Origin of the sequence: Klebsiella sp. DY2415 (genome assembly GCF_026314315.1) — a bacterium.
In the GTDB taxonomy this organism is placed as follows: domain Bacteria; phylum Pseudomonadota; class Gammaproteobacteria; order Enterobacterales; family Enterobacteriaceae; genus Klebsiella; species Klebsiella ornithinolytica.
The window spans coordinates 3,610,080-3,667,750 of record NZ_CP111115.1 but is presented as its reverse complement, the minus strand read 5'-3'; the positions used below and the strand labels follow the sequence as shown (position 1 = coordinate 3,667,750).

Annotated in this window: 47 protein-coding genes and 2 pseudogenes (2 of these 49 cut by a window edge); 29 read left to right on the top strand and 20 right to left on the bottom strand. The window is 55.7% G+C overall.

What is annotated here, in order from left to right; genetic code table 11:
* The 9 genes from rpsA to OQV00_RS17425 all read left to right on the top strand — a co-directional run.
* A protein-coding gene (gene rpsA, locus OQV00_RS17465; protein ID WP_004860074.1) for a 30S ribosomal protein S1 crosses the window boundary here: on the top strand, window positions 1–239 show its 3' end. The gene continues 1,435 nt to the left of window position 1, outside the view; only the last 239 of its 1,674 coding nucleotides appear in the window; its start codon lies beyond the left edge, outside the window; it ends in the stop codon at window positions 237–239.
* A gap of 151 nt (window positions 240–390) precedes the next feature.
* Window positions 391–678, top strand: a complete 288-nt coding sequence (ihfB, locus tag OQV00_RS17460; protein ID WP_004100704.1) for an integration host factor subunit beta — start codon at window positions 391–393, stop codon at window positions 676–678.
* A gap of 209 nt (window positions 679–887) precedes the next feature.
* Entirely contained in the window at window positions 888–3,152 is a 2,265-nt protein-coding gene (locus OQV00_RS17455) for a ComEC family protein (protein ID WP_266279098.1), read from the top strand.
* Window positions 3,153–3,188: 36 nt separating this feature from the next.
* Window positions 3,189–4,937 carry a lipid A ABC transporter ATP-binding protein/permease MsbA gene (gene msbA / locus OQV00_RS17450; protein WP_004860079.1) on the top strand — a complete coding sequence of 583 codons (1,749 nt, stop codon included), beginning with the start codon at window positions 3,189–3,191 and terminating at the stop codon, window positions 4,935–4,937.
* Window positions 4,934–5,914 (top strand): tetraacyldisaccharide 4'-kinase, encoded by a 981-nt coding sequence (gene lpxK / locus OQV00_RS17445; RefSeq protein ID WP_032716986.1) that lies wholly within the window; start codon window positions 4,934–4,936, stop codon window positions 5,912–5,914. The genes msbA and lpxK overlap by 4 nt, the downstream gene beginning before the upstream one ends.
* Before the next feature lie 55 nt (window positions 5,915–5,969).
* Complete coding sequence (locus OQV00_RS17440; protein WP_064357213.1) at window positions 5,970–7,199, top strand: winged helix-turn-helix domain-containing protein; 1,230 nt, start codon at window positions 5,970–5,972, stop codon at window positions 7,197–7,199.
* 101 nt (window positions 7,200–7,300) lie between these two features.
* Window positions 7,301–7,483 carry a Trm112 family protein gene (locus OQV00_RS17435; protein WP_004860086.1) on the top strand — a complete coding sequence of 61 codons (183 nt, stop codon included), beginning with the start codon at window positions 7,301–7,303 and terminating at the stop codon, window positions 7,481–7,483.
* Window positions 7,480–8,226 (top strand): 3-deoxy-manno-octulosonate cytidylyltransferase, encoded by a 747-nt coding sequence (gene kdsB, locus OQV00_RS17430; protein ID WP_142631658.1) that lies wholly within the window; start codon window positions 7,480–7,482, stop codon window positions 8,224–8,226. The genes OQV00_RS17435 and kdsB overlap by 4 nt, the downstream gene beginning before the upstream one ends.
* A 141-nt stretch (window positions 8,227–8,367) precedes the next feature.
* Window positions 8,368–9,261, top strand: a complete 894-nt coding sequence (locus OQV00_RS17425) for a YcbJ family phosphotransferase (RefSeq protein WP_048023144.1) — start codon at window positions 8,368–8,370, stop codon at window positions 9,259–9,261.
* Here OQV00_RS17425 and elyC read toward each other — a convergent pair.
* Window positions 9,238–10,017, bottom strand: coding sequence for an envelope biogenesis factor ElyC (gene elyC / locus OQV00_RS17420; protein WP_004860091.1), 780 nt, complete (start codon window positions 10,015–10,017; stop codon window positions 9,238–9,240). The two genes, OQV00_RS17425 and elyC, sit on opposite strands and share 24 nt — an antisense overlap.
* A gap of 121 nt (window positions 10,018–10,138) precedes the next feature.
* Between elyC and cmoM the strand changes: the two genes are divergently transcribed.
* The 7 genes from cmoM to OQV00_RS17385 all read left to right on the top strand — a co-directional run bounded on the left by cmoM (window position 10,139) and on the right by OQV00_RS17385 (window position 20,745).
* The gene (cmoM, locus tag OQV00_RS17415; protein WP_015584790.1) at window positions 10,139–10,918 is read left to right on the top strand and encodes a tRNA uridine 5-oxyacetic acid(34) methyltransferase CmoM; all 780 of its coding nucleotides are present in this window, start codon (window positions 10,139–10,141) and stop codon (window positions 10,916–10,918) included.
* Window positions 10,919–10,921: 3 nt separating this feature from the next.
* Window positions 10,922–12,244, top strand: coding sequence for a chromosome partition protein MukF (gene mukF / locus OQV00_RS17410; RefSeq protein WP_004860096.1), 1,323 nt, complete (start codon window positions 10,922–10,924; stop codon window positions 12,242–12,244).
* Window positions 12,225–12,929, top strand: coding sequence for a chromosome partition protein MukE (mukE, locus tag OQV00_RS17405; RefSeq protein WP_004860098.1), 705 nt, complete (start codon window positions 12,225–12,227; stop codon window positions 12,927–12,929). Before mukF ends, mukE begins: the two co-directional genes overlap by 20 nt.
* The gene (gene mukB, locus OQV00_RS17400) at window positions 12,929–17,377 is read left to right on the top strand and encodes a chromosome partition protein MukB (protein ID WP_004860100.1); all 4,449 of its coding nucleotides are present in this window, start codon (window positions 12,929–12,931) and stop codon (window positions 17,375–17,377) included. The genes mukE and mukB overlap by 1 nt, the downstream gene beginning before the upstream one ends.
* Before the next feature lie 184 nt (window positions 17,378–17,561).
* Window positions 17,562–19,352: a L,D-transpeptidase gene (gene ldtD / locus OQV00_RS17395; protein ID WP_044349110.1), complete on the top strand. Its 1,791-nt coding sequence runs from the start codon at window positions 17,562–17,564 to the stop codon at window positions 19,350–19,352.
* 180 nt (window positions 19,353–19,532) lie between these two features.
* On the top strand, window positions 19,533–20,084 hold the full coding sequence (locus tag OQV00_RS17390) for a peptidoglycan L,D-endopeptidase MepK (RefSeq protein ID WP_015584788.1): 552 nt from the start codon (window positions 19,533–19,535) through the stop codon (window positions 20,082–20,084).
* 13 nt (window positions 20,085–20,097) lie between these two features.
* Window positions 20,098–20,745, top strand: a complete 648-nt coding sequence (locus OQV00_RS17385; protein WP_015584787.1) for an MBL fold metallo-hydrolase — start codon at window positions 20,098–20,100, stop codon at window positions 20,743–20,745.
* A 65-nt stretch (window positions 20,746–20,810) separates the two neighbouring features.
* Here the strand turns inward: OQV00_RS17385 and aspC are convergent, their stop codons facing one another.
* From aspC to pncB, 4 genes are all read right to left on the bottom strand, one after another.
* Window positions 20,811–22,001 carry an aspartate transaminase gene (aspC, locus tag OQV00_RS17380; protein ID WP_015584786.1) on the bottom strand — a complete coding sequence of 397 codons (1,191 nt, stop codon included), beginning with the start codon at window positions 21,999–22,001 and terminating at the stop codon, window positions 20,811–20,813.
* 183 nt (window positions 22,002–22,184) lie between these two features.
* On the bottom strand, window positions 22,185–23,267 hold the full coding sequence (locus OQV00_RS17375) for a porin (RefSeq protein ID WP_004860110.1): 1,083 nt from the start codon (window positions 23,265–23,267) through the stop codon (window positions 22,185–22,187).
* Window positions 23,268–23,858: 591 nt separating this feature from the next.
* The gene (gene asnS, locus OQV00_RS17370; protein ID WP_004860113.1) at window positions 23,859–25,259 is read right to left on the bottom strand and encodes an asparagine--tRNA ligase; all 1,401 of its coding nucleotides are present in this window, start codon (window positions 25,257–25,259) and stop codon (window positions 23,859–23,861) included.
* A gap of 177 nt (window positions 25,260–25,436) precedes the next feature.
* Window positions 25,437–26,639, bottom strand: coding sequence for a nicotinate phosphoribosyltransferase (pncB, locus tag OQV00_RS17365; protein WP_004860115.1), 1,203 nt, complete (start codon window positions 26,637–26,639; stop codon window positions 25,437–25,439).
* Between the two features lie 330 nt (window positions 26,640–26,969).
* On the opposite strand from pncB, the gene pepN reads away from it, so the two are divergent.
* Window positions 26,970–29,585, top strand: a complete 2,616-nt coding sequence (gene pepN / locus OQV00_RS17360) for an aminopeptidase N (protein ID WP_004860118.1) — start codon at window positions 26,970–26,972, stop codon at window positions 29,583–29,585.
* 110 nt (window positions 29,586–29,695) lie between these two features.
* On the opposite strand, the gene ssuB is transcribed toward pepN, so the two are convergent.
* The 5 genes and pseudogenes from ssuB to ssuE form a co-directional block, all read right to left on the bottom strand.
* A complete protein-coding gene (gene ssuB, locus OQV00_RS17355) occupies window positions 29,696–30,469 on the bottom strand; it encodes an aliphatic sulfonates ABC transporter ATP-binding protein (protein ID WP_004860120.1) in 774 nt (257 codons plus the stop codon).
* Window positions 30,466–31,256: pseudogene (gene ssuC, locus OQV00_RS17350) on the bottom strand (aliphatic sulfonate ABC transporter permease SsuC). The gene ssuB and the pseudogene ssuC overlap by 4 nt, the downstream one beginning before the upstream one ends.
* A gap of 10 nt (window positions 31,257–31,266) precedes the next feature.
* Window positions 31,267–32,412 (bottom strand): FMNH2-dependent alkanesulfonate monooxygenase, encoded by a 1,146-nt coding sequence (gene ssuD / locus OQV00_RS17345; RefSeq protein WP_015584716.1) that lies wholly within the window; start codon window positions 32,410–32,412, stop codon window positions 31,267–31,269.
* Window positions 32,409–33,371, bottom strand: a pseudogene (locus OQV00_RS17340) (aliphatic sulfonate ABC transporter substrate-binding protein). Before OQV00_RS17340 ends, ssuD begins: the two are co-directional and overlap by 4 nt.
* Complete coding sequence (gene ssuE / locus OQV00_RS17335; protein ID WP_004860128.1) at window positions 33,364–33,939, bottom strand: NADPH-dependent FMN reductase; 576 nt, start codon at window positions 33,937–33,939, stop codon at window positions 33,364–33,366. The pseudogene OQV00_RS17340 and the gene ssuE overlap by 8 nt, the downstream one beginning before the upstream one ends.
* Before the next feature lie 250 nt (window positions 33,940–34,189).
* Here ssuE and pyrD point away from each other — a divergent pair, with 250 nt between their 5' ends.
* Window positions 34,190–35,200 carry a quinone-dependent dihydroorotate dehydrogenase gene (pyrD, locus tag OQV00_RS17330; RefSeq protein ID WP_004860131.1) on the top strand — a complete coding sequence of 337 codons (1,011 nt, stop codon included), beginning with the start codon at window positions 34,190–34,192 and terminating at the stop codon, window positions 35,198–35,200.
* A 167-nt stretch (window positions 35,201–35,367) separates the two neighbouring features.
* Window positions 35,368–35,910 carry a cell division protein ZapC gene (gene zapC / locus OQV00_RS17325; RefSeq protein ID WP_004860132.1) on the top strand — a complete coding sequence of 181 codons (543 nt, stop codon included), beginning with the start codon at window positions 35,368–35,370 and terminating at the stop codon, window positions 35,908–35,910.
* 6 nt (window positions 35,911–35,916) lie between these two features.
* On the opposite strand, the gene OQV00_RS17320 is transcribed toward zapC, so the two are convergent.
* A complete protein-coding gene (locus tag OQV00_RS17320) occupies window positions 35,917–37,026 on the bottom strand; it encodes a YcbX family protein (protein WP_065906234.1) in 1,110 nt (369 codons plus the stop codon).
* 98 nt (window positions 37,027–37,124) lie between these two features.
* On the opposite strand from OQV00_RS17320, the gene rlmKL reads away from it, so the two are divergent.
* The 6 genes from rlmKL (at window position 37,125) to rmf (ending at window position 45,043) form a co-directional block, all read left to right on the top strand.
* A complete protein-coding gene (rlmKL, locus tag OQV00_RS17315) occupies window positions 37,125–39,230 on the top strand; it encodes a bifunctional 23S rRNA (guanine(2069)-N(7))-methyltransferase RlmK/23S rRNA (guanine(2445)-N(2))-methyltransferase RlmL (RefSeq protein WP_015584713.1) in 2,106 nt (701 codons plus the stop codon).
* 12 nt (window positions 39,231–39,242) lie between these two features.
* A complete protein-coding gene (locus OQV00_RS17310; protein WP_004860139.1) occupies window positions 39,243–41,150 on the top strand; it encodes an ABC transporter ATP-binding protein in 1,908 nt (635 codons plus the stop codon).
* Between the two features lie 14 nt (window positions 41,151–41,164).
* Entirely contained in the window at window positions 41,165–42,433 is a 1,269-nt protein-coding gene (gene pqiA, locus OQV00_RS17305) for a membrane integrity-associated transporter subunit PqiA (protein WP_044346494.1), read from the top strand.
* Window positions 42,423–44,060: an intermembrane transport protein PqiB gene (gene pqiB, locus OQV00_RS17300; protein WP_004860144.1), complete on the top strand. Its 1,638-nt coding sequence runs from the start codon at window positions 42,423–42,425 to the stop codon at window positions 44,058–44,060. Before pqiA ends, pqiB begins: the two co-directional genes overlap by 11 nt.
* Window positions 44,060–44,620: a membrane integrity-associated transporter subunit PqiC gene (pqiC, locus tag OQV00_RS17295; protein WP_004860145.1), complete on the top strand. Its 561-nt coding sequence runs from the start codon at window positions 44,060–44,062 to the stop codon at window positions 44,618–44,620. Before pqiB ends, pqiC begins: the two co-directional genes overlap by 1 nt.
* 255 nt (window positions 44,621–44,875) lie before the next feature.
* Window positions 44,876–45,043, top strand: a complete 168-nt coding sequence (gene rmf / locus OQV00_RS17290; protein ID WP_004871568.1) for a ribosome modulation factor — start codon at window positions 44,876–44,878, stop codon at window positions 45,041–45,043.
* A gap of 63 nt (window positions 45,044–45,106) precedes the next feature.
* Here rmf and fabA read toward each other — a convergent pair whose 3' ends face one another.
* Both fabA and OQV00_RS17280 read right to left on the bottom strand, forming a co-directional pair.
* Window positions 45,107–45,625: a bifunctional 3-hydroxydecanoyl-ACP dehydratase/trans-2-decenoyl-ACP isomerase gene (gene fabA, locus OQV00_RS17285; protein WP_004860150.1), complete on the bottom strand. Its 519-nt coding sequence runs from the start codon at window positions 45,623–45,625 to the stop codon at window positions 45,107–45,109.
* A 69-nt stretch (window positions 45,626–45,694) separates the two neighbouring features.
* Window positions 45,695–47,452, bottom strand: a complete 1,758-nt coding sequence (locus OQV00_RS17280) for an AAA family ATPase (protein ID WP_004860153.1) — start codon at window positions 47,450–47,452, stop codon at window positions 45,695–45,697.
* 185 nt (window positions 47,453–47,637) lie between these two features.
* Between OQV00_RS17280 and matP the strand changes: the two genes are divergently transcribed.
* Window positions 47,638–48,090: a macrodomain Ter protein MatP gene (matP, locus tag OQV00_RS17275; RefSeq protein WP_004860155.1), complete on the top strand. Its 453-nt coding sequence runs from the start codon at window positions 47,638–47,640 to the stop codon at window positions 48,088–48,090.
* A gap of 108 nt (window positions 48,091–48,198) precedes the next feature.
* Here matP and ompA read toward each other — a convergent pair whose 3' ends face one another.
* Window positions 48,199–49,269: a porin OmpA gene (ompA, locus tag OQV00_RS17270; RefSeq protein WP_004860157.1), complete on the bottom strand. Its 1,071-nt coding sequence runs from the start codon at window positions 49,267–49,269 to the stop codon at window positions 48,199–48,201.
* Between the two features lie 352 nt (window positions 49,270–49,621).
* On the bottom strand, window positions 49,622–50,131 hold the full coding sequence (gene sulA / locus OQV00_RS17265) for an SOS-induced cell division inhibitor SulA (RefSeq protein WP_004860159.1): 510 nt from the start codon (window positions 50,129–50,131) through the stop codon (window positions 49,622–49,624).
* Window positions 50,132–50,592: 461 nt separating this feature from the next.
* Between sulA and OQV00_RS17260 the strand changes: the two genes are divergently transcribed.
* Entirely contained in the window at window positions 50,593–51,216 is a 624-nt protein-coding gene (locus tag OQV00_RS17260; RefSeq protein WP_004860161.1) for a TfoX/Sxy family DNA transformation protein, read from the top strand.
* On the opposite strand, the gene yccS is transcribed toward OQV00_RS17260, so the two are convergent.
* The gene (yccS, locus tag OQV00_RS17255) at window positions 51,204–53,339 is read right to left on the bottom strand and encodes a YccS family putative transporter (protein ID WP_266279089.1); all 2,136 of its coding nucleotides are present in this window, start codon (window positions 53,337–53,339) and stop codon (window positions 51,204–51,206) included. The genes OQV00_RS17260 and yccS overlap by 13 nt on opposite strands.
* 17 nt (window positions 53,340–53,356) lie before the next feature.
* The gene (locus OQV00_RS17250) at window positions 53,357–53,803 is read right to left on the bottom strand and encodes a YccF domain-containing protein (protein WP_004860167.1); all 447 of its coding nucleotides are present in this window, start codon (window positions 53,801–53,803) and stop codon (window positions 53,357–53,359) included.
* A gap of 122 nt (window positions 53,804–53,925) precedes the next feature.
* On the opposite strand from OQV00_RS17250, the gene helD reads away from it, so the two are divergent.
* A complete protein-coding gene (gene helD / locus OQV00_RS17245) occupies window positions 53,926–55,980 on the top strand; it encodes a DNA helicase IV (RefSeq protein WP_127673270.1) in 2,055 nt (684 codons plus the stop codon).
* A gap of 28 nt (window positions 55,981–56,008) precedes the next feature.
* Here helD and mgsA read toward each other — a convergent pair whose 3' ends face one another.
* Complete coding sequence (gene mgsA, locus OQV00_RS17240) at window positions 56,009–56,467, bottom strand: methylglyoxal synthase (protein WP_015584710.1); 459 nt, start codon at window positions 56,465–56,467, stop codon at window positions 56,009–56,011.
* Window positions 56,468–56,620: 153 nt separating this feature from the next.
* Here mgsA and OQV00_RS17235 point away from each other — a divergent pair, with 153 nt between their 5' ends.
* Window positions 56,621–57,034 (top strand): CoA-binding protein, encoded by a 414-nt coding sequence (locus OQV00_RS17235; RefSeq protein ID WP_004860175.1) that lies wholly within the window; start codon window positions 56,621–56,623, stop codon window positions 57,032–57,034.
* 34 nt (window positions 57,035–57,068) lie between these two features.
* Here the strand turns inward: OQV00_RS17235 and hspQ are convergent, their stop codons facing one another.
* Complete coding sequence (gene hspQ, locus OQV00_RS17230) at window positions 57,069–57,386, bottom strand: heat shock protein HspQ (RefSeq protein WP_004860177.1); 318 nt, start codon at window positions 57,384–57,386, stop codon at window positions 57,069–57,071.
* A gap of 59 nt (window positions 57,387–57,445) precedes the next feature.
* Window positions 57,446–57,671, bottom strand: partial view of a 23S rRNA (cytosine(1962)-C(5))-methyltransferase RlmI gene (gene rlmI / locus OQV00_RS17225; protein ID WP_044349118.1) — the 3' portion only. The gene runs 977 nt beyond the window's last position; 226 of the gene's 1,203 nt are visible here — the last part of the coding sequence; the start codon falls outside the window, past its right edge; it ends in the stop codon at window positions 57,446–57,448.

The window sequence follows — 57,671 nt, the reverse complement described above, 5'->3', positions numbered from 1 at the left end:
GCGCTTCTGAAGCTTCCCGTGACCGCGTTGAAGATGCAACTCTGGTTCTGAGCGTTGGCGACGACGTTGAAGCTAAATTCACCGGCGTTGATCGTAAAAACCGTGCAATCAGCCTGTCTGTTCGTGCTAAAGACGAAGCTGATGAGAAAGATGCAATCGCAACTGTTAACAAACAGGAAGATGCAAACTTCTCTAACAACGCAATGGCTGAAGCTTTCAAAGCAGCTAAAGGCGAGTAATCTTAGTCATTCAGGTTACAACAACCTGAATTACGACGAGTTTACTTGACAGATTGCAGGATTCGTCCTGTAATCAAGCACAAAGGGCGGCTACGGCCGCCCTTGTTTAAAGCAGTTAGCTAATTTTGCCTTGAAGGAAACCGGAGGAATAATGACCAAGTCAGAATTGATAGAAAGACTTGCCAGCCAGCAATCTCACATTCCTGCGAAAGCGGTCGAAGATGCTGTTAAAGAAATGCTGGAACATATGGCCTCAACGCTTGCTCAAGGTGAGCGCATTGAAATCCGCGGTTTCGGCAGCTTCTCTTTGCATTATCGAGCACCTCGCACCGGGCGTAACCCGAAGACTGGCGATAAAGTCGAACTGGAAGGTAAGTACGTTCCGCACTTTAAGCCTGGGAAAGAATTACGCGACCGCGCCAATATTTACGAAGAGTAAGTTTCGCACAGCCGCGACAACGTACTCCGATGATAAAAAAAGCACCTTTGCGGTGCTTTTTTTATGCCTCCGGTTTGCCCCGCCTCACAGCAACATCTTCGTTTTGCTGCAACCCCGTAGGTTTTGCGGAAGCCGAAATCCATACCCGGCCGCCGACCGCTGACGACCTTTAGCTTTCACGCGATACTCTCCGTCAACAGGGAGGGGACATGCGTTTATCACAGCTTGCCGGGTGCGTGGTTGTCGGGATCTGCCCACTGCTGTTCTTGCCAGAACTGCCCACACCGCTCGCCGTTCAGGTCATTATCGGCGGCGCGATCCTGATGTCGCTTTACCGCTGGAGGCCATTGCGTTACCTGGCGTTGACCATGCTGTTTTTTGCCTGGGGTGTGCTGAGCGCGCGTCAGGTGCTGTGGCCGATGCAGGTGCTACCCGGTGGCAACCGGCAGGTTGAAATTAAGCTAACGGCCGTCGAAGGTGAGACCACCTACCAGGGAAATATTCTCCGTTTTAACGGGCAGAGGTTATGGCCGGCGCCAGGGGTAACTCTTTATGGTAATGCGCTGCCCGACCTGCCGTGTGCCGGGCAGCGCTGGAAGATGACCGTCCGTCTTCGCCCGGTCCATAGTCAGCTCAACGTAGGGGGCTTTGACGGCCAGCGTTTTGCCCTGGCGCAACATCGTTCGCTAACCGGGCGCTTTACGTCGGCCGAAGCATCAGACCTGACGTGCAGCTACCGCGCTCGCTATCTGGCATCGCTGGAACGTACTCTCGACGCTTTTCCCTGGCAGTCGGTGATACTCGGGCTCGGGATGGGCGAGAGACTGGTTGTACCGCGGGATATCAAACGTCTGATGCAGGAGACCGGTACCTCACACCTGATGGCGATTTCGGGGTTGCATATTGCGTTAGGCGCCATACTCGGTGGACTGGTGGTTCGGGGGCTGCAATTCTTTTTCCCGTGCCGATGGATTGGCTGGAGAATGCCGTTACTTATCGGTCTGGGCTGCGCGCTATTTTATGCCTGGCTGACCGGTATGCAGCCGCCTGCGCTGCGGACCTGCGTAGCCCTGAGCTGCGTGGTGGGCCTACGGCTATCTGCCAGACGCTGGTCGTCCTGGCAAATCTGGCTCTGTTGTATTGGCGCTATCTTATTCGCCGATCCGCTGGCGGTGTTGTCTGATAGTCTGTGGCTGTCCATCTTCGCCGTCGCAACGCTGATTTTCTGGTATCAGCTGGTGCCGCTGCAGCGGCATACGTGGCGCTGGCCGTGGCGCGAAGGGCTTGCTTTAGGCCATCTGCAGCTTGGGCTGATGTTTCTGCTATTGCCAATTCAGATTCTCCTTTTCCACGGCATCAGCCTGACCGCCTGGGTAGCAAATCTGATAGCCGTACCGTTGGTCACCTTTGCGGTTGTTCCCACGATTCTGCTGGCGATGCTGCTGCATCTCAGCGGACCTGTCGTGGTTGAAATGGCGGTGTGGTGGCTGGCCGACCGCCTGCTGGCAGCACTATTCTGGTTTTTGCATCTGCTGCCGCAGGGCTGGCTCAGTCTGGATTTTCGCTGGGCGGGGCTCAGCGCGTTGCCCTGGCTGATACTGCTGGTGTGGCGTTTTCATGCCTGGCGTTCGCTACCGGCGCTTTGTCTTAGCAGCACGCTGCTGCTGAGCTGGCCCTTCTGGCGCCATGGAGCGAAAGATGAATGGCGGGTCACGATGCTGGACGTCGGGCAGGGGCTGGCTATGGTCATTGAGCGCGAGGGGGCGGCAATCCTCTATGATACCGGACTGGCCTGGCCCGATGGTGATAGCGGTCAGCAGATTATTATTCCCTGGCTACGCTGGCATCACCTGCGCCCGGAGGGCGTTGTGTTGAGCCATGAACACCTTGACCACCGCGGCGGTCTCAATTCGCTGCTGAAGGCCTGGCCCGAGCTCTGGATCCGCAGTCCGCTGGGCTGGCGGGGGCATCTTCCCTGTCGACGAGGCGAAAGCTGGCGATGGCGTGGATTAACTTTTCGCGTGCTGTGGCCGCTGCCGGATTCCAGCCTGACGGGCAATAACCGCTCCTGCGTGGTCCGTATTGATGACGGCAAGCAGAGCATTCTACTGACCGGAGATATTGAAATTCCGGCAGAACGGGCCATGCTGAGCCACTACTGGCAACATCTTGCGTCTACACTTATCCAGGTTCCGCACCACGGGAGTCATACCTCTTCTGCGCTTGCCTTATTGCAGCGGGTCGGTGGCGCGGCGGCGCTGGCTTCGGCCTCGCGATATAATGCCTGGCGTATGCCTGCGGCTAAAGTGGTGCAGCGCTACCGTCAGCAGGGCTATCGATGGCTCGATACGCCGCATCAGGGACAAATTACGGTTATTTTTTCTCCAGAAGGTTGGCAAATCCAAAGCTTACGAGATCAACTTTTACCGCGTTGGTATCATCAGTGGTTTGGCGAGACCGTGGATAACGGGTAGAATATGCGGCTATTTCAACATAAGCTGGTTTATTGAATGCAGAATGATAAAGATCTCTCCACGTGGCAGACCTTCCGCCGCCTCTGGCCGCTTATTGCGCCATTTAAAACCGGACTGATCGTCGCGGCAGTTGCGTTAGTCTTTAACGCCGCTAGTGATACCTTCATGCTATCGCTTCTTAAACCGTTACTGGATGATGGTTTTGGTAAAACGGATCGCTCAGTGCTGCTATGGATGCCGCTGGTCGTGATTGGGTTGATGTTACTGCGTGGCGTCACCAGCTATATTTCGAGCTACTGTATCTCGTGGGTTTCAGGCAAAGTCGTCATGACAATGCGCCGCCGTCTGTTCAGCCATATGATGGGGATGCCCGTCTCCTTCTTTGATAAACAGTCCACGGGTACCTTGCTGTCACGCATTACCTATGATTCCGAACAGGTGGCGTCATCCTCTTCCAGCGCCTTGATTACCGTCGTGCGCGAAGGCGCCTCGATCATCGGTCTGTTTGTGATGATGTTCTATTACAGCTGGCAGCTGTCGCTGATTCTGATCGTCCTGGCCCCCATCGTCTCGATGGCGATTCGCGTGGTATCGAAGCGTTTTCGTAATATCAGCAAGAATATGCAAAACACCATGGGGCAGGTGACCACCAGCGCAGAGCAGATGCTGAAAGGGCATAAAGAAGTGCTGATGTTTGGCGGTCAGGCGGTAGAAACCAAACGTTTTGATAAGGTCAGCAACAAAATGCGCTTGCAGGGGATGAAAATGGTCTCTGCGTCGTCTATTTCTGACCCGGTTATTCAGCTGATTGCGTCACTGGCGCTGGCATTTGTTCTCTATGCCGCCAGCTTCCCGAGCGTCATGGAAACGTTAACTGCCGGTACCATCACCGTCGTCTTCTCCTCGATGATCGCGTTGATGCGCCCGCTGAAGTCGCTGACTAACGTCAATGCTCAGTTCCAGCGCGGGATGGCCGCCTGCCAGACGCTGTTTGCGATTCTTGATTCCGAACAGGAAAAAGACGAAGGCAAGCTGGTTATCGAGCGGGCGAAGGGCAACCTGGAATTCAAAGACGTCACCTTTACCTATCCGGGCCGTGAAACGCCGGCGCTGCGAAATATCAACCTCAACATCCAGGAAGGTAAAACGGTCGCCCTGGTCGGGCGTTCGGGGTCGGGTAAATCGACCATCGCCAGCCTGATTACGCGCTTTTACGATATCGATAACGGCCAGATTTTGCTGGATGGCCACGATCTGCGTGAATACACTCTGGCATCCCTGCGCGATCAGGTGGCGCTGGTGTCGCAAAACGTTCATCTGTTCAACGATACCGTGGCCAACAACATTGCCTATGCGCGCACGGAAGAGTACAGCCGTGAGCAGATCGAAGAAGCGGCGCGTATGGCCTACGCGATGGACTTTATCAGCAAAATGGATAATGGCCTCGATACCGTTATCGGTGAGAACGGCGTACTGCTCTCCGGCGGTCAGCGTCAGCGTATTGCCATCGCGCGTGCGCTGCTGCGTAACAGCCCGATTCTGATTCTGGACGAAGCGACATCGGCGCTGGATACCGAGTCTGAACGCGCGATCCAGGCCGCCCTCGACGAACTGCAGAAAAACCGCACTTCGCTGGTGATTGCCCACCGTCTTTCCACCATCGAACAAGCCGATGAAATTGTGGTGGTGGAAGATGGCCGCATTGTCGAGCGCGGTAGCCATGCCGATCTGCTGGAACACCGCGGCGTGTACGCCCAGCTACATAAGATGCAGTTTGGCCAATGATTGCGCGCATCTGGTCCGGTGAGTCGCCCGTATGGCGACTCTTGCTGCCGCTCTCCTGGCTCTATGGCCTGGTGAGCGGGCTGATCCGCCTCAGCTATCGGCTGGGGCTGAAGAAAGCCTGGCGAGCGCCGGTTCCGGTGGCGGTGGTGGGGAATCTCACCGCCGGAGGCAACGGCAAAACGCCGGTGGTCATCTGGCTGGTGGAACAGCTCCAGCAGCGCGGTATCCGCGTTGGCGTCGTTTCCCGCGGTTATGGCGGGAAAGCGGCGAGCTATCCGTTACTGCTCAGCAATGACACCAGTACCGCGGAAGCCGGCGATGAACCGGTACTCATTTTTCAACGCACCGGCGCGCCGGTTGCGGTCTCGCCAGCGCGTCGTGAGGCGGTGCAGGCGCTGCTTCATGCACATGATTTGCAGCTCATTATCACCGATGATGGCCTGCAGCACTACAAGCTGGCGCGGGACAAAGAAATTGTGGTAATTGATGGCGAGCGCCGTTTTGGCAATGGCTGGTGGCTACCGGCCGGGCCGATGCGTGAACGCGCGTCACGTTTACGCAGCGTCGACGCCATCATTGTTAACGGCGGCATCGCGCAGGCGGGGGAAATTCCCATGCAGCTGCGACCCGGACTGGCGGTAAATTTACGCAGCGGCGAACGGCGTGACGTGGCTTCTTTCGATAATGTCGTTGCCATGGCCGGGATCGGTCATCCGCCGCGCTTTTTCGCCACGCTGGAAAGCTGCGGCGTCCTGCCGGTAAAAACCGTCGCGCTTGCCGATCACCAGGCATTGACTCAGGCGAGCGTTTCCGCCCTTGTGAATCCACAGCAAACGCTGCTGATGACCGAGAAAGATGCGGTGAAATGTCGTGGGTTTGCCGAAGCAAACTGGTGGTATTTACCTGTCGACGCCATAATGACGGATGAACGCGCACAGCAGCTGCTGACGGAACTGGTGACGCTGGCGCAACGTTAGTTCTGCCACGTTCGCTTCAATAACGCTGTGCCGGAGTCCTTTACGGAGAACCTGCATGTCGGTACTACAACTGTCGCTTAAAGAAGCCCGTCATCTCCATCTTGCGGCGCAGGGATTGCTGAAGAAGCCCCGGCGACGTGCCCGCGCCAGCGATATTCTGTCAACTATTCAGCAGATGTCATTGCTGCAAATCGATACCATCAACGTCGTTGCCCGCAGCCCTTATCTTGTGCTTTTTAGCCGTCTTGGCAGCTATCCGCAAAGCTGGCTGGAGGACGCCCTGCGCAGCGGGGAGCTGATGGAATACTGGGCTCATGAAGCCTGTTTCCTGCCCCGTAGCGACTTTGCCCTGGTGCGCCACCGTATGCTGACGCCCGATAATATGGGCTGGAAGTATCACAAGGCGTGGATGACGGAACATGCTGACGATATTCGGCTGCTGCTGGAGCATATCGCGCAGAATGGTCCGGTTCGTTCGGCCGACTTTGAACATCCGCGCAAAGGCGCCAGCGGCTGGTGGGAGTGGAAACCGCACAAGCGCCATCTGGAAGGCCTGTTTACCGCAGGTAAAGTGATGGTGGTGGAGCGGCGTAACTTCCAGCGGGTGTACGACCTGACGCATCGCGTCATGCCGCACTGGGACGATGAGCGCGATGCGCTGACGCAGCCGCAGGCGGAGGCGTTAATGCTGCGCAACAGTGCCCGGAGCCTCGGCATTTTTCGCCCCCAGTGGCTGGCTGATTACTATCGTCTCCGCCAGCCCGCTTTGCCGACGCTGCTGGCGAGCTGGCAGGAGGAGGGCACGGTGGTCCCGGTGAAGGTCGAGGAACTGGGCGACATGTGGCTCCACCACGAAGCGCTCGGGCAGCTGGAATCGGCGCCCGGCGGTAAACTCGCCGCCAGCCATAGCGCGGTACTCTCGCCATTTGACCCGGTAGTCTGGGACCGTAAACGCGCTGAGCAACTCTTCAATTTCAGCTATCGCCTCGAGTGCTACACGCCGGCGCCGAAGCGTCAGTATGGCTACTTTGTTCTGCCGCTGCTGCACCAGGGAAAACTGGTGGGCAGAATGGACAGCAAGGTGCATCGGAAAACCGGGGTTCTGGAGGTTTTTTCGCTGTGGCTGGAAGAGGGGATCAGGGTCACCTCGGGGCTGGAGAAAGGGTTGCTCCGGGCGATTGAAGAGTTTGCCATCTGGCAGTCGGCTCAACGTATCACCTGCGGTCGTCTGCCGCCGGGGCTTTTCTCCGACCGTCAGCAGGGCTGGGAGATTTCCCCGGTCTGAACAAGACCACACCCCGCTCAGCCTTTGCCGCAAACGGATCCCTGAGTTTGCCATCATGTGATATGCTGCTGCGGAATCTATTCGGTCCATCAGGAGGAATCATGGATCACCGTTTACTAGAAATCATCGCCTGTCCTGTCTGCAACGGCAAACTGTACTACAGCCAGGATAAGCAAGAGCTGATCTGCAAAATTGACAGCCTGGCCTTTCCTTTCCGTGAAGGCATTCCCGTCTTGCTGGAAACCGAAGCCCGCGCATTAGCCGTGGGAGAGAGCCATTCATGAGTTTCGTGGTCATCATTCCTGCACGTTTTGCCTCCACGCGTCTGCCGGGCAAGCCCCTACAGGATATCAACGGTAAGCCGATGATCGTTCATGTTCTCGAGCGCGCGCGCGAATCCGGGGCCGATCGCATTATCGTCGCGACGGATCATGACGATGTTGCGCGTGCGGTCGAAGCTGCCGGCGGCGAAGTGTGCATGACGCGTGCGGACCATCAATCCGGCACCGAGCGTCTGGCCGAAGTTGTTGAAAAGTGTGGCTTCAGTGATGACACGATCATCGTCAATATCCAGGGCGATGAGCCGATGATCCCGCCGGCGATCGTCCGCCAGGTGGCGGACAATCTGGCGGCCAATACCTGCGGTATGGCCACGCTCGCCGTTCCGATTCACGACGCTGAGGAAGCATTTAATCCGAATGCCGTGAAAGTGGTGATGGATGAGCAGGGCTATGCGCTCTACTTCTCCCGCGCCACCATTCCATGGGATCGCGATCGCTTTGCGCAATCACGCGAAACTATCGGCGATACGCTGCTACGTCATATCGGTATTTACGGTTATCGTGCCGGCTTTATCCGTCGCTACGTCAGCTGGTCGCCGAGCCCGCTGGAACAGATCGAAATGCTGGAGCAGCTGCGGGTGCTGTGGTACGGCGAAAAAATCCATGTCGCGGTGGCCGAAGTTGTGCCTGGAACCGGTGTCGATACACCGGAAGATCTGGAGCGCGTGCGCGCAGAGCTGCGTTAATCCGTTCATCCCCTCCGTCGTGAGGGGATATCTTCACGCTATTTTTCCATACTTTTTCCCTCAATTTTTGATCTCACCTGATGACATCCCTGCGGCTGGCGCTCATTATAAAACCAGTAGTATTCACAGGGGTAATCAGAGATGGAACAGCTGCGAACCGAACTTAGCCACCTGCTGGGAGAGAAACTGAGCCGCGTGGAGTGTATCAGCGAGAAACCCTCCTCGGCACTGTGGTCGCTTTATGACGCGCAGGGAAACCCGCTGCCGCTGTTGGCGAGAAGTTTTACCACGCCAGGGATTGCCCGCCAGCTGGCGTGGAAAATCTCAATGCTGGCGCGCAGCGGTACCGTGCGCATGCCGGTGGTCTATGGGGTGTTGACGCATGAAGAACATCCTGGCCCGGACGTGTTGCTGATTGAGCGGCTGCGCGGAGTCTCTGCGGAAGCGCCGGCCCGTACGCCGGCGCGCTGGGAACAGCTGCAGGAGCAGATCGTGGAAGCTCTTCTGGCATGGCACCGGCACGATAGCGGCGGCTGCGTCGGCATGGTGGACAGCACCCAGGAAAACCTGTGGCCGCACTGGTATCGCCAGCGGGTTGAGATGCTGTGGAGTACCCTTAATTTGTATCAGGATACCGGCCTGACGATGCAGGATAAACGAATTCTGTTCCGCGCCCGCGCGTGCCTTCCGGATTTATTGAAAGATTTTAATGATAACTGCGTGCTGGTACACGGCAGCTTCACGCTGCGCAGCATGCTGAAGGATGCGCGTAGCGATCAGCTGCTGGCGATGGTCGGGCCGGGGATGATGTTGTGGGCGCCGCGAGAATATGAACTGTTTCGCCTGTCCGACGGAGGACAGGCGGAGCAACTGCTGTGGCGCTATTTGCGCCGTGCGCCGGTGGCCGAATCTTTCCTGTGGCGACGCTGGCTCTATCTGCTGTGGGATGAGGTGGATAATCTGGTCAATACCGGGCGTTTTGACCGCGCCCGGTTTGACCTGGCCGCTAAATCAATTCTCCCCTGGCTCGCCTGAGGCGCCTTTTAACCATTGCCAGATGCGCCCCAGCGTTTCGTAGCCGACGCGATCGCTGTGCATCAGCCAGACGGGGGAAGGGATCGCCTGTTCCCACGGATTGAGCGGTGACGCGATCGCCAGCTGATTGGCGGGTGCCGGCAGCGGGTTTAGCCCGACATGCTGGAAGAAAATCATCGCCCGGGGTAAATGCGATGCGGAAGTCACCAGCAGGAACGGCGCATCGCCGATGGCCTGTTTCACCGCTTCGGCTTCTTCTTCGGTATCTTTGGGTTTATCCAGAACGATAATTTCGCTGCGCGGTATCCCCAGACTCTCCGCAACTCTGGCGCCGGCTTCTGCCGTGCTGACGGGATTTGTTTTCGCCGCTGCGCCGGTAAAGATGAGTTTTGCGCCCGGGTTCTCATACCACAGGCGGATTCCCTCCGTCAGCCGCGGCAGGCTGTTGTTGATGAGATTTGAACTGGGCGCCCAGTCCGGATTCCAGGTGTAGCCCCCGCCAAGTACGACGACGTACTGCACGCGTCCGGCATCGCGCCACGTCGGGTATTTATCCTCGATTGGTTTGAGCAAACTATCGGCTACCGGTTGCAGGCTCAACAATAGCAACAGCAGCCAGCCGAGGCTGACGCAGAGCTTGCCGGTGCGCTGGAAACGGCTAAACCACAGTAACGCGATTCCGACCGCCATCAGCAGCAGCAGCAGGGGAAGCGGCAGCATCATGCCGCCTAAATACTTTTTCAGTGTAAAAAGCATGCCAGATGGGTCCTTTTTTAACCATATAACCAAAGTTATGTCCGGATCTTATAACAGATCGCTTCATTCTCAGCGTGGGTATGACAAAATAGCGGCTTTGTGTTGGCAGGTGGAACCGTCCGTGAAAGATCGTAATTTCGATGACATGGCTGAAAAGTTTTCGCGCAATATTTACGGCACCACCAAGGGCGAACTGCGTCAGGCCATTCTGTGGCAGGATCTGCAACCGCTGTTAAGCCAGCTGGGGCCAGGGCCGCTTCGGGTTCTTGACGCCGGCGGTGGCGAAGGGCAAACGGCGGTAAAAGTCGCGGAAATGGGCCACCATGTGACGTTATGCGATCTTTCGGCTGAAATGGTCGCGCGCGCCCGGCAGGCTGCTGCCGATAAAGGTGTGATCGACAACATGCATTTTGTACAATGCGCCGCTCAGGATATTGCGCAGCATTTGGAAAGCCCGGTCGATCTGATACTGTTTCATGCGGTGCTGGAGTGGGTGGCCAAGCCGCAGGAGATGCTGCGAACGCTGTGGTCGGTTTTACGGCCCGGCGGTGCGTTATCGTTAATGTTCTACAATGCTAACGGTCTGTTGATGCATAACATGGTCGTCGGGAACTTCGACTACGTACAACTCGGCATGCCGAAAAAGAAAAAACGCACGCTGTCGCCGGACTATCCGCGTTCCCCGCAGCAGGTTTATGGCTGGCTGGAAGAGCAGGGCTGGCACATTACCGGTAAAACCGGCGTGCGGGTGTTTCATGATTATCTGCGTGAAAAACGCAAACAGCGCGACAATTTTGCGGCGCTGCTGGAGCTGGAGACGCGCTACTGCCGCCAGGAGCCGTATATCAGCCTGGGTCGCTACATTCATGTCACAGCGCTTAAGCCGCAGATGCAAGGATAAACTATGAGTGAATTTTCCCAGACAGTCCCCGAACTGGTTGCCTGGGCCAGAAAAAATGATTTTTCTATTTCGCTGCCGGTAGACAGACTCTCGTTTCTGCTGGCGGTTGCTACGCTGAACGGCGAGCGGCTCGAAGGGGAAATGACCGAGGGAGAACTGGTGGATGCGTTCCGCCACGTCAGTGATGCGTTTGAGCAGACCAGCGAAACCATCAGCCAGCGCGCCAATAATGCGATCAACGATATGGTGCGCCAACGTCTGCTGAACCGCTTTACCAGCGAAATCACGGAAGGCAATGCAATTTATCGCCTGACGCCGTTGGGCATCGGGATTACCGACTACTATATTCGCCAACGCGAATTTTCCACTCTGCGTCTGTCGATGCAGCTGTCGATCGTCGCCGGTGAGCTCAAGCGCGCAGCCGACTCGGCAGAAGAGGGCGGCGATGAGTTTCACTGGCATCGCAACGTCTTTGCGCCGCTGAAATATTCGGTTGCTGAGATTTTCGACAGTATCGATCTGACGCAGCGCATCATGGATGAACAGCAGCAGCTGGTCAAAGATGATATCGCTCAGCTGTTAAACAAAGACTGGCGCGCGGCGATCTCCAGCTGTGAGCTGCTGCTGTCAGAAACGTCCGGCACCCTGCGCGAGCTGCAGGATACGCTGGATGCCGCAGGCGATAAGCTGCAGGCTAACCTGCTGAGAATTCAGGATGCGACAATTTCACGCGACGACCTGCATTTTGTCGACCGCTTAGTCTTCGATCTGCAAAGTAAACTGGACCGTATCGTCAGCTGGGGCCAGCAGGCGATTGACCTGTGGATCGGCTACGATCGCCACGTGCACAAATTTATCCGTACCGCTATCGATATGGATAAAAACCGCGTCTTCGCCCAGCGTCTGCGTCAGTCGATCCAGACCTACTTTGACGCCCCGTGGGCGTTGACTCACGCCAGCGCCGATCGTCTGCTGGATATGCGCGATGAAGAGATGGCGCTGCGTGACGAAGAGGTTACCGGGGAGCTCCCGGCGGATCTGGAATACGAAGAGTTTAACGAAATTCGCGAGCAGCTCGCCGCGCTGATTGAAGCGCAGCTGGTGGTTTACAAAGACAAAGGCGTCCCGCTGGACCTCGGTCTGGTGGTGCGCGAATATCTGGCGCAGTATCCGCGAGCTCGCCATTTTGATGTGGCGCGAATCGTCGTCGATCAGGCGGTACGCCTGGGCGTCGCACAAGCAGATTTCACCGGACTGCCGGCAAAATGGCAGCCGATTAATGATTACGGAGCCAAGGTACAGGCGCATGTCATCGACAAATATTGAACAAGTGATGCCAGTTAAACTGGCGCTGGCGTTGGGCAATCCGTTATTTCCGGCGCTGGATAGCGCCCTGCGAGCAGGCCGTCATATCGGCCTGGACGAACTGGATAATCACGCATTTTTGATGGATTTCCAGGATTACCTGGAAGAGTTTTACGCTCGTTATAACGTTGAGCTGATTCGCGCGCCGGAAGGGTTTTTCTATCTGCGCCCGCGCTCCACGACGCTGATTCCGCGCTCGGTGCTCTCCGAGCTGGATATGATGGTCGGCAAAATTCTTTGCTACCTCTATCTCAGCCCGGAACGGCTGGCCAACGAAGGGATCTTTACCCAGCAGGAGCTCTACGACGAGCTTCTGACCCTGGCGGACGAGGCTAAACTGCTGAAGCTGGTGAACAACCGCTCTACCGGATCCGATCTCGACCGCCAGAAGCTACAGGAAAAAATGCGCGCGTCGCTCAACCGTCTGCGCCGCCTGGGCATGGTCTGGTTTATGGGCCATGACAGCAGCAAATTTCGCATCACCGAGTCGGTCTTCCGCTTTGGGGCTGACGTTCGCGTCGGCGACGATCCGCGTGAGGCGCAGCTGCGCATGATTCGCGACGGCGAAGCGATGGCGCTGGAAAACCATCTGCGGCTCCATGACGAGAATGAAGAGAATCAGCCGGATAGCGGGGAGGAAGAGTAATGATTGAACGCGGTAAATTTCGCTCGCTGACGCTGGTTAACTGGAACGGTTTTTTTGCCCGCACCTTTGATCTGGATGAGCTGGTCACCACCCTCTCCGGCGGCAACGGCGCCGGGAAATCGACCACCATGGCGGCTTTCGTCACGGCACTGATTCCGGACCTGACCCTGCTGCACTTCCGCAACACCACCGAAGCGGGGGCCACCAGCGGTTCGCGCGATAAAGGTCTGCACGGGAAGCTGCGGGCCGGAGTGTGTTATTCGGTACTGGACGTGGTCAACTCGCACCACCAGCGCGTGGTCGTGGGCGTGCGCCTGCAGCAGATCGCCGGTCGCGATCGTAAAGTGGATATCAAGCCGTTTGCTATCCAGGGGCTGCCGATGTCCATTCAGCCGACCCAGCTGTTGACGGAAACCCTTAACGAGCGCCAGGCGCGCGTGCTGAGCCTCAACGAGCTGAAAGATAAGCTTGAAGAGATGGAAGGGGTGCAGTTCAAGCAGTTCAACTCGATAACCGATTATCACTCGCTGATGTTCGATCTGGGCGTTGTCGCGCGTCGTCTGCGTTCGGCCTCCGACCGCAGCAAATACTATCGCCTGATTGAAGCCTCGCTGTATGGCGGGATCTCCAACACTATTACCCGCTCGCTGCGCGACTACCTGCTGCCGGAAAACAGCGGCGTACGTAAAGCATTCCAGGATATGGAAGCCGCGCTGCGTGAAAACCGCATGACGCTCGAAGCCATTCGCGTCACCCAGTCCGATCGCGACCTGTTTAAACATCTGATCAGCGAAGCGACGAACTATGTAGCGGCGGACTATATGCGTCACGCCAATGAACGTCGCGTGCATCTGGATAAAGCGCTGGAGTATCGTCGCGATCTCTTTACCTCGCGGGCGCAGCTGGCGGCAGAGCAGTATAAGCACGTCGATATGGCTCGTGAACTGCAGGAACATAACGGCGCAGAAGGCGATCTGGAAGCCGATTATCAGGCTGCCAGCGACCACCTGAATCTGGTACAAACCGCGCTGCGCCAGCAGGAAAAAATCGAGCGTTATGAAGCGGATCTCGATGAACTGCAGATTCGTCTTGAAGAGCAGAATGAAGTCGTCGCCGAAGCGACCGATTTGCAGGAAGAGAACGAAGCTCGCGCAGAGGCCGCTGAACTGGAAGTGGATGAGCTGAAAAGCCAGCTCGCCGACTACCAGCAGGCGCTGGACGTGCAGCAGACCCGCGCGATTCAGTACAACCAGGCGCTGCAGGCGCTGGAACGTGCGAAGGCGCTGTGTCATTTACCGGATTTAACGCCGGAAAGCGCCGACCAATGGTTGGAAACATTCCAGGCCAAAGAGCAAGAAGCGACGGAAAAAATGCTGTCGCTGGAACAAAAAATGAGCGTGGCGCAGACCGCCCACGGCCAGTTTGAGCAAGCTTACCAGCTGGTAGTGGCCATCAATGGCCCGCTGGCGCGTAATGAGGCCTGGGACGTAGCGCGCGAGCTGCTGCGCGATGGCGTCAACCAACGTCACCTCGCCGAGCAGGCACAAGGGCTGCGCAGCCGTCTGACCGAGCTGGAACAACGTCTGCGCGAGCAGCAGGACGCTGAACGCCAGCTGAGCGAATTCTGCAAGCGTCAAGGAAAACGCTACGATATTGACGATCTGGAAGCGCTGCATCAGGAGCTGGAAGCGCGCATCGCCTCCTTATCCGATAGCGTCTCTTCTGCCAGCGAACAGCGCATGAACCTGCGTCAGGAGCTGGAGCAGCTGCAGTCGCGCACTCAGTCTCTGCTGCGTCGGGCGCCGATCTGGCTGGCCGCGCAAAACAGTCTCAACCAGCTCTGCGAACAGAGCGGTGAGCAGTTTGAATCAAGCCAGGATGTCACTGAATATCTCCAGCAGCTGCTGGAGCGCGAGCGCGAAGCCATCGTCGAACGCGACGAAGTGGGCGCCCGTAAACGCGCTATCGACGAAGAGATCGAACGCCTCAGCCAACCGGGAGGGTCTGAAGATCCTCGCCTTAACGCTCTGGCGGAACGTTTTGGTGGCGTACTGCTGTCGGAAATTTATGACGATGTCAGCCTTGAAGACGCCCCGTACTTCTCCGCGCTGTATGGCCCGTCGCGTCACGCGATCGTGGTACCCAATCTGGCGCAGATCGCCGAACAGCTGGAAGGGCTGGAAGATTGTCCGGAAGATCTCTATCTGATCGAGGGCGATCCGCAATCCTTCGATGACAGCGTATTCAGCGTCGATGAGCTGGAAAAAGCGGTTGTCGTTAAGGTGGCCGATCGCCAGTGGCGCTACTCGCGCTTCCCGACGCTGCCGCTGTTTGGCCGCGCCGCGCGTGAAAGCCGCATTGAGAGTCTGCATGCCGAGCGTGAGGATCTGTCAGAGCGTTTTGCGACCCTCTCATTCGACGTGCAGAAAACGCAGCGTCAGCACCAGGCCTTCAGTCGCTTTATCGGTAGCCATCTGGCCGTCGCGTTTGAAGACGATCCGGAAGAAGAGATCCGTAAGCTCAACAGCCGCCGCGGCGAGCTGGAGCGCGCGCTCAACGCGCATGAAAGCGACAACCAGCAGAACCGGGTGCAGTTTGAGCAGGCGAAAGAGGGGGTTTCCGCCCTCAACCGCCTGCTGCCGCGCCTTAACCTGCTGGCGGACGATACGCTGGCCGACCGCGTTGACGAAATCCAGGAACGGCTGGATGAGGCCCAGGAAGCGGCGCGCTTTATTCAACAGTACGGCAATCAGCTGGCAAAACTGGAGCCGATCGTTTCAGTCCTGCAGAGCGACCCGGAACAGTTTGAACAGCTGAAAGAAGACTATGCCTATGCGCAGCAGATGCAGCGCGACGCGCGTCAACAGGCGTTTGCGCTGAGTGAAGTGGTTCAGCGTCGTGCCCACTTCAGCTATTCCGATTCGGCGGAAATGCTGAACGGCAACAGCGACCTCAATGAAAAACTGCGCCAGCGCCTGGAGCAGGCGGAGGCTGAACGTAGCCGCGCCCGCGACGCGATGCGTACCCATTCTGCGCAGCTGAACCAGTACAATCAGGTGCTGGCGTCGCTGAAAAGCTCCTTTGATACCAAAAAAGAGCTGCTCAGCGATCTGTACAAAGAGCTGCAGGATATCGGCGTACGTGCCGATAGCGGCGCGGAAGAGCGTGCGCGTGCGCGCCGCGATCAGCTGCATACGCAGTTAAGCAACAACCGCTCACGCCGGAATCAGCTGGAAAAAGCGCTGACCTTCTGTGAAGCCGAAATGGACAACCTGACCCGCAGGCTGCGTAAACTTGAGCGCGACTACTGTGAAATGCGTGAGCAGGTGGTGAGCGCCAAGGCGGGCTGGTGTGCGGTTATGCGGCTGGTGAAAGATAACGGGGTCGAACGTCGTCTGCATCGCCGCGAGCTGGCCTACCTCTCCGCTGACGAACTACGCTCGATGTCGGATAAAGCGCTGGGTGCGCTGCGTCTGGCCGTAGCGGATAACGAACATCTGCGCGATGTGCTGCGTGTCTCCGAGGATCCGAAACGTCCTGAACGTAAAATTCAGTTCTTTGTCGCGGTCTACCAGCATCTGCGCGAGCGTATCCGTCAGGATATTATCCGCACCGACGACCCGGTAGAAGCGATTGAACAGATGGAAATCGAGCTGAGCCGTCTGACGGAAGAGTTGACCAACCGTGAGCAGAAACTGGCCATCAGCTCCCGCAGCGTGGCCAATATTATTCGCAAAACGATTCAGCGCGAGCAGAACCGCATCCGTATGCTCAACCAGGGGCTGCAAAGCGTCTCCTTCGGCCAGGTCAACAGCGTGCGCTTGAATGTCAACGTGCGGGAAACCCACTCGACGCTGCTTGATGTGCTGTCCGAACAGCACGAGCAGCATCAGGATCTGTTTAACAGCAACCGCCTGAGCTTCTCGGAAGCGCTGGCGAAGCTGTATCAGCGCCTGAACCCGCAGATCGATATGGGACAACGTACGCCGCAGACCATCGGCGAAGAGCTGCTCGACTACCGCAACTATCTGGAGATGGAAGTGGAAGTTAACCGCGGCTCCGACGGCTGGCTGCGTGCAGAATCCGGCGCGCTGTCCACCGGGGAAGCTATCGGTACCGGGATGTCGATTCTGGTGATGGTGGTGCAGAGCTGGGAAGATGAGTCTCGTCGCCTGCGCGGCAAAGACCTGTCACCGTGCCGTCTGCTGTTCCTCGATGAAGCGGCGCGTCTCGATGCCCGCTCTATCGCCACGCTGTTCGAGCTGTGCGAGCGTCTGGAGATGCAGCTGATTATCGCGGCGCCGGAAAACATCAGCCCGGAAAAAGGCACCACCTACAAGCTAGTGCGTAAAGTGTTTAATAACCACGAACACGTCCACGTTGTCGGGCTGCGCGGTTTTGCCGCCCAGCTGCCGGAAACGCTGCCTGGAACGGCGGATGCCTCTTAGCGGTCATCGATCGATAGATAAAAGGGCGACTTGATGTCGCCCTTTTTGTTATCGGATTCGCTAAGTTAACGCTTTATAATCTTTAAACTTCTTTACATTTGGGGAGGCAAAAGCTTTTGCGCCTCTATATACTGAGAGTAAAACCCGGTTTTACGGGCGGCAATGTGACAACAGGGGGCAAGGGATGTTGCTAAAAAAACGGTATGGTCGTCAATTGTCAGCGCTGAGTTTGAGCCTGGCATTTGCATTTGCTCCACTGTTTAATGCCCAGGCCGAAGAGCCTGAAATTGTACCCACGGACAGTTCTGCGACACTGGGAGAACTGTCGTCTGCGCTTATCCAGAGCGATGGTCAATCCGCGGCGGTGGCGAAAATGGCCGGCGAACAGCCGCTGGCTGCCGGTGCCGCAGAAAAAAGCCGCGCCGCGATAACGGCGCTGCTGCCGGCCGGCTATCAGCCCGTGTTTATGAACCCGCTGGTGTCGCTCTATGCGGCCAGAGAGATGAAGCCGATGTGGGAGAACCGCGACGCGGTTCAGGCTTTCCAGCAGCAGCTGGCTGAGGTCGCCATCGCCGGTTTTCAGCCGCAATTTACCACCTGGGTCAGCCTGCTGACCGATCCGGCGGTGAACGGCATGGCTCGCGACATCGTGCTCTCCGACGCCATGATGGGATACCTGCATTTTATCAGCGGTATTCCGGTGCAGGGGAACCGCTGGCTGTACGGAACGAAGCCGTACGCCATGGCGACCCCGCCGCTGTCGGTGATTAATCAGTGGCAGCTGGCGCTGGATAATGGCTCTCTGGTGCCGTTTATTGCCGGACTGGCGCCGAAGCATCCGCAGTATGAGGCGATGCACCGGGCGCTGCTGGCGCTGGTGGCCGACTCCCGTCCGTGGCCGCAGCTGACCAGCAACGCGTCGCTGCGTCCGGGGGAGTGGAGTAACGATATTGGCGCGCTGCGCGAAATTTTACAGCGCAACGGTATGCTCGATGATTCCGCGAAAATTGCGCTGCCGGGGGATGTCGTGAGTCCGTCTGCCGGGAAGAAGAGTAAACCCGCGGCGCGCGGCGTCTACGATCGCCAGCTTGTTGAGGGCGTTAAGCGCTTCCAGGCCTGGCAGGGGCTGGGCGCCGATGGCGTGATTGGTCAATCCACCCGCGACTGGCTCAACGTCTCAGCGGCCCAGCGTGCGGGCGTGCTGGCGTTGAACATTCAGCGCCTGCGTCTGCTGCCGGGCAAACTCTCTACCGGCATTATGGTCAATATTCCGGCCTTTTCTCTGGTCTATTACCAGGATGGCAGTCAGGTGCTGGCATCGCGAGTGATTGTGGGGCGGCCGGACCGTAAAACGCCGATGATGAGCAGCGCGCTAAACAACGTGGTGGTTAACCCGCCGTGGAACGTACCGCCGACGCTGGCGCGCAAAGATATCCTGCCGAAGGTGCGTAACGATCCGGGCTATCTTGAGCAGCATGGTTACACCGTGATGCGCGGCTGGAACAGCAAAGAGGCTATCGACCCGTATCGCGTTGACTGGTCGACGATCACTGAAAACAATCTGCCGTTCCGTTTTCAGCAGGCGCCTGGCGCGCGTAACTCATTGGGGCGCTACAAGTTTAATATGCCCAGCTCCGATGCTATCTATCTGCACGATACGCCGAACCACAATCTGTTCCAGAAAGACGTGCGGGCCTTAAGTTCCGGCTGCGTGCGGGTCAACAAAGCTTCGGAGCTGGCGAATATGCTGCTGCAGGATGCCGGCTGGAATGACACGCGGATTTCTGATGCGCTCAAGCAGGGCGATACCCGCTATGTTAATATCCGCCAGAACATCCCGGTCAATCTCTATTATCTGACCGCCTTCGTCGATGCGGATGGCCGCATGCAATATCGCACAGATATTTACAATTACGATCTCACCGCGCGATCTGGCGCACAAATTCTGGCGAAAGCAGAACAATTAATCAGGTAAATGAAGTAGTTCAACGAATTTCGTTGTCCTAACTCTCAGTGAAAACAGGCCCTGTTCCTCTACAGGGCCCGTATTTACTGGGGTTAGGCTACCTTGACGTTGGCAATAATGCCCGGTAAGGTGCCTTTCGTGCGCCAGAAGTGCATATATTCGATTCATTTACTTGTAGACCTGATTATCATGGACAAATTTGACGCTAATCGCCGCAAATTGCTGGCGTTAGGTGGGGCTGCGCTCGGTGCTGCCGCCATTCTGCCTGCGCCGGCATTTGCCACCCTCTCGACCCCCCGACCGCGTATTCTGACGTTGAATAACCTGCATACTGGTGAATCACTCAAGGCGGAGTTTTTCGATGGCAGAGGCTATATTCAGGATGAATTAGCAAGGCTTAACCATTTTTTCCGTGATTTTCGCGCGAATAAAATTAAGCCAATCGATCCGAGTTTGTTTGATCAACTCTATCGTCTGCAGGGATTACTTGGTACCAATAAACCTGTTCAGCTTATCTCCGGCTATCGTTCCCTTGATACCAATGATGAGCTCCGTGCACGAAGCCGTGGTGTGGCGAAACATAGCTATCACACCAAGGGACAGGCAATGGATTTCCACATAGAAGGCATTTCGTTAAGCAATGTTCGCAAAGCGGCGTTATCTATGGGCGCAGGTGGTGTAGGATACTATCCACGTAGCAACTTTGTGCATATTGATACCGGTCCGGTCAGGCACTGGTAACGAAAGGAGCATCATGAACTATCGTATTATTCCGGTTACCGCGTTCGCTCAGAACTGTTCTTTAATCTGGTGTGAGCAAACCCGGCTCGCTGCGCTGGTCGATCCCGGCGGTGACGCTGAGCGAATCAAACAGGAAGTCTCGGCAGCAGGCGTCAGCCTGATGCAGATTTTGCTCACCCACGGCCATCTCGATCACGTTGGTGCGGCGGCCGAACTGGCACAGCACTATGGCGTGCCGATTATCGGACCGGAAAAAGAAGATGAGTTCTGGCTGGAAGGTCTGCCGGCGCAGAGCCGGATGTTTGGTCTGGAGGATTGCCAGCCCCTGCAGCCGGACCGCTGGCTCAATGAAGGCGACGTCGTCAGCGTGGGGAATATTTCTCTGCAGGTGCTGCACTGTCCCGGGCATACGCCAGGGCACGTGGTCTTTTTTGATGAGGCTTCCCGGCTGCTGATTTCCGGCGATGTCATTTTCAAAGGTGGCGTTGGGCGCAGCGACTTCCCGCGCGGCGACCACGGTCAGCTGATTGATGCGATTAAACGTAAATTACTGCCTTTGGGTGATGATGTGACGTTTATTCCCGGTCACGGGCCGATGTCGACGCTGGGCTATGAGCGCCAGCACAACCCTTTCCTGCAGGATGAAATGCCCGTCTGGTAATACTTCCCGACGGAAAATATAAAAAAGGCCGCGCAAGCGGCCTTTATTTTTTGCCAGCGATGCTATTACAGCACGGCGACAATCGCTTCACACAGCGGCGCCATGTTGTCTGGCGTCATACCGGCGACGTTGATACGCCCGGAAGCTACGGCGTAGACCCCGAACTCTTCACGCAGACGCAGCACCTGCTCTTTGGTCAGGCCGCTGAACGAGAACATCCCGTTTTGCTTGATGATGAAAGAGAAGTCGCGGTTGGCCCCTTTTTCCTGCAGGGTATTGACGAACAGCAGACGCATACGCTGAATACGCTGGCGCATATCGGTCAGCTCTTGTTCCCAGATAGCACGCAGTGCATCGTTGCTGAGGATCGTCGCTACCACCGACGCGCCGTGCGCAGGCGGGTTGGAGTAGTTCGCACGAATCGCCGACTTCATCTGCGTGAAAGCGCGGTCAACGGTTTCGGCATCCGCCGCAACCAGCGTGCAGGCACCCACGCGTTCGTTGTACAGACCAAAGTTCTTCGAGTAGGAGCTCGCAACCAGCAGCTCTTTATGCAGCGCAACGAACGCGCGCAGACCTTCGGCATCTTCTTCCAGACCGCGGGCAAAGCCCTGGTAGGCGAAGTCGAACAGCGGCAGCCAGCCTTTCTCAACGGACAGCTGTGCCAGCTGCTGCCACTGCTCCAGCGTAGGATCGATACCGGTTGGGTTATGGCAGCAGCCATGGAACAGAACCACGTCGCCCGCCTGTGCTTCATTGAGGCTTGCCAGCATACCGTCGAAGTCGAGGGTATGGTTGGCCGCATCGTAATAGGCGTATTCGCGCACTTCCAGGCCTGCGGAATTAAATACGCTTTTGTGGTTCGGCCAGCTCGGGTTGCTTACCCAGACGCGTTTTACAGCGGTGTTCTTCGCCAGGAAGTCAGCGGCAACGCGCAGAGCGCCGGTGCCGCCAGGGGTTTGGGCGGTACGTGCGCGCTTATCGCTGATGATTGCGCTTCCTTTACCGAACAGCAGTTCCTGGGTGCAGCGACCAAATTCCGCAATACCGTCGATACCCAGATAGTTTTTTGTGGTTTCATTTTCCAGCAGATACTGTTCTGCTTTTTTAACGCTGGTCAGGACCGGGGTTTTACCCGTTTCATCTTTGTAAACACCAATCCCGAGGTTAATTTTAGTCGGGCGGTCATCGGCACGAAACAGATCGGCCAGGCCTAAAATGGGGTCGGCAGGGGCGGCAGTAATGTTCTCAAACATGACGAGGTTCCATTGTGATTACTGAGGGAATTTCGCTATCAGGGTAACGGGAGATTTACAAATTGCCAACCGTTTGCGACAAAAAGCGAGAAGGTTTTCGAAAGTTACGATCTTTATCTTAGTAATGTAGAAAAGCAGGACCGAAGTCCTGCTTTTTAGGCATATCACGAAGGGGTGTACTGATTAGAACTGGTAAACGATACCTACTGCAGCCTGGTCATCGGTGGACACTTTAGCCGTTTCGGTATAGCTGTTGTCGTCCAGCAGGTTGAATTTGTATGCTGCGTAGACGTTCATGTTCTTGTTGAAGTAGTACCAGGTACCCACTTCGATGTATTTAACCAAGTCAGCATCGCCGCCGGAGAAACCGGTACGACCCTGCAGGTTTTTACCTTTAGTCTGAACGTAGCCGATGGACGGACGCAGACCGAAGTCGAACTGATACTGAGCAACGGCTTCGAAGTTCTGAGTTTTGCCAGCGAAGTAGTTCGCCTGGTTTTCCGGGGTCATGTTGTAGGTCTGAGAGTACATGACTGCTGCGTAGATGTTGTTTGCGTCGTACTTAGCGGAGGTTGCCCACGCTTCAGCTTTGTCGCCGTTACCGTCAGCTTTCTGCGCGACGCTACGGTTAGAAGAGGCGTAACCAGCAGACAGCGCGATACCGTTGTCAAATGCATAGGTTGCAGAGGTGCTGACGCCGTCGCCGTTTTGTTTCTGGATAGCACGGCTGCTGTCGTTTTTACCCTGGTACTGCAGCGCGAAGCTCAGACCGTCAACCAGACCGAAGAAGTCAGAGTTACGGTAGGTTGCTACGCCGTTGGTACGGCCGGTCATGAAGTTGTCGGTGTAGTTCCAACCGTCGCCGCCCCACTCAACCAGCATATCGGTTGCGGATTCAACGTCGTAGATAGCACCGTAGTTACGGCCGTAGTCGAATGAACCGTATTCACCCGCTTTCAGACCCGCGAAGGCCAGACGAGTTTTGGTACCCTGGGAACCTTCAACGTTGGACGCATCCATGTTGTATTCCCACTGGCCGTAACCGGTCAGCTGATCGTTGATCTGGGTTTCGCCTTTCAGGCCGATACGTGCATAGGTGGTGTCGCTGCTGTTGGTGTCACCATTGGTGGTCCAGACGTGCTCACCAACCATTTTCCCGTAGAAGTCCAGTTTGTTGCCGTTTTTGTTATAGATTTCTGCAGCGTTAGCTGCGCCGGCTACCAGCAGGGCAGGGATTACCACTGCCAGAATATTGCGCTTCATCATTATTTATTACCCTCATTAATATTTTTATATGAACACTTGCCACTGCCGCCAATAAATTCCGTCAATAAAAATTTACAGAACTATTGATGATAGTTTGGTGTCTGAAGGCATCTTTCCATCCGCGCCAGCGTTTCGCTAGCCGGAAAATGCTACCAATGTCGCATATGAGTAACAAGACGAAAGAGTGTGTAACTAAATGTGTATTTTTTGGAACTTTGTGAACTCAATCAAAATTCCGTTCCACTTTGCTCGCAAAACAGACAGACCATATATATCTATATGAATTAATTATGATTAATTTAGATAAAGGCCCGTTTGTGCATTTTATGTCTGCATTTCGCTTTTTTTTCGCTCAGCATTTGTCTTTACATCTTGTGCTGCGTGAGGTTAAAAAATGAACAAAATTATCAGGCATTTCGTCGATGAATGAACATAAGGTGCGGTTTGGCGTGCAGGAACAAGTCGTAATAGTGAGTAACATAAATGTGAACTGGAAGGGTTGATGTTTAAATTTCTTGATATTCATTAACAGAGCCTGACATAAAAAAAGGCCAGCTTACGCTGGCCTTCGGCAATGATAAGAAAAATTAATCAGAATGTGGCGTTGCGCGGAGTCCGCGGGAACGGGATCACATCACGCACGTTTTGTACGCCGGTGACATAGGCGATCAGGCGCTCAAAGCCCAGGCCGAAGCCGGAGTGCGGTACGGTGCCGTAACGACGCAGGTCGCGGTACCACCAGTAGTCTTCTTTATTAAGACCCATCTCCGCCATACGCGCGTCAAGCACATCCAGGCGCTCTTCACGCTGGGAACCCCCGATGATTTCACCGATGCCAGGCGCCAGAACGTCCATGGCGGCGACGGTTTTACCGTCTTCATTAAGGCGCATATAGAACGCCTTAATGTCTTTCGGATAGTTTTTCACGACCACCGGCGCTTTGAAGTGTTCTTCAGCCAGGTAGCGCTCGTGCTCGGAAGAGAGGTCCACGCCCCAGTAAACCGGGTTTTCAAACTGCTTACCGCAGTTTTCCAGAATGGTGACGGCGTCGGTGTAATCGACCTGAGCGAAGTCGGCATCAATAAAGCGCTCCAGACGGGAAACGGCTTCTTTATCCACGCGCTCGGCGAAGAACTTCATATCGTCCGCTCGTTCTTCCAGTACCGCCTTAAAGACGTATTTCAGCATGGCTTCCGCCAGGCCTGCAACGTCGTTCAGGTTGGCAAACGCGACCTCCGGTTCCAGCATCCAGAATTCCGCAAGGTGGCGGCTGGTGTTGGAGTTTTCGGCACGGAAGGTTGGGCCAAAGGTGTAGATTTTAGACAGCGCGCAGGCATAGGTCTCACCGTTCAACTGGCCGGATACGGTCAGGAACGACTCTTTACCGAAGAAGTCTTTATCGAAATCTACTTTGCCCTGATCGTTACGCGGCAGGTTTTCCAGATCCAGCGTGGAGACACGGAACATTTCACCCGCGCCCTCGGTATCGGAAGCGGTAATCAGCGGCGTGGAAACCCAGAAGAAGCCCTGCTCGTCAAAGAAGCGATGCAGCGCTTGTGCCAGGGTATGACGTACGCGAGCGACCGCGCCAATCAGGTTGGTACGTGGACGCAGGTGCGCAACTTCACGCAGATACTCGATGCTGTGACGCTTAGCGGCCATCGGATAGGTATCCGGATCTTCTACCCAACCTGTCACTTCAACGTGGCTGGCCTGGATTTCAAAACTTTGACCCTGGCCTTGAGATGCCACGATTTTACCCGTAATGACGACCGAGCAGCCGGTGGTCAGGCGCAGCACTTCCTGATTGTAATTGGGCAGAGAATTATTAATAACGGCCTGTACAGGATCAAAGCAGGAACCGTCATAGACGGCCAGGAAGGAAAAGCCAGCTTTTGAATCTCGGCGGGTACGTACCCATCCGCGCACGGTGACTTCGCTGTCAACGGCAACACGGCCCTGGAGTACGTCGGCTACAGGCACAACGCTCATAATAGTCTCTCTATTCGTAGTCCAATAAAAAAATCTGTATCCCCCGATAATGGGGGATATCTATGTTACCTGTCATCTTCCATCAGACAAGCAGATTTCGCACCATCAAGGGGAGTTTTCGGAAATAAATAAAGAACAAGGAGCCAGAACGGCTCCTTGCGATGATTAATGTGGTGATTAACTGGCCTTTTTCACCGGCGGAAGGTCAAAGGCTTTACGCAGTGCCCGGACAAAAGCCTTGTCGTGACAGATGGTTTTCCCCGGGCTGTCGGAGAGTTTCGCGACCGGTTTACCGTTACATTCCACCAGTTTTATCACGATGTTTAGCGGTTTAACCTGTGGGATGTCGCAGGTTAAACGCGTGCCAATGCCGAAGCTCAGATTGACCCGCGAAGAGAAGTGGCGATAGAGATCGACGGCTTTTGCCAGATCGAGGTTATCGGAAAAGACCAGCACTTTACTCATGGGGTCGATCCCCAGCTTCTGGTAATGGGCGATGGCTTTTTCGCCCCACTCGACAGGGTCGCCGGAATCGTGGCGCAGCCCCTGGTAGCGGCTGGCAAATTCCGGGCCGAAATCGCGCAGGAAAGCATCCATGGTAATGCAGTCGGTGAGAGCGATACCGAGTTTGTCAGGATACTCTTCCAGCCAGGCTGCCAGCGCCGCGCGCTGGCTGTTGGCTAAACTGGGGCTGATTTGCTGATGCGCCTGGAACCATTCATGCGCCTGGGTGCCCATTGGCGTCAGATGAAGCCGGCGAGCCAGATCGTAGTTGCTGGTACCGATAAACCACGGCTCCTGCTGCAGGCGTTCGACGATGGCCTGCTGCACTTCACGCGAGAAGCGACGACGGGTGCCGAAGTCCATCAGACGGAAGTGGCTGAGATCGAGGCCGGCGGTGATTTGTGCAAAATCAGCCAGCTTGTGTTCGAGGGTTTCCAGCGCTAAATCGACGCTGATTTCCGGCGAGCGGTAATGATGGACCAGCTCGCTAATCACCGCCAGCAGCGGAACTTCCCACATGATGACTTCACGCCACGGGCCGGACAGGCGAATATTTAACTTGCCGTTTTCATTGTTGACGGTGACCTGGCCCGGGTCGTAACGGAAGTCGCGTAGCCAGTCGAGATAATCCTGAGAAAAGAACGGCAGGGTAGACAACCAGTGATATTCATCGTCCTGCAGCTTCAGGTCGCGCATGGTTTCAACCTGCTCGCGAATTGCGTCGGCGTAGATACCGAGCAGATCGTCCCCGCGGCAGCGGAACTCCGCCGCAACGTGTACATCGCCGTAGCGGTGGAAGACAGCCTGCTGCATGTGCAGCTTGTATGCGTCCGTATCGAGCAGCGAGTGCAGTACAGGAGAAGTGAATTGTGTCATGGTGCGCAGTAGCGTCCTCTCACTGGAGCGTTTCCATCAAAAACCGAAGCAGAAAAAAGGAGGCGGAGTATACCTTTATTACCCGACTCTGTCCCGCAGTGACGGTCGATGGCGACGCTGGCGGTCATTTGCGAGGCCTAGTTTAATATATTGAACAGGGATCACACCACAAGCTTTGCACCCGGTCGAGCGCATTTCGTGCCTCTTGTGTTATCAATATGTAGCAATTTTCGTGTTTAGCGTTGAAAAGATGAAGATTCTGCATAGCGCGATCTACACAACAGGAATAGACTGGGTTTGACACTTTATGGAACATGCTAAAGGTTTTTTATGACACAACAGCCCCAAGCCAAATACCGCCACGACTACCGTGCGCCGGATTATCTCATTAGCGATATCGATTTGACCTTTGACCTGGATGCCGAGAAAACCGTGGTTACGGCTGAGAGCAAAGTCTCCCGTCACGCGGCGGCGTCCGATGTGCCGTTGCGTCTGGATGGTGAAGATCTGACGTTGGTCTCCCTGCAGGTGGATGGCCAGCCGTGGAGCAACTATAAAGAAGAAAATAACCAGCTGGTGATTGGCGGATTGCCGGAACATTTCACCCTGACCATCGTCAATGAAATCAGCCCGGCGGCGAATACTGCCCTGGAAGGTCTCTATCAGTCTGGCGAAGCCCTGTGCACCCAGTGCGAGGCGGAAGGTTTCCGTCACATTACCTGGTATCTGGATCGTCCGGATGTGCTGGCCCGCTTCACCACCAAAATTATCGCCGACAAAACGAAATATCCGTACCTGCTCTCCAACGGCAACCGCGTGGCGCAGGGCGAGCTGGAAAATGGTCGTCACTGGATCCAGTGGCAGGACCCGTTCCCGAAACCGTGCTATCTCTTTGCGCTGGTGGCCGGCGACTTCGACGTATTGCGCGATACCTTTAAAACCCGTTCCGGGCGAGAAGTTGCGCTGGAGCTGTTCGTTGACCGCGGCAATCTCGACCGCGCGCCGTGGGCGATGACCTCGCTGAAGAACTCGATGAAATGGGACGAAACCCGTTTTGGTCTCGAGTACGATCTCGACATCTATATGATTGTCGCCGTCGACTTCTTTAATATGGGAGCGATGGAGAACAAAGGGCTGAACGTCTTTAACTCCAAATACGTACTGGCCCGCACCGATACCGCCACCGATAAAGATTATCTCGATATTGAACGCGTCATCGGCCACGAATACTTCCATAACTGGACCGGCAACCGCGTGACCTGCCGCGACTGGTTCCAGCTGAGCCTGAAAGAAGGGCTGACCGTGTTCCGCGATCAGGAGTTCAGCTCCGATCTCGGTTCGCGCGCGGTGAACCGGATTAACAACGTGCGTACCATGCGCGGTCTGCAGTTCGCTGAGGATGCCAGCCCGATGGCCCATCCGATTCGCCCGGATAGCGTCATCGAGATGAATAACTTCTATACCCTGACGGTGTATGAGAAGGGGGCGGAAGTGATCCGCATGCTCCATACGCTGCTGGGCGAAGAGAATTTCCAGAAAGGGATGCAGCTGTACTTCGAACGCCACGACGGCAGCGCCGCCACCTGCGACGATTTTGTCCAGGCGATGGAGGATGCCTCTAACGTCGACCTGTCGCATTTCCGTCGCTGGTACAGCCAGTCCGGCACGCCGGTGGTGAGCGTCCATGATGACTACAACCCGGAAACCGAACAGTACACCTTAACCATCAGCCAGCGTACGCCGCCGACCGCGGAACAGCCGGAGAAACAGCCGCTGCATATTCCGTTTGATATCGAACTGTATGATAACGAAGGGAAGGTGATCCCGCTGCAGAAAGGGGGCCACCCGGTGCATCACGTGCTCAATGTGACCCAGGCCGAGCAGACTTTTGTCTTCGACAACGTCTACTTCCAGCCGGTACCGGCGCTGCTGTGCGAGTTTTCCGCCCCGGTGAAGCTGGAATATAAATGGAGCGACCAGCAGCTCACCTTCCTGATGCGCCACGCGCGCAACGACTTCTCCCGCTGGGATGCTGCGCAGAGCCTGCTGGCAACCTATATCAAGCTGAACGTCAACCGCCATCAGCAGGGCCAGCCGCTGTCGCTGCCGGTTCACGTTGCCGATGCGTTCCGCGCGATTTTGCTGGATGAGAAGATCGATCCGGCGCTGGCGGCTGAAATTCTGACGTTGCCTTCCGCCAATGAAATCGCTGAGCTGTTTGCGATCATCGATCCGATCGCCATTGCGGCGGTCCGTGAAGCGTTGACCCGCACGCTTGCAAAAGAGCTGGCGGACGAGTTCCTCGCGGTTTACAACGTCAACAAGCTGGCGAGCTATCGTGTGGAACACGCCGATATCGGCAAGCGTTCACTGCGCAATACCTGCCTGCGCTATCTGGCGTTTGGCGACGTTGAGCTGGCGGATAAGCTGGTCGTCGCCCAGTATCATCAGGCCGACAACATGACCGATGCGCTGGCTGCCCTGTCGGCCGCGGTTGCCGCGCAGCTGCCTTGCCGTGATGCGCTGATGCAGGAGTATGATGACAAATGGCACCAGGACGGCCTGGTAATGGATAAATGGTTTATCCTGCAGTCCACCAGCCCGGCGGACAATGTTCTGGAGACGGTACGCGGTCTGCTGAATCACCGCTCGTTTAGTATGAGCAACCCGAACCGCGTACGCTCGCTGATTGGCGCGTTTGCCGGCAGTAACCCGGCGGCATTCCACGCCGAAGATGGCAGTGGCTATCAGTTCATGGTGGAGATGCTGACCGAGCTCAACAGCCGCAACCCGCAGGTGGCGTCCCGGTTGATTGAGCCGTTGATTCGGCTGAAACGCTACGATGCTAAACGCCAGGCGCTGATGCGCGCGGCGCTGGAACAGCTGAAAGGTCTGGAGAATCTCTCCGGGGATCTGTTCGAAAAAATCAGTAAGGCGCTGGCGTAACGGGGCAGGACTCCCGGATAACGGCGCGGATGCGCCTTATCCGGGCTATTCACAACCTCAGACCGTCGCCCCGACAGCTGCAGCGTCGCCGGGGCGATCTTCGGGCGGGATTAACCGTGGCTCAATAAGCGCGGCGCCGATTCGCTCTTGCCACGTTTCATGACTCGGTTCAGTACCTCGGCTTCCAGTTCAGCCAGCCTGGCCGATCCGGTCCGCCGCGGCCGCGGAATATCGACGGCGACATCGAGGCCAATTTTCCCTTCTTCAATCAACAGCACCCGGTCCGCCATGGCCACCGCCTCACTCACATCGTGTGTGACCAGCAGTACGGTAAAACCGTATTCTTCCCACAGCGAGACGATCAGATCCTGCATCTCCAGCCGGGTTAACGCATCCAGCGCGCCCAGCGGTTCATCGAGAAGCAGCAGGCGAGGACGATGAATCAGCGCGCGGGCCAGCGCAACGCGCTGTTTTTGTCCGCCGGAGAGGGCTGCTGGCCAGTCGCCGGCGCGGTTTTCCAGGCCAACGCTGGCCAGCGCCTGCAGGGCGGCATCACGCCATTGCCCCTTCAGCCCAAGACCGACGTTGTCTATCACCGTTTTCCACGGCAGCAGCCGCGAGTCCTGGAACATCATGCGACTGTCTTCCTGGACCTGCGCCAGCGGCGTTGAGCCGGCCAGCAGCTCGCCACCATTGGGTTTTTCGAGCCCGGCCAGCAGACGCAGCAGGGTACTTTTGCCGCCGCCGCTGCGCCCGACCACCGCGACAAACTGCCCGGTCGGAATATGTAAATCCAGTGCGTTAAGAATGGTATTTTCGCCGTAGCGTTTGGTCACGCCGTTAAGCAACAGCGGGATCCCTGGGTTCAGACGGGCAGTGGTCATGCGTTGGCCTCCTGAAGATGATAAGCCGGGTTCCAGCGTAGCCAGACGCGTTCCAGCAGCTGCGCGCTGAAGTCGGCCAGTTTGCCAAGAATGGCGTAAAGAATAATGGCGACGACCACCACATCCGTTTGTAAAAACTCCCGCGCATTCATCGCCAGATAGCCGATGCCGGCGTTAGCGGAGATGGTTTCGGCGACAATCAGCGTTAACCACATCAGCCCGAGGGCGAAGCGGATGCCGACCATTATTGAGGGCAGGGCCCCCGGCAGAATCACATGGCGGAACAGGGCGAAGCCGGACAGGCCATAGCTACGCGCCATTTCCACCAGCCCGCGATCGATATTGCGGATGCCGTGCCAGGTATTAATGTAGATCGGGAACATGGTCCCCAGCGCGACGAGGAAGATCTTGGCGCTTTCATCAATGCCGAACCATAAAATAACCAGCGGAATCAACGCCAGATGCGGGACGTTACGCAGCATCTGAATCGAGGTATCCAGCAGACGCTCCCCCAACGCGACAGACCGCTGATCAGGCCCAGCACCAGCCCGATGGAACCGCCGATGGCGAAGCCCAGCAGAGCACGCCACGAACTGATGGCCAGGTGTTGCCACAGTTCGCCGCTGGCGGAAAGCGTCCAGAAGGCCTTGAGCACCCCCTCCGGAGAGGGAAGGATGCGGGTGGATAACCAGCCCACGGAAGAGGCGAGCTGCCAGATGATGACGGTCCCCACCGGCAGAAGCCAGGGGGCAACCCGCAGCAGCAGCTTTTGCGCAGACGTAGCCATGGCGTGCTCCTTAGCTTTGTGCGACTTTGCGCGGAATAAACTCGTTTGCCACCGCCTCGCCCTGCAGACCCAGAGGTTGCGGTTGCGGAATCGACGGGATAGTGACATCCAGCAGCGGGAACAGCAGTTCGCCGACGCGATAAGCCTCTTCAAGATGCGGATAGCCGGAGAAGATGAAGCTATCGATACCCAGCGCCGCATATTCATTGATTCGTTCGGCCACGGTAGCCGCATCGCCGACCAGAGCGGTTCCCGCCCCTCCGCGTGCCAGTCCGACGCCAGCCCACAGATTAGGGCTGATTTCAAGCTTGTCGCGCCGACCGTTGTGCAACGCGGCCATCCGCTGCTGTCCGACGGAATCGGTTTTGGCAAAGGCGGCCTGCGCCCGGGCAATGGTATCGTCATCAAGATGCGAGATGAGGCTTTCGGCCGCTTCCCAGGCCTCTTCATTGGTTTCCCGGACAATCACATGCAGACGAATACCGAAACGGACCCTACGACCGTGGCGGGCGGCTTTTTCACGCACCTGGGCGATTTTTTCCGCAACCTGCTCCGGGGGCTCTCCCCAGGTGAGATAGAGATCGACCTGCTCGGCGGCGAGATCCTGCGCCACGTCGGACGACCCGCCAAAGTAGAGCGGCGGGCGCGGCTGCTGCAGGGGAGGGAATAGCAGCTTCGCGCCGCGTACCCGCTGATGTTTTCCATTGAAGGTCACGGTTTCACCTTCCATCAGGCGGCGCCAGATATGAGTAAATTCAGCAGAGGCTTCGTAACGTTCGGTATGGTCGAGGAAAACCCCGTCGCCGGCGAGCTCCTGCGGATCGCTGCCGGTCACCAGGTTAAACAACGCCCGGCCGTTAGACAGGCGGTCGAGCGTCGCGGCCTGGCGGGCGGCGACAGTCGGGGAGGTCACGCTCGGGCGCAGGGCGACAAGAAATTTCAGACGCTGGGTGACGGGAATCATCGAAGCAGCAACCAGCCACGCATCTTCACAGGAACGTCCGGTCGGGATCAGGACGCCGGTAAAACCGAGGCGATCCGCGGTTTGCGCAATTTGCTGCAGGTAGCCGTAATCAACCGGGCGGGCGCCCTCTTCAGTCCCCAGGTAGCGACCATCACCGTGGGTCGGTAAAAACCAGAACATATTCAGACTCATGATTTTGCTCCTTGTGCGGTTGCGGGCAGCCAGATGCGGGTACGGATGTCGACTTTTTTCGGCACCAGCTTATTCTCGTAGAACAGATCGGCGGTTTGCTGCTGCCGGGCGGCGGTTTCGCTACTGACCGGAGTGATGGTGGTCGGCGGCCGATGATCCAGATAGCTGGCGATCACCGCTTCAGGGAGTCCCATCGTTTTTGCCAGCAGGGTAATGCTCTACGGGCGTTGGCTCAGCGTCAGGGCATCCGCCTGGCTGAATGTATCGAGCACGCCGCTAATAAAGGCGCCGTTCTTTTCTGCATAGGGGCGCGAAGCCAGATAGAAAGAGCCGGTTTGTTTCAGATCGGTTCCGTCTTTAAGCACCCGGGCGCTCGCTTGTTGCAGAGCGGCTGAATAGTAGGGATCCCAGATAGCCCAGGCATCAACATTGCCCTGTTGAAACGCCGCGCGGGCGTCCGCGGGGGCAAGATAAACGGGCTGAATATCGCTGAATTTCAGTCCCGCCTGCTGCAATGCCCTTAGCAGCAGGTTGTGGGAGCTGGAGCCTTTCTGAAACGCGACTTTGCGACCCTTCAGTTCAGCGACGGTTTTGATTGGGCTATTTTCCGCAACCAGAATCACTTCCGCTTTTGGCTTCGGCGGTTCCGAGCCGACGTAAACCAGATCGGCTCCGGCGGCCTGGGCGAAAATCGGTGGGATATCGCCGGTACTCCCCAGATCGATACTGCCGACGTTTAGCGCTTCAAGCATTTGCGGACCGGCGGGAAATTCTACCCAGGAGATGTTGGTGTTCGGGTAGCGCTTTTCCAGCAGCTGATGGCTTTTAGCCAGCACCATACTGACGCTGCCTTTTTGGTAGCCGATGCGCAGCGCGTCCGGCGCGGATTGTGCGGCATGGCTCAGGGCCGATAGCGTCAGCAACCCGCCCAGCGCGAGAGTTCTGAAAAGGTTATGCATGTTCCACCCCGCGGAGGGTCTTGAGCGCGGGAGCGCGGCTGGTCGGGCGATGCAGCGCCTGCCAGAAGGTCTCCAGCGCCAGATCGAGCCGCCCCTGCAGATTAGGGGTAAACTGCGGTTTATGTTGATAGTCGGTGACCTGGCTATCGTCGGCAAACACTCCGTGCAGAATCTCCTGCGCTTTCAGGGCGTTGAGCACCGGCTTCAGCGCATAATCCACCGCCAGCATGTGGGCGATCGTGCCGCCGGTCGCCAGAGGCAGGACGATTTTTCCCTCCAGCGCCCGTTCCGGGAGCAGGTCGAGCAGCGTCTTCAGCGCGCCGGAAAAAGAGGCTTTATAGACCGGGGTTGCGATGATAAGCCCGTCGGCGCCTGCCAGCTGTTCATTCAGCGTATGTAATGCCGGGTTATCGAAGCGAGCATACAGCAGGTCTTCCGGAGCAAAATTTTGCAGATGCCAGTGGCAGACTTCAACATCTGCCGCGGAGAGCGTCTCTCTGGCATATTCCAGAAGCGCGCTGGAACGGGAAGGGTAACGCGGACTGCCCGCAAGTGTAATGACACGCATCTTCTCTCTCCTTATAACCAAATGTTTGCATTTATCTATAATTGATAACATTTAATGGCAGTGTGACAGAGCCGATTTATTTCCCTAAATGATTTTTCCACCCTAGTTTTGTCAGAAATTGCATAACGCCGGGGAGAAAAGTAAACGTTTGCGTTGGATGCGAGATTTTTTGTCGTAGGTCAATTCCCTTTCAGGCGTCGATCGAACATAATACGCCCCCGGTTTGCACACCGGGAATCCAGGAGAGTTCATGTACTACCCCTTCGTTCGTAAAGCCCTTTTTCAGCTCGATCCTGAGCGCGCTCATGAAGTTACTTTTCAACAATTACGCCGTGTATCAGGTACGCCGCTGGAAATGCTGGTCCGTCAGAAGGTACCGTCCAAACCGGTCACCTGCATGGGTCTCACGTTTAAAAATCCGCTGGGTCTGGCCGCTGGGCTGGACAAGAACGGCGAGTGCATTGATGCGCTCGGCGCCATGGGTTTTGGCTCCATTGAAATTGGTACCGTAACGCCGCGTCCGCAGCCGGGGAACGATAAGCCGAGGATCTTCCGTCTGGTGGATGCCGAAGGTTTGATCAACCGCATGGGCTTTAATAACCACGGTGTTGATAACCTGGTTGAGAACGTTAAAAAGGCGCATTTTGACGGTATTCTCGGTATTAATATCGGTAAGAATAAAGATACGCCGGTTGAGCAGGGTAAAGATGATTATCTGATTTGTATGGAAAAAGTCTATCCGTATGCCGGGTATATCGCCATTAATATCTCTTCACCGAATACCCCAGGCCTGCGCACCTTACAATACGGCGATGCCCTGGATGATTTACTCTCTGGTATTAAAAATAAGCAGCTTGAGCTGCAGCAAAAGCATCAGAAATATGTTCCAGTCGCTGTGAAGATCGCGCCGGATCTTTCTCTTGAGGAATTGATCCAGGTGGCCGATAGTTTAGTTCGTCATAATATTGATGGCGTCATTGCCACCAATACTACCCTCGATCGTTCGCTGGTCCAGGGAATGAAATTCTGTGATGAAACCGGTGGTCTCAGCGGTCGTCCGTTGCAATTAAAGAGTACGGAAATTATCCGTATGCTGGCGACAGAATTAAATGGTCGTTTGCCCATTATCGGAGTCGGAGGGATTGACTCGGTGATCGCGGCACGGGAAAAAATCGCCGCCGGTGCCAGCCTTGTCCAGATTTATTCCGGATTTATTTTTAAAGGCCCTCCGCTGATTAAAGAAATTGTTACCCATATCTAATCTTTTCCCCCTCTGATCCCCCCCAGGGCTTTATTTCCGGCCCTGGTTGTTTTATATTCCTTCATTGTTGCTTATTTAGACATTTTAGTCTTTTCTTAATTTTGGAAATTATTCTGCTGCAGGATGCTATTGCATAAGAGATGCACGGGAAAGAGGACGGGGGAACGATGCGAATTAAACCTGACGATAACTGGCGTTGGTATTACGATGAAGAGCACGATCGTATGATGCTCGATTTGGCCAATGGTATGTTGTTCCGTTCGCGGTTTGCGCGTCGAATGTTGACGCCCGACGCCTTCTCACCTTCCGGATTCTGTGTTGACGATGCCGCGCTGTATTTCTCTTTTGAAGAAAAATGTCGCGATATCGAGTTATCTAAAGAGCAGCGCGCGGAATTAGTTCTCAACGCGCTGGTCGCCATTCGCTTCCTGAAACCGCAGATGCCAAAAAGCTGGCACTTCACAACGCATGAGGTCTCCTGGCAGCCCGCCACCGGCGATGCCGCCAGCGCCTGGCTCAGCGATAGCGGACAGCAGGTTAATCTGCTGGTGGTTGAACCGGGTGAAAATGCCGCGCTCTGTCTGTTGGCGCAGCCGGGCGTGACGGTCGCCGGGCGAGTCATGCAGCTGGGGGATGTGATTAAAATCATGAATGACAGGCTGCAACCGGCGCAGGGTATGACCAGCTACAGCCTGGGTCAGGCGGTCTAAAACGCGCTAAGGCGCCAGCCGTAAGGCCGTTTTCGGTATACAGCTACAGCACAGAATCGTACCATCGCCAGCGACCGCGTTTTTCTTCAACGGGCTGACCTCGCCTTCTTCCAGTCTGATGCGGCAGCTGCCGCAAATCCCAGCCCGACAAGAGTAGGGGATGCGAATGCCTTTTTGCTCCAGCTGCTCCAGCAATACCTGCTGATTATTGCCGCTAAACCGCTGCCCCTGCCATTCAATTTCAATGACCGCATCCGGCTGTGCGACAACCGCCGGCGTATCGTCGCTCTCGCCTGCGCCGTAGGCTTTTGCCGGGCCGCGAGTCAGCACTTCCACTTCATCGCCCACGCGCACGACGCCGCTGTTGCGGGCAATCAGGTTTTGCCCAAAATCGACATCGCCGTTATCCAGCGCGGTGCGGAACTGCTGCAGCGTGGCCAGCGGTTCACCGGAGGGATGCTTTTGCCCCCGTTCCGGACTGACGGTCGTCAGCACGCAGCGGCTACATGGTTTGGCGACATCAAAAACCACGTCACCAATGCGAATCACTTTCCAGGTATCCTCTTCCCAGGCCGCCGCGCCGGTCACCACCAGATTAGGGCGAAACTGCTCCATTCGCACGCTGGCCCGACAGCGTTGTTGCAGATCGCGCAGTGAGGCTTCGTTAGCCAGCAGATAGGGGAAACCATCGGCGAAGGTGAGTGGGACGGCATCATGGCGCTTCACCCGCCGGGTGAGGTGAGGGCCTAACCAGCGGAGCTGAACATCGCGGTTAAAGAAACCGCTGAGCCACTGGTTGACCGATGGCGGAGCAATCAGCGCGGTGAAGTGATTCCCCCATACCTCGGTAGGCGCACCCTGCGTTGAAAAATCGCTGAAGCGCACTATCGCGCTGCTGCCGTCTACCGCCGTCAGATGAATACCGTCGTGCAGCGGGGATGGCGTAAACTTCACCATCTGTGGAAACTGGCGGGCAGTAATAAAGGTGCCATCGGTTTCCGTCACCATAAAGGCGCGATCGAAGGCCAGGCCGCTGATATCGGCAAACGCGTGCGTCAGACCAATTCCACGCATGGATTTGACGGGATGAATAAAAAGTCGCGATAGCGTTATCATGCGCTGCCTCTGGGCTTAAAAATAAGCCTTTAACTTTATGACATGGGGCGCATATTGGCTATAATGCGCAACAATTTTCTTTTAGTAAAAGTGACGATATGAATTCTCTGTTTGCCAGTACGGCTCGTGGCCTTGAAGAGCTGTTAAAAACTGAACTGGAAGCACTTGGCGCGGTGGACTGCCAGGTTGTCCAGGGCGGGGTCCATTTTCAGGGGGATACGCGCCTGTTGTATCAAAGCCTGATGTGGAGCCGACTGGCTTCGCGCATCATGCTGCCGCTGGGCCAGTGTAGCGTGTATAGCGACCTGGATCTGTACCTCGGTGTGCAGGCCATTCCATGGACGGAGATTTTCACCCCTGACGCCACCTTCGCCGTCCATTTTAGCGGGCTGAACGATGAGATTCGCAACAGTCAGTACGGGGCGTTAAAGGTTAAAGATGCGATCGTCGATAGCTTCACGCGTAAAAATCTGCCGCGGCCAAACGTCGATCGTGAAAACCCCGATCTGCGGATTAATGTCTGGCTGAATAAAGAGACGGCGCACATTTCACTCGATCTCAGCGGCGAAGGTCTGCACCTGCGCGGCTACCGCGACGGCACCGGCATGGCGCCGATCAAAGAGACGCTAGCTTCGGCGATCGTCATGCGCTCTGGCTGGGTTCCGGGAACGCCGCTGCTCGATCCTATGTGCGGCTCCGGTACGCTGCTGATTGAAGCCGCTATGCTGGCGACCGACCGCGCACCGGGTCTGCATCGCGGTCACTGGGGCTTCAACGGCTGGCTGCAGCACGATGACGCGGTCTGGAAAGAGGTGAAGGCCGAAGCACAGACCCGCGCACGTAAAGGGCTGGCGGCCTATGAGTCGCGTTTCTATGGCTCTGATGTCGATGCCCGCGTCATTGAACGCGCGCGCAGCAACGCCCGTCGCGCGGGCGTCGGCGAACTGATTACATTTGAAGCGAAAGATGTTGCCCAACTCAGCAATCCGCTGCCAAAAGGCCCGTACGGGACCGTTATCAGCAACCCGCCGTACGGCGAACGTCTTGAAAGCGAGCCGGCGCTGATTGCCCTGCATAGCCTGCTTGGTCGGACGATGAAAACCCAGTTTGGCGGCTGGAATCTGTCGCTGTTCAGCGCTTCGCCGGAGCTTCTGAGCTGCCTGCAATTGCGTGCGGACAAGCAGTTTAAAGCCAAGAACGGCCCGCTGGACTGCGTACAGAAGAATTACCATCTGGCGGAAAACGACGGCAGCGGCGCGGTCTCCCTGGCGGAAGATTTCGCTAACCGCCTGCGCAAAAATCTGAAGAAATACGAGAAATGGGCGCGTCAGGAAGGGATCGAGTGTTACCGGCTGTATGATGCCGATCTGCCGGAGTATAACGTCGCGATCGACCGCTACGGCGAGTGGGTTGTGGTACAGGAGTATGCGCCGCCGAAAACGGTTGATGCGCATAAAGCGCGTCAGCGTCTGTTCGATATTATCGCCGCAACGATCTCCGTGCTTGGCATTGCGCCGAATAAGCTGGTGTTGAAAACCCGCGAGCGGCAGAAAGGGAAAAACCAGTATCAGAAAATGGCCGAGAAGGGCGATTTCCTCGAGGTTCAGGAGTATAACGCGCGTCTGTGGGTCAACCTGACCGACTATCTGGATACCGGTCTGTTCCTTGACCACCGTATTGCGCGTCGCATGCTGGGCCAGATGAGCAAAGGGAAAGACTTCCTCAACCTTTTCGCCTACACCGGCAGCGCCAGCGTTCATGCAGGCCTCGGCGGGGCGCGTTCAACGACCACCGTCGATATGTCGCGAACTTATCTCGAATGGGCCGAACGTAACCTGCGCCTCAACGGCTTAACCGGGCGCGCGCATCGCCTGATGCAGGCTGACGTGCTGGGCTGGCTGCGCGAGAGCGATGAGCAGTTCGATCTGATCTTTATCGATCCGCCGACGTTCTCTAACTCAAAACGCATGGAAGATGCCTTCGACGTGCAGCGCGACCACCTGCGTCTGATGACGGATCTCAAACGTCTGCTGCGTAAAGGCGGCACGATTATGTTCTCGAATAACAAACGCGGTTTCCGTATGGATCATGACGGGCTGGCGCAGCTGGGGCTGAAAGCGCAAGAAATTACCCAAAAAACGCTGTCTCAGGATTTCGCCCGTAACCGTCAGATCCACAACTGCTGGCTGATTACTGCAGCCTGAAAGGAATAAAGAATGTCATTAATTAGTATGCATGGTGCCTGGCTCTCCTTCAGCGACTCTCCGCTGCTGGATAATGCCGAGTTGCATATCGAAGATAACGAACGCGTCTGTCTGGTCGGGCGCAACGGCGCGGGCAAATCCACCCTGATGAAAATCCTTAACCGGGAGCAGGGGCTGGATGACGGGCGCATTATTTATGAGCTGGATCTGGTGGTCGCGCGACTGCAGCAGGATCCGCCGCGCAATGTGAGCGGAACCGTCTATGATTTCGTTGCCGAAGGCATCGCCGAGCAGGCGGCCTATCTCAAAGGCTATCACGATGTTTCGCAGTTGGTGATGACCGACCCGAGCGACAAGAACCTGAATGAACTGGCGCGTCTGCAGGAGCAGCTGGACAATTTAGGGCTGTGGCAGCTCGACAGCCGTATTAACGAAGTGCTGGAGCAGCTTAATCTCGATGCCAACGCCGAGCTCTCCTCACTCTCCGGCGGCTGGCTGCGTAAAGCGGCTCTCGGCCGCGCCCTGGTCAGCGGGCCGCGCGTGCTGCTGCTCGATGAACCGACCAACCACCTGGATATTGAAACCATTGACTGGCTGGAAGGTTTCCTCAAGACCTTCAAAGGGACCATTATTTTCATCTCGCACGACCGTTCCTTTATTCGCAACATGGCGACGCGGATTGTCGATCTCGATCGCGGCAAGCTGGTGACCTACCCGGGGAACTACGATCAGTATCTGCTGGATAAAGAAGAAGCGCTGCGCGTGGAAGAGCTCCAGAATGCGGAATTCGATCGTAAGCTGGCGCAGGAAGAGGTGTGGATCCGTCAGGGGATCAAAGCGCGTCGTACCCGTAACGAAGGGCGTGTGCGGGCACTGAAAGCCATGCGCCGCGAACGTGGCGAGCGCCGTGAAGTGATGGGTAGCGCGAAGATGCAGGTCGAAGAGGCTGCTCGCTCGGGTAAGATTGTCTTCGAAATGGAGAACGTCAACTACCAGGTTGATGGCAAGGTCCTGATTAAGGATTTCAGCGCCCAGATCCAGCGCGGTGACAAAATTGCCCTGATTGGTCCGAACGGTTGTGGGAAAACCACGCTGCTGAAATTGATGCTTGGTCAGCTGAAAGCGGATAGCGGACGTATTCACGTCGGGACCAAGCTGGAAGTGGCCTACTTCGACCAGCACCGCGCGGAGCTTGACCCGGATAAAACGGTGATGGACAACCTTGCGGAAGGCAAGCAGGAAGTGATGGTCAACGGTAAGCCGCGCCACGTTCTGGGCTACCTGCAGGACTTCATGTTCCATCCGAAGCGCGCGATGACACCGGTGCGCGCGCTCTCCGGCGGTGAGCGTAACCGCCTGCTGCTGGCGCGTCTGTTCCTCAAGCCCAGCAACCTGCTGATCCTCGATGAACCGACCAACGATCTGGATGTCGAAACCCTCGAACTGCTGGAAGAGCTGGTGGACGGTTATCAGGGCACCGTGATGCTGGTCAGCCACGACCGTCAATTCGTCGATAATACCGTTACCGAGTGCTGGATCTTCGAAGGGGAAGGGCGCATTGGGCAATATGTCGGCGGCTATCACGATGCCCGCGGCCAGCAAGCGCAGTATCTGGCGCAAAAGCAGCAGATTAGCAAAAAAGCGGTAGAGGTTGCTCAACCGAAAGCAGAAAGTGTCAAACGAGCATCAGGCAAACTAAGCTATAACCTGCAGCGCGAACTGGAACAGTTGCCACAACGGCTCGAAGAACTGGAAACCCAACTGCAAACCCTGCAGGAACAGGTTGCCGATCCTTCTTTCTTTGGCCAGTCCCATGATCATACGCAGCAGGTGCTGGCGCAGCTGGCCGAGGCGGAACAGGCGCTGGAAACTGCCTTTGAACGCTGGGAATATCTCGAAGGATTAAAAAACGGCGCATAAGCTGAGGAGTTTTCATGTGCGATCATCATCATGCTGCGCGGCATATCCTGTGCCCACAATGTGATTTGCTGGTGGCTTTGCCGCAGCTGGAGCATCGCCAGAAAGCCGTGTGTCCGCGCTGCGGCACGACGCTGACAACTTCGTGGGACGCGCCCCGGCAGCGTCCTACAGCCTATGCGCTGGTGGCGTTGTTTATGCTGCTGTTGGCCAATCTGTTTCCCTTTGTGGATATGAAGGTGAGCGGTCTCAGCAGCGAAATCAAGCTGCTGGAAATCCCCGGCGTGCTGTTTAGCGAAGATTACGCCAGCCTTGGCACCTTCTTTTTACTCTTCGTACAGCTGGTGCCCGCTTTTTGTCTGGTCACCATTCTGCTGCTGGTCAACCGCATTCATATGCCGCGCGCGCTAAAGGCGTTTCTGGCGCGCATTCTGTTTCACCTTAAAACCTGGGGAATGGCGGAGATTTTCCTCGCCGGGGTGCTGGTGAGCTTCGTCAAGCTGATGGCATACGGTGATATCGGCGTCGGCTTAAGCTTCGTTCCCTGGTGTTTGTTCTGCATGCTGCAGCTGCGTGCGCTGCAGTGCGTAGACCGGCGCTGGTTGTGGGACGATATTGCCCCGATGCCGGCGGTGACGCAGCCGCTGAAGATCGGCGTGACGGGGATCCGCCAGGGGCTACGTTCATGTTCGTGCTGTACCGCGGTTTTGCCCGCTGATGAAGCCGTTTGTCCCCGCTGTCAGACAAAAGGTACCGCGCGACGCAAGCATAGCCTGCAGTGGACGCTGGCCCTGCTGCTGACCTCATGCGTCCTTTATCTGCCCGCCAATATCATGCCGATCATGATTACCGATTTACTGGGCGATAAATTGCCGTCAACGATCATGGCGGGGGTGATCCTGCTGTGGAGTGAAGGCTCGTACCCGGTGGCGCTGGTGATATTTATCGCCAGTATTATGGTGCCGACGCTGAAAATGCTCGCCATTGCCTGGCTGTGCTGGAACGCTAACGGTAACGGACAGCGCGACTCGGAGCGCATGCACCTGATTTACGAAATTGTGGAGTTTGTTGGCCGCTGGTCAATGATTGATGTTTTTGTCATCGCTGTGCTCTCGGCGCTGGTGCGCATGGGAGGGTTGATGAGTATCTATCCTGCGATAGGGGCGGTGATGTTTGCGCTCGTTGTTGTCATGACAATGTTCTCAGCCATGACCTTTGACCCTCGTTTGTTGTGGGACCGTGAACCAGATTCAAGCCATGAGGAAATGCAGCAGCATGGAAAATAAGAGCGGAGAAGCGAAAGTGCAAAAGGTGAAGAACTGGTCACCCGTGTGGATCTTCCCCATCGTCACTGTGCTAATCGGCGCGTGGATTCTTTTTTATCACTACAGCCATCAAGGGCCGGAAGTGACGCTGATCACCACCAACGCTGAAGGGATTGAAGGCGGGAAAACCCGGATTAAAAGCCGCAGCGTGGATGTGGGGGTCGTCGAGAGCGCCACGTTGACCGACGATCTGACCCACGTAGAGATTAAAGCCCGGCTGAACGCCGGCATGAAGAAACTGTTGCATGAAGATTCCGTTTTTTGGGTCGTCAAACCGCAGGTAGGACGTGAAGGGATCAGCGGACTCGGTACGCTGTTGTCCGGAGCATATATTGAACTGCAGCCGGGGACGAAAGGCGGGGAGCCCGCCCGTTTCCCGCTGCTGGACTCTCCGCCGCTGGCTTCGCCGGATGCAAAAGGGATCCGTATTCTGCTGGAGAGTAATAAAGCGGGTCAGCTGTCGCCTGGCGATCCGGTACTCTTCCGTGGCTATCGCGTTGGATCGGTGGAAACCAGTTCCTTTGATGCTCAAAAGCGCAGCATCACCTATCAGCTGTTTATCAATGCGCCCAACGATCGTCTGGTAACAACCAACGTCCGCTTCTGGAAAGACAGCGGTATTGCGGTCGATCTCTCCTCATCCGGGATGCGCGTGGAGATGGGATCGCTGGCGACCCTGTTCGGCGGCGGCGTCAGCTTTGATATCCCGGAAGGTCTGGATATGGGCGAGCCGGTGGCGAACAAAACGGGTTACCATCTGTTTGACGATCAGAAGAGCATTCAGGATTCCGTCTTTACCCAGCATATTGATTACGTCATGTTCTTTAAAGACTCGGTGCGCGGACTGCAGCCGGGGGCTCCGGTCGAGTTCCGTGGAATCCGCCTGGGTACCGTCGGTAAAGTGCCGTTCTTTATTCCAGGACTGTATCAGCACCTGAATGAAGACTATCGTATCCCGGTAGAGGTTCGTATTGAACCAGAACGGCTGATCAGTCAGCTCGGCGGCGATCCAAATATCCGTACGCATATTGATGATCTGATTAATCGTGGCCTGCGGGGATCGCTGAAAACAGGGAACCTGGTGACCGGTGCGCTGTATATCGATCTCGACTTCTATCCGAAGGCGCCTCCGCGCGGCAAGATTCAGGAGTTTGGATCCTATCCGATCATTCCAACAATCAGCGGTGGTCTGGCGCAGATCCAGCAGCGCCTGATGGAAGCGCTGGATAAGATTAACAACCTGCCGATAAATCCGCTGTTGGAACAAGCGACCACCACGCTGGCGCAAAGTGAAAAAACGATGCAGCATGTTCAGACCACGCTGGATAGCCTGAACAAGATAGCGGCAAGCCCGTCAATGCAGCAGCTTCCTGGCGATATGCAGAATACGCTGCGCGAACTGAACCGCAGTATGCAGGGCTTCCAGCCAGGCTCGGCGGCATACAATAAAATGGTGGCCGATATGCAGCGACTGGATCAGGTTCTTCGCGAACTGCAGCCGGTACTGAAAACGCTCAATGATAAGAGCAATGCGCTGGTATTCGAGGCCAAGGATAAGAAAGATCCTCAGCCGAAGGGAGCGAAATAATGAAAAAATGGCTAATTGTGGCTGCGGCCTGCGCGTTGGCGGCCTGCAGCAGTGGGGAAAATAAAACCTACTATCAGCTTCCGGTTGTACAAAGCGGCGCGCAAAGCGCCGCCCACCAGAGCAGAAATCTGCTGTGGGTTGAACAGGTCAGTATCCCGGATTATCTGGCGGGCAACGGGGTGGTCTATCAGACCAGTGACGTGCAGTATGTCATTGCCAATAACAATCTGTGGGCCAGCCCGCTCGATCAGCAGCTGCGTACGACGCTGGTGGCGAATCTGAGTGCTCAACTTCCGGGCTGGGTGGTTGCTTCACAGCCTCTGGGCAGCGAACAGGATACGCTCAACGTGGCGGTTAATGGCTTCCATGGCCGTTACGATGGCCGGGTCATTGTCAGCGGTGAGTGGTTGCTCAAGCATCAGGGGCAGCTGATTAAGCGTCCGTTCAATATTGAGCTTAAGCAGCAGCAGGATGGCTATGATGCGATGGTGAAGACCCTGGCTCAGGCCTGGTCTCAGGAAGCCACGGCAATTGCCAGCGAATTGAATCGCCTGCCATAAGCAAAATGAATGAAAATGAAGCGCCGCGGTGGTCTGAAAAACCCCGCGGTTTTTTTATTTGTCTCGTCAGATCGTTACTTGTGCCGGTTCACATTTTTTGTACAAATGAATTTTCATGTAGCTCACAATTATGACAATGGCGTGAATTTTGCGCATTGACGTTGCCTCTGATTCGCGGTATTCGTTAACCGTGGTTGCACGTTTAGTGACCACTGTTTTCTTTTCCACCAGATCAAATAATGAGGGAAACGAGGCATGAAGAGACAAAAACGAGATCGCCTGGAACGGGCACATCAACGTGGATACCAGGCCGGGATAACCGGAAGATCGAAAGAAATGTGTCCCTACCAGACCTTGAACCAAAGGTCCTACTGGCTAGGAGGCTGGCGAGAAGCCATGGAGGACAGGGTACAAACTGCCTGACTGTCTCTTTAAAAAAGAAGCCTCCGCAGAGCGGGGCTTCGCCTTTTTAAGCATCGCTGCTTATCAGAATGCAGACGTATCCTGGAACAGACCGACTTTCAGATCGTTTGCGGTGTAGATCAGACGATCGTCAACCAGCACTTCACCATCCGCCAGGCCCATAATCAGACGACGGTTAACAACGCGTTTGAAGTGAATACGGTAAGTGACTTTCTTCGCAGTCGGCAGGACCTGGCCGGTGAATTTTACCTCGCCAACGCCCAGTGCGCGGCCTTTGCCTTCGCCGCCGAGCCAGCCCAGATAGAAACCAACCAGCTGCCACATGGCATCCAGTCCCAGACAGCCTGGCATAACCGGATCGCCGATAAAGTGGCAACCGAAGAACCACAGGTCCGGGTTAATATCGAGTTCTGCTTCAACATAACCTTTATCGTAGTTACCACCCGTCTCAGTCATTTTGATGACGCGGTCCATCATCAGCATATTCGGCGCGGGTAACTGTGGGCCTTTTGCGCCAAACAGTTCACCACGGCCAGAGGCAAGAAGGTCTTCTTTCGTATAGGATTCGCGTTTATCTACCATGTTTTCAGTAAGCCTTATTTTGAGTTCGGGACGCAGGATAGCTAACACGTGTAAGCTGAACAAGTCCGATCAGTTCGAACCTGAACCACCTAACCAGCGTAGCGGCCACGGAAAACGATGACGACTCTCTTGCTGCGTCGCCTGCGCGATCCGTTCCTGGATGGTTTGCCGTAAAGTTTGCCCTTCACCGTCCCAGAGCAGCTGGGTCAGAACAGGCAGCGCTTCCGTGACATCTTCCACCGCCCAGATGAAAAACTGCTCGTCAGCAACGGCCTGCCGGAGTTCTGCTGCCAGACTCAGGTGGCGGATATTTGCCGCGGGAATAATGACCCCTTGCTTACCGGTTAATCCGCGCTGCTGGCAAATGGTGAAAAAGCCTTCGATTTTCTCATTAAGGCCGCCTACCGGCTGCACGCGACCAAACTGATCGACGGAACCGGTAATGGCGATGCTCTGATTAATCGGTACGCCAGCGAGAGCGCTGATTAGCGCACATAGCTCGGCCATCGAGGCGCTGTCGCCGTCGACTTCACTGTAGGATTGTTCGAAGGTCAGCGAAGCCGTGAAGGGGAGCTGCTGTTCGAGTTCCAGCTCGGACATCAGGAACGCCTGCATGATCATCATGCCTTTGGCATGGATGTTGCCGCCCAGTTCCGCCTTACGTTCAACGTCAATGAACTCACCGTCGCCGATGTGTACCACGCAGCTGATGCGAGACGGTTCGCCAAACGGACGCGGATGTCCGGGGAATTCGATGACCGACAAGGCGTTAATCTGGCCGATGCATTCGCCTTCGGTTTCAATCATTATCTGTTCTTGCAGGATTTCGTCCTGAATCCGCTCGGCGAGATAGCCTTCACGCCACTCGCGGCGGGCCAGCATGGTTTGCATCTCTTCCGCGGTGATCTGCCCACCTTCGCAGAACGCCGCCGCTTCGCGTAGCTGGCGGGCTATCCAGAGCGGGCACAGCGGTAATGTCTCCTGATCGCCGGTATAACGCGCGGCTTCCTGAATCAACAGGGGCCAGGCATCAGCGGCCACTCCCGGTAGTCCGAGCTGCTGCGCGTTTTTCCCTACCCACTGACACCACAGTTTGAGCGTATCCGCATCGGCAATCTGTATATTCTCTTCGTATTCGCTGTAAATCGCCTGAGCGGAGAGTTCGGGCTCCATCTCCTGGAAATCGGCCAATGAATCACGTTCTCCAACCAGAATCACTTTCAGGCTGAGCGCCATAGAGGGAATCGCGACCGGCAGAGGACGAGACTCGTCAATGGACAACCAGTCAAAGCGCTGGCGGGTGACCATGCTTTTCAGACGCATCCAGAGCAGCGGCTGAGCGAGTAACGCGCGCAGAGAAATAATCAGTACGCCGCCGTTGGCCCGGTGTACCAGTCCCGGCTGGAGAGTGATTTCGCCGTTAAATTGGCGCACGCAGCCAAAGAGCTGCTCCGCTTCTACCCAGTCGGCAGTTTCAACCGGCGCGGAGCTGGCAAAATTATCGTCGGCATCTTTAGCCGGGGTGAGGGTGACGTTGCCGCCATTGACCTGATAGCGCACACCGTAGAGCGGTGCGGCAGGCTCATGTAAGGTTCGCGTTTCCGTCGCCAGCCACTGCAGGTACTCCGGCTCTTCCGGGGCTTTCACCAGCATGAATGGCGAGATGGTCGGAGTCACCAGAAGTTGCTCCAGACCATAGAATAAACGGGGCTGCAGTTCGCCGGAGAGGCCATCTTCCGCCTGGGCTAAATCGGCTTGTGCAAACAGCGCCTGATAACTTTCCGTATCAGGAGCGAGGTCGTTTCGGGTAAGTTTCGTAATGGTCAAAGTCGCTGTTTTTTAGTCAGATGTAAAACGCGCGATTATACCTTATGCTGCGTCTGAGCACACGGGGGATTGCGTTTGCCGCGATGATTACCGGGCTACCTGCATCACGAATGATGATTTATTCTCAGCACATTGGGAAAAAACTGATATCCTGAAATGAGTTACACGGTCACATTGAGATCGCAATGAAATATCAACAACTGGAAAACCTTGAAAGCGGCTGGAAATGGAAATATCTGGTAAAAAAGCACCGGGAAGGTGAGCTGATTACCCGCTACATTGAAGCCAGCGCAGCGAAAGCCGCGGTCGATGTCTTACTGACGCTCGAAAATGAACCTGTTCTGGTGCATACCTGGATTGAGCAGCATATGAATCCGGAGTTAATGAACCGGATGAAGCAGACAATCCGCGCGCGTCGGAAACGGCACTTCAACGCTGAGCATCTGCACACGCGCAAAAAGTCGATCGATCTGGAGTTTATCGTCTGGCAGCGACTGGCGGGGCTCGCGCAGCGGCGTGGAAAAACCCTGTCTGAAACCATCGTACAGTTGATTGAAGACGCCGAGCATAAAGAGAAGTACGCCAGTAAAATGTCCAGCCTGAAGCACGATCTACAGGTGCTGTTGGGGAAAGAGTAGCTGCAAAGGACAGGGCAGGACGACAGTACCGGGCAGACTGTGTGTTGATACCAGAATTTAGCCCAAAAAAAACCCCGCCAAAGCGGGGTTTTTTATCGGTAGTTAAACTTAAGCCTGCGGCTGAGTTACTACGTCTTTGTAACCTTTAACTTCGATCTCTACGCGACGATCTGGGCCCAGGCAGTCGATCAGTGCAGCGCGAGCTTTCACGTTGTCACAGGTATTGCCGGTAACCGGGTTGGATTCACCCATGCCACGTGCGGAGATTTTGCCAGCCGGGATACCTTTAGACACCAGGTAATCAACAACGGACTGAGCACGTTTCTCAGACAGCTGCTGGTTGTAAGCGTCAGAACCGATACGGTCGGTGTAGCCCAGAACCACTGCAGAACCGTCTTTCGGATCCATGTTGCTCAGCTGAGTGTACAGCTGATCCAGCGCCTGCTGACCTTCCGGTTTCAGGGTAGATTTGTTGAAGTTGAACAGAACGTCAGACTTCAGAGTGAAGTGCTTAGTAGTCACTTCCGGAGCCGGTGCCGGTGCCGGAGCAACAACCGGAGCTGCTTCTTCCTGACCGAAACGGTAAGAAACACCCAGGCTCAGCATGCCGTTGTCAGGACGCGCGCCAACGGTACCTGCGTCACCGATGTTATTAACCCACTGGTATTCCAGACGGGTAGCGATGTCACGAGTAACAGCCCACTCTAAACCACCAGCAAATACCGGGGATACGCCAGTGTCGTGTTCGCTGCGGGAAACGCCGGTAGAACCGTAGTTGCCGTCAGCATCTGCACGCCAGACCATACCACCCAGACGGGTATAGATATCCAGATCGTCAGTGATCGGGTAACCCAGTTTAGCAGTCAGCTGAACGCCCTGAGCTTTGAAAGCGCCGTTGTCTACGCTGCCTTTATATGCAACGCGACCCAGCCAATCGTAACCCATTTCAAAACCCAGGTACGGGTTTACCTGATAACCACCGAACGCACCAGCACCGAGCTGGCTGTTGTGGGTTGGGCCATTGTTGTTCTGGAAACCGTTACCGTAGAAACCGGTATCGTGAAACTGGGACCAGCCCAGTTTACCACCTGCATACCAGGTGTTATCTTTCGGTGCGGCCTGCGCTACGGTAGCGAAGCCAGCCAGTGCCACTGCAATCGCGATAGCTGTCTTTTTCATTTTTTGCGCCTCATTATCATCCAAAATTCGCCATGAAGTTACAAAAGACCTCACGGTTAAATCCTTCACCCGGGGCGTGACTTGTTGTTAACTATGCTGATACATGCAGCGTAAGCCGATCACCCCTGGCGATGTAAAGTCTACAACTTAGTTCGAAACTTACAAGTGTGAACTCCGTCAGGCATATGAAAAAAAAGGGTTGTGTACACAAGATTTAACAAATATGGTTAATTTTTGTTCGCCAAATAAAGCCGCGAAACCGCATCAGACAGGCATTCCGGTACAAATCACCCTGTTCAGAAAATGGTATTGTTGTAAGCAAAAAAAATTCTAGGATTAATCCTAATTTGGCTTAATGGTACAAATTCGAGTGAATTTTTAGCCCGCTGAGTTGTCTCCCAGCCGGGTTCGTATTTCCAACCGGCCGCATGATAAACCCCATTGCATGTCCTTCTTGTGCGGCGATGACCAGACGTTCGTGCTCTTCTGCCGTCAGTTCATCTGTCAGCCAGCCAATCACCACACTGTAATTCCCTGTGCGCAGCGCGCGGATCATCGAATCGACGGTGTTGAAAGGTGAGAGCTGATTAATCTGCATAACCTTCGACAGCGGTAATCCGGAAGACTGAACCCATTCGCGACTCAATTTCTGCTTCGGCGTGAGCCAGAGCTGCCAGCGAGACTGCTGGCCAAGCTGCTGTAATAAAGGTAGCAGGAGTAATTGCGTCATCATAGGTTGATCTTCACGGTAGACAATTTCACTGATCAGCCCGCTGGCCGGTTGTTCGACGACGTCATGTGAAGGGCGACGTACTGAAGCAGAAGTCAGTGATGAACGATTTGCGTAAGCTGAAGTAAACATAGTCTATCCCGCCTGTGGGTTACTGTATGAATATACAGTATATCCAGCAGGGGAAAAGATCAACCTCATTTATCACTTCATTGGTTGAAAATTGTACATGATTTTTGTCGCTTCCGCGCCAGACCTTCCTGGTGGGGAGAGTGGAGAGATCGATACTTCTCGGCAATGGTTATGGCAGAGACCAGATCGTCTGGTCCATCGCTATATTCATATCTCTCAAATTTTTCACCCTTCTCGCCAAACTATTCACTTGTATTTCAGTGCGCGGGGCTTGCGTATTTATTCCTTATATATCGGGTATTCCCGGCAGACAGTTTTCTGAAAGCACCTCGCAAAATGATGATTAAATGTTGAACAGTGTAAAAATCATCTTGCTGCAATATACGAAGTCACTTACTTTCTATATTAACGGATCCGTTCACAAATAATATTCTATTTACATGATTAACAAAGGAATAATCATGAAGAAAATTTCATCTTTACGGTTCCATCAACTCCAGGAATGTTTATCTCCACTCGGCAAAATAAGCTGTCGCCCGCTCTTTGGGGGCTATAGCCTTGCCATAGACGATACCGTTTTTGCCATGGTTGCCGAGGGCGAAATCTATCTTAAAATTTGTGAGCAGAGCGCGGAATATCGCGTTGTGCATGCTACCCCTCTTTTGACGATGCGGAAAAATGGTCGCCCGGTATTACTGAAATATTATCAGGTTGACGAGACTCTCTGGGGGGATAGCAAAACGCTTTTCAATCTATCGGCGTCCTCATTACAAAGTGCACGTAATGAAAAGCACCGACAGCGCGCGTCCGGAAGATTAAAAGATCTCCCGAACATCAGTTTTCACATGGAGCTGCTGTTGATTAACGCGGGCGTGAGCGATGAAAACATGCTCCGTCAGTTTGGTGCAGAGAAAGTCTGGCTGAAATTGCGCGAGTCAAATAAAGCCCTCACCCTGAATGTTCTCTATGCGCTGGAAGGCGCGATTGCCGGCGTGCATTCCGCAGCGCTCCCGACGCAGCGGCGTCAGGAGCTTAAGGTTTGGGCCGACAGCCAGCACAAGAGTATCGATGCTTACTCGGGTTGAACCGCAACCTGTTTTTGCAACCTGCAGATTTCCGGTAACAGCGCCAGCAGCAGACCAATTTGCTGAAGCACCAGCGGCTCTTTGCTGTCAACCCGGGGCTCAAGATGTTGGATCCGGGTCTGCAGACTATTAAGCGCCTGCTGCACCCGCTGCTCGTCGGCAGGCGTGTGGTGCAGCGCATCATCCACGTAGCAGACGGCATCATCAAGCAGGGCGAGAATTTCCGCCGTCGTGAGTTTTTCCCGGTGCGCGCCGAGTGCGGAAATATAGCTGGTAAAGGTATGGTTCAGGCAAAGTAAACGGAATGCCGTTTCGCGCATGGCTGAGTTTGCCCGCGGTTCCGTCGACAGGTTTGATACCACAGATGCCAGTTCGCCATCCCGGCTATGGGCATCGCGGCGGGCAACGCGATAGGCCAGGCGGTTATCGCGTCCCTGGTGATATTGCTCGAGAATGGCATCGAGGTATCGGCAGTTGGCGTTGATAGCCTGGTCCAGCACCCGCGGCAAATTGCGGAACTTCCAGTCTGGCCAGATAAAGCTCACGGCCGCCCAGGCGATCGCACAGCCAATCAGCGTGTCGAAAATACGCGGTAGCGCGACCTCGAAACCTTCACCTAGCAGGTTAAAACACAGCAGAACCAGCAGGGTGATGAACATTGTCGCGTGGGCATACTGTACGTTGCGAAAAGCAAAAAACAGCACGCCGGTCAGGACAATGAGCAGCAGCTGGCCTTCAACAGATGGCACGAGCAGTAATATCGGCAGGCCTATGGCCACCCCAACCAGGGTACCGATAATCCTCAGCGCGAGCCGATGACGGGTGGCGTTATAGTTCGGCTGGCAGACAAACAGGCTGGTCAGGAGTATCCAGTATCCGTGGTCTAAGCCGGTGAACTGGATAAACGCATAGCCGGTACAGAGGACCAGTGACATCCTGACCGCATGACGGAACAGCGCCGATTCTGGCGACATGTTGCGGCGCAGCCGCAGCCAAATATCGCTGAAACTGTTAAGTCCATCGTCCGCGAGCAGGTTTTCGGTCGCGCTGTTTGCCGGGGCACTGGTTTGCGCCGATTCAATTGTCGCCAGTTGAGCATCGATCGCACGGAGATTGTTAAGCAGAAAGCCCAGCGCTTTCATCTGTTCAGCCGGAGCGCCGCTGGCGTGTACGCGGTCGAGGGCGGCATCAAGGTGCATAAATGCCCGCTCGAAATGGGCATCGTGCTGGTAAGGTTCGCGTAAAAGAATCGCGCGGGATAATTTCTGGCATGCCTGCGCCTGCATCGACAGCATGCGCTGGAAGCGGAACATTACATCGCTATAGCGAAAATGATCGCGTAGCGTTTGGTACTGAATGTGTGATGAACTGGCGCGCTCGTGAATATCCTGAGCAACAAAGTAGTATTGTAACGTGCGGCGGGTGCCGCGCTGGCCACGGTCGCCGCGCAGACGCGTCAGCAGAGAGGCCTTGGTCTGATTGAGCGTCGTCACCAGTTGACCATTGGCAATGGCTAAATCATACAGCGGCGCCTGGCTCTCATCCTCAATATCCGGGTCAAACAGACGGGATTTGAGCTCAAGGTAATGCGCCAGCTGTTCATAGCTGCGCGCAAGATTATCCTGCAGGGGGCGAATCGGGAAAATCAGGTGTCCGCAGAGGGTCAGCAGGTTGTACCAGACCGCACCGGTCAGCAGAAAGCACGGCTGCAGATACCAGCGATCGTAGAGCGTTACGCCCAGCATGGTATAAATGGCGATCAGCAAGGCGCCAAATGCGATAGTGGCATAACGCTGTCCCAGACCGCCGAGCAAAATAAATCCGGTGGTCGATACGGTTAACCCAAGCGCAAACAGCCAGGGCCAGGGGAACAGTAGCTCCACCGAGGCGGAAGCAATAAAAAAACACACCAGCGTGATGGCCAGATTGCGCAACCGGCCGGCCAGACGATCGTCGAGGTCGGTCAATGCCGCGGCCACCACGCCCAGCGTCAGGGGAATGGTCAGTTTGACTTCGCCAAGCCACCATGGAACGGCGGTTGTGCCGCAGAGTGCGATAAAAATCCTGGCGTTATACAGCCAGGCACTGTTCCATGTATAACGGCGTAGCAAGGGGCTAAGCATGGTCGTGTTCCGTCCGGTTACTGAAAGCGACGACGCGCATTTGCTTCACGCGCGGCACGAGCCGTTTCGACGGAAACCACTCTACGTCCCACCGGCCATAATGCAATGGCGGCAATTTTAAAATTAGCAATACCGACCGGGATGCCAATGATGGTCAGGCATTGGGCGATACCGCTGAAAATATGCATCAGGCACAGCCACCAGCCAAAAAAGATAAACCACAAAATATTCAGAATCGTACCACCGGCATTCAGCAGGCTATTTTTGCCTTGCGGTTCAAGTTCATCGACATGAATGGCTTCATTCCCGTAAGGCAGCAGGGAGAGTCGGGTAATTTCCCAGCATGAGCGAGTTAATGGCAAGGTGAAGATCAGGATGATGCTGACCAGGGTTGCCAGCAGCCAGCCCAGCGTGGTGGCGAAACCGCCAAGGATAAAGTTCAAAATATTCAGAATGGTACGCATAAACCCTCAGTTCAGTCCTGGAGATAATAAGACCTGACCATTGTAACGTTTTTTACGCTGGAGCACCTGGTCGCTGGCGGTTAAACTTAAAAACATCCAACCTGATTGAAATTCGGCATGATATGGAACTTAAAGCGACAACATTGGGCAAACGTATGGCACAGCATCCCTACGACCGGGTGCAACTGCTTAACGCGGGAGTAAAAGTCTCGGGTGATAACCATGAGTATCTTATCCCTTTCAATCAGTTATTGTCAGTTCAATGTAAGCGCGGCCTGGTCTGGGGAGAACTGGAGTTCGTTTTACCGGACAGCAAAGTCGTGCGTTTACACGGCACCGAGTGGAATGAAACGCAGCGTTTTTATCATCATCTGAATACCCTCTGGCAGCAGTGGAGCGCGGAAATGAGCGGTATTGCCGCCGGTGTTCTCCAGCAGCAGCTGGAGGAGGTTGCCCGCGCCAGCGCCGAAGGCAAGTGGCTAACCCGTCAGCAGGTTACTGATATTCAGGTGAAGATTCGTCGTGCGTTGACCGGTCTGCCGATGCCGACCAGCCGTCTTGACGCTTTCGAGAACTGTCGTGAGCTGTGGCGGCAGTGCCAAAGCTGGCTGGCTGATACCGAAGAGGCCCGGCTGGCTCATAATCAGGCTTTTACCGAATCGATGCTCGAGCAGTATCACGGATTTTTTGCCAGCGTCGAAACTTCTCCGCTGAATCCCGCGCAGGCGCGGGCGGTGGTCAACGGCGAGCGCGCTTTGTTGGTGCTTGCCGGGGCCGGAAGCGGCAAAACCTCCGTGCTGGTGGCGCGAGCCGGGTGGTTATTAACGCGGGGAGAAGCCGCCGCCGATCAGATTCTGCTGCTGGCATTTGGCCGCCAGGCGGCGCAGGAAATGGATGAGCGTATTCGTGAACGTCTGGGTTCAGAAGAGATCGCGGCTCGTACCTTTCACTCTCTGGCATTACATATTATTCAGCAGGGCAGCAAAAAAGTGCCGACCATCAGCAAGCTGGAGAGCGACAGCACGGCCCGCCAGACCTTGCTGCTGAAAAACTGGCGCCAGCAGTGCCAGGAGAAAAAAGCGCAGGCCAAGGGGTGGCGGCAGTGGCTGGAGGAAGAGATGGGCTGGCAGGTGCCGGACGGCGAATTCTGGCAGGATAAAAAAATCCAGCGGCGAATGGCCAGTCGCCTCGATCGCTGGGTTAGCCTGATGCGCATGCACGGGGGATCGCAGGCGGAGATGATCGCCGGCGCGCCGGAAGAGGTGCGCGACCTGTTCGGCAAGCGCGTTAAGCTGATGGCGCCGCTGTTAAAAGCGTGGAAAACGGCGCTGAAAGACGAAGGCGCGGTCGATTTTTCCGGGCTGATACATCAGGCGATTAATATTCTGGATAAAGGGCGCTTCGTCAGCCCGTGGAAACATATTCTGGTCGACGAGTTTCAGGATATCTCGCCGCAGCGCGCCGCCTTGCTTGCTGCGCTGCGTCGGCAGAGCACGCAGGCGACGTTATTTGCCGTTGGCGATGACTGGCAGGCTATCTATCGCTTCAGCGGGGCTCAACTCTCTTTGACCACCGCATTCAATCACTATTTTGGCGAAGGCGATTGCTGCGCGCTGGATACCACCTACCGGTTTAACGGGCGTATTGGGGAGGTGGCGAACGGTTTTATACAACAAAACCCGCATCAGTTGAGTAAACCATTGAACAGCCTGACGACCGGAGACAAGAAAGCCGTGACGCTGCTGGCGGACGATAAGCTCGACGATCTCCTCGATAAACTCAGCGGCTATGCGAAACCGGACCAGCGGATTTTATTGCTGGCGCGCTATCATCATTTGAAACCCGAGGCGCTGGAAAAAGCGGCGACGCGCTGGCCGCATCTGCAGCTCGATTTTATGACCATTCATGCCAGTAAAGGCCAGCAGGCGGATTATGTCATTGTGTTGGGGCTGCAGGAGGGGGACGATGCGTTTCCGGCCCCGGCGCGCGAATCCATTATGGAGCAGGCGCTACTGCCGCAGCCGGAGGATTTTCCGGATGCGGAAGAGCGGCGCTTGCTCTATGTCGCTATTACGCGTGCGCGGCTTCGCGTCTGGCTGTTGTTCAACAAAGCGCGGCCTTCGCCGTTTGTCGAAATGTTAGAAGATCTGGATGTGCCGGTGGCGAGAAAACCGTAAGTGCCGGCGGGCGGGCCGCCGGCCGGGATTACTTCAGACGGTCGGCGAGGTAACGTTGATAATCCGGGATCAGAATATCGAGAGGTTCGGCGAAATTCGGCGACAGAATAATAAAGTCGGCCGTTGAGGCATTGGTGGCTACAGGGATGTTCCACACCGTAGCCAGGCGCAGCAGTGCCTTGACGTCCGGGTCGTGCGGCACGGCGTTGAGCGGATCCCAGAAGAAAATCAGCACATCGATTTTACCTTCCGAGATCAGCGCGCCGACCTGCTGATCGCCACCCATCGGTCCGCTCAGCATCGCGTTAACCTCCAGCCCGGTTGCGCGGGAGATAAGGTTACCGGTGGTGCCGGTTGCATAGAGTTCGTGCTGGGCCAGCAGCGGCTGGTGGCGCGCAACCCATTTCATCAGCATATCTTTACAGTGATCGTGAGCAACCAGCGCGATATGTTTGCGTGCGGGTAACGTACGTGTCGTCAGTTCCATATTTTCATTCCACATTTTGACCTGCAGACAGATTACTGGAAGTGACTGCTGCTGCAAGTGTCCGGGTGAAAATTTTTGACGCATCCGTAAGTTAGGATGAATGGCTCGTTCAGTCGGATTAGCATACACTTGGGCTAAAGAGTGGAGGATAAAATGAAAGAGAACGATATCGCAGGCATTCTCACCTCAACCCAGACGATTGCGCTGGTGGGGGCGAGTGACAAACCGGATCGCCCAAGTTATCGGGTGATGAAATACCTTCTTGAACAGGGCTATCACGTTATCCCCGTTTCGCCGAAAGTTGCTGGTACCACGCTGATGGGGCAGAAAGGTTACGCCACCCTTGGCGATGTACCGGAAAAAGTGGATATGGTCGATGTCTTCCGCAACTCCGATGCGGCGCTGGCCGTTGCTCAGGAGGCTATCGCAATTGGTGCGAAAACGCTGTGGCTGCAGCTGGGAGTGATTAACGAACAGGCGGCGGTACTGGCGCGCGAGGCTGGGCTGAATGTGGTGATGGATCGCTGCCCGGCGATTGAAATACCGCGCTTAGGGCTGGCGAAGTAAATAAAAAACCCCGCAATAGCGGGGTTTTTTTACATCAGTTACGTAGCCGCGGGGCCTGCAGCTGTCGGCGAATCGTTCTGGCCAGCTCGTCCATCGACGGCTGTTCCGGATGTTCATCGCTGGCTTCACCGCTCAGCTGCGCTTCCGCAAGATAAGTGTGGATCGGCTGGCCGTCCTCATCTTCCATGACCACATGATACCAGGGCGAGGCGCGCAGTTCGTCATTGGCTGCAATTTCATCCTCTTCCGGCTCGGCGAGCGAGTATACCGGATCGATATCAACAACCACGCCGAGGTAGCCTAATAGCGTATGGCGAACCTGCTGGCCGATACCGAATTTGCTGGCAATCATAGGCACCTCCTGGGAAACGTTATTACCTGCTATATGCGGGCAATGTTCCGCTTTTCAAGTTACATGATGCGACAGGCAAACCCTTTCAGATACAGCCCTTCCGGGTAGGTTGCAATCACCGGGTGATCGGCAGCCTGACGGAACTGTTCTATAAATTGTACATCACGTCCGGCATCAATTGCGGCATCGGCAATGATTTTCTGAAATAAATCGGTCGCCATCAGACCCGAGCAGGAGAAGGTCAGCAGGATGCCGCCGGGATTCAAGAGCTGAATCGCCAACATA

What these genes read in the sequence shown, in the direction of transcription:
- msbA (WP_004860079.1), top strand. Translation starts at nt 3,189, where the DNA reads ATGCAGAATGATAAAGATCTCTCCACGTGGCAGACCTTCCGCCGCCTC.
- OQV00_RS17425 (WP_048023144.1), top strand. Translation starts at nt 8,368, where the DNA reads ATGGAACAGCTGCGAACCGAACTTAGCCACCTGCTGGGAGAGAAACTG.
- asnS (WP_004860113.1), bottom strand. Translation starts at nt 25,259, where the DNA reads ATGAGCGTTGTGCCTGTAGCCGACGTACTCCAGGGCCGTGTTGCCGTT.
- aspC (WP_015584786.1), bottom strand. Translation starts at nt 22,001, where the DNA reads ATGTTTGAGAACATTACTGCCGCCCCTGCCGACCCCATTTTAGGCCTG.
- elyC (WP_004860091.1), bottom strand. Translation starts at nt 10,017, where the DNA reads ATGCTTTTTACACTGAAAAAGTATTTAGGCGGCATGATGCTGCCGCTT.
- pqiC (WP_004860145.1), top strand. Translation starts at nt 44,060, where the DNA reads ATGAAAAAATGGCTAATTGTGGCTGCGGCCTGCGCGTTGGCGGCCTGC.
- rmf (WP_004871568.1), top strand. Translation starts at nt 44,876, where the DNA reads ATGAAGAGACAAAAACGAGATCGCCTGGAACGGGCACATCAACGTGGA.
- pqiB (WP_004860144.1), top strand. Translation starts at nt 42,423, where the DNA reads ATGGAAAATAAGAGCGGAGAAGCGAAAGTGCAAAAGGTGAAGAACTGG.
- pqiA (WP_044346494.1), top strand. Translation starts at nt 41,165, where the DNA reads ATGTGCGATCATCATCATGCTGCGCGGCATATCCTGTGCCCACAATGT.
- OQV00_RS17320 (WP_065906234.1), bottom strand. Translation starts at nt 37,026, where the DNA reads ATGATAACGCTATCGCGACTTTTTATTCATCCCGTCAAATCCATGCGT.
- zapC (WP_004860132.1), top strand. Translation starts at nt 35,368, where the DNA reads ATGCGAATTAAACCTGACGATAACTGGCGTTGGTATTACGATGAAGAG.
- ssuB (WP_004860120.1), bottom strand. Translation starts at nt 30,469, where the DNA reads ATGACCACTGCCCGTCTGAACCCAGGGATCCCGCTGTTGCTTAACGGC.
- OQV00_RS17390 (WP_015584788.1), top strand. Translation starts at nt 19,533, where the DNA reads ATGGACAAATTTGACGCTAATCGCCGCAAATTGCTGGCGTTAGGTGGG.
- mukE (WP_004860098.1), top strand. Translation starts at nt 12,225, where the DNA reads ATGTCATCGACAAATATTGAACAAGTGATGCCAGTTAAACTGGCGCTG.
- sulA (WP_004860159.1), bottom strand. Translation starts at nt 50,131, where the DNA reads ATGTTTACTTCAGCTTACGCAAATCGTTCATCACTGACTTCTGCTTCA.
- ssuD (WP_015584716.1), bottom strand. Translation starts at nt 32,412, where the DNA reads ATGAGTCTGAATATGTTCTGGTTTTTACCGACCCACGGTGATGGTCGC.
- OQV00_RS17435 (WP_004860086.1), top strand. Translation starts at nt 7,301, where the DNA reads ATGGATCACCGTTTACTAGAAATCATCGCCTGTCCTGTCTGCAACGGC.
- OQV00_RS17310 (WP_004860139.1), top strand. Translation starts at nt 39,243, where the DNA reads ATGTCATTAATTAGTATGCATGGTGCCTGGCTCTCCTTCAGCGACTCT.
- kdsB (WP_142631658.1), top strand. Translation starts at nt 7,480, where the DNA reads ATGAGTTTCGTGGTCATCATTCCTGCACGTTTTGCCTCCACGCGTCTG.
- pncB (WP_004860115.1), bottom strand. Translation starts at nt 26,639, where the DNA reads ATGACACAATTCACTTCTCCTGTACTGCACTCGCTGCTCGATACGGAC.
- mgsA (WP_015584710.1), bottom strand. Translation starts at nt 56,467, where the DNA reads ATGGAACTGACGACACGTACGTTACCCGCACGCAAACATATCGCGCTG.
- pepN (WP_004860118.1), top strand. Translation starts at nt 26,970, where the DNA reads ATGACACAACAGCCCCAAGCCAAATACCGCCACGACTACCGTGCGCCG.
- ssuE (WP_004860128.1), bottom strand. Translation starts at nt 33,939, where the DNA reads ATGCGTGTCATTACACTTGCGGGCAGTCCGCGTTACCCTTCCCGTTCC.
- OQV00_RS17250 (WP_004860167.1), bottom strand. Translation starts at nt 53,803, where the DNA reads ATGCGTACCATTCTGAATATTTTGAACTTTATCCTTGGCGGTTTCGCC.
- fabA (WP_004860150.1), bottom strand. Translation starts at nt 45,625, where the DNA reads ATGGTAGATAAACGCGAATCCTATACGAAAGAAGACCTTCTTGCCTCT.
- hspQ (WP_004860177.1), bottom strand. Translation starts at nt 57,386, where the DNA reads ATGATTGCCAGCAAATTCGGTATCGGCCAGCAGGTTCGCCATACGCTA.
- ldtD (WP_044349110.1), top strand. Translation starts at nt 17,562, where the DNA reads ATGTTGCTAAAAAAACGGTATGGTCGTCAATTGTCAGCGCTGAGTTTG.
- OQV00_RS17375 (WP_004860110.1), bottom strand. Translation starts at nt 23,267, where the DNA reads ATGATGAAGCGCAATATTCTGGCAGTGGTAATCCCTGCCCTGCTGGTA.
- mukB (WP_004860100.1), top strand. Translation starts at nt 12,929, where the DNA reads ATGATTGAACGCGGTAAATTTCGCTCGCTGACGCTGGTTAACTGGAAC.
- mukF (WP_004860096.1), top strand. Translation starts at nt 10,922, where the DNA reads ATGAGTGAATTTTCCCAGACAGTCCCCGAACTGGTTGCCTGGGCCAGA.
- pyrD (WP_004860131.1), top strand. Translation starts at nt 34,190, where the DNA reads ATGTACTACCCCTTCGTTCGTAAAGCCCTTTTTCAGCTCGATCCTGAG.
- OQV00_RS17440 (WP_064357213.1), top strand. Translation starts at nt 5,970, where the DNA reads ATGTCGGTACTACAACTGTCGCTTAAAGAAGCCCGTCATCTCCATCTT.
- lpxK (WP_032716986.1), top strand. Translation starts at nt 4,934, where the DNA reads ATGATTGCGCGCATCTGGTCCGGTGAGTCGCCCGTATGGCGACTCTTG.
- OQV00_RS17385 (WP_015584787.1), top strand. Translation starts at nt 20,098, where the DNA reads ATGAACTATCGTATTATTCCGGTTACCGCGTTCGCTCAGAACTGTTCT.
- ihfB (WP_004100704.1), top strand. Translation starts at nt 391, where the DNA reads ATGACCAAGTCAGAATTGATAGAAAGACTTGCCAGCCAGCAATCTCAC.
- ompA (WP_004860157.1), bottom strand. Translation starts at nt 49,269, where the DNA reads ATGAAAAAGACAGCTATCGCGATTGCAGTGGCACTGGCTGGCTTCGCT.
- rlmKL (WP_015584713.1), top strand. Translation starts at nt 37,125, where the DNA reads ATGAATTCTCTGTTTGCCAGTACGGCTCGTGGCCTTGAAGAGCTGTTA.
- yccS (WP_266279089.1), bottom strand. Translation starts at nt 53,339, where the DNA reads ATGCTTAGCCCCTTGCTACGCCGTTATACATGGAACAGTGCCTGGCTG.
- matP (WP_004860155.1), top strand. Translation starts at nt 47,638, where the DNA reads ATGAAATATCAACAACTGGAAAACCTTGAAAGCGGCTGGAAATGGAAA.
- helD (WP_127673270.1), top strand. Translation starts at nt 53,926, where the DNA reads ATGGAACTTAAAGCGACAACATTGGGCAAACGTATGGCACAGCATCCC.
- OQV00_RS17260 (WP_004860161.1), top strand. Translation starts at nt 50,593, where the DNA reads ATGAAGAAAATTTCATCTTTACGGTTCCATCAACTCCAGGAATGTTTA.
- OQV00_RS17235 (WP_004860175.1), top strand. Translation starts at nt 56,621, where the DNA reads ATGAAAGAGAACGATATCGCAGGCATTCTCACCTCAACCCAGACGATT.
- OQV00_RS17455 (WP_266279098.1), top strand. Translation starts at nt 888, where the DNA reads ATGCGTTTATCACAGCTTGCCGGGTGCGTGGTTGTCGGGATCTGCCCA.